Here is a 55,906-nt window from a genome sequence, read left to right as displayed (position 1 = left end):
CGGGTCGAGCACCCAGGTCAGCGGGCTCGACCCCTGCTTTTCCCCATATTCCTCGCCCAGGATGCCGTGGTCCGGATAGTCGGCCTCGATCAGGGCGCGGATCGCGGCCTCGGCGCCGCGGTCGGCTGCCGTCACCGGGTCGTAGCCCTTGGCCCCGCCCCAGAGATCCGCCTTGTCGTCGACCGGCATGGCGGTGCGGAAATGGGGCATGATCACCTTGGCCGAGGCATCGGCCAGGCGGCCGGCGAAAGCGGTCAGGGTTTCGGTCAGTTCCGGGGACAGCGTCATCACAACCTCGCTCACTGCGCCGCAAACTAGAAGTGCGGCGCGAGTGGCGCAACCCCGTCCCCGATCCGTCAGCTCACCCAGATCAGCGCGAGGCCGAGGCCATAGACCCAGTCGTAGGCCGCGCACATCGGCGGATACCAGGGCCGGGGCGCCACCAGATCGCGGCTCTCGGGCATCAGGTGGTGGACCCAGTCCCAGACCCCGTGCAGGGCGACCGCGGCCGGCGCGAACCAGGGCGAGATCCAGAAGGCACCCAAGGCGCCGCCGAGGAACAGGGTCGCCACCGCGATTTCCACCACCATCTGGCGGATGCTGCCGCCCTGGATCGCGAAGCCGGCATAGACCGCCCCGATCACCCCGGCCAGCAGGGCGGCGAGCTGCACCGACTGGCCATGGTCCAGCAGGTAATGCAGCGGCAGGGTCGCCACCCCGAGGGCGAGGCCGGCGGCAGAAGGCCCGAGGACCCCGCCGTGTGCGTGGTGGTGGTGTTCGTGTGCCGTGACTGTCATGCCTCTCCCTCCCCTGGGTTGACGCCAGCATAGGGCTGGGCTTCCATGACTGAAATGACATAGATCCCGGGATTTCAGCCATGGAGCGTCACCTCTGTTTCCTGGTCTATCCGGACTTCGTGCTGTTCGACCTGTCCGGCCCGCTCGAAGCCTTCAACCTGGCGCGGGCGCTCACCGGGGGCGGCTACCGGCTCACCGTCGCCTCGCTCGACGGCGGGACTGTGCTCTCGTCCTGCGGCCTTGCTGTCGTCACCGAAGCACTGCCGGCGGGGCCTTTCGACTTGCTGGTGGTGCCGGGAGCGCCGGCGCCGCTGGCGGGCGATTGGGTGCCGCGGCTGACCAGGGCGCTGGCCGATGCGGCGGAACATTCGGCGCGGGTCGCCAGCATCTGTACCGGCGCCCTGCTGCTGGCCGCGGCGGGCCTGCTCGACGGCCGGCGGGCGACCAGCCATTGGCTGGTGGTGCCGCAGTTGCAGGCGGAATTCCCCGCCGTCCGGGTCGACGGCGATCGCATCTTCGTGGCCGACGGCGCGGTCTGGACCTCGGCCGGCATGTCGGCCGGGATCGACATGGCGCTCGCCCTGATCGAGGCGGATTGCGGGGCGGAGGTGGCGCGCAACGTGGCGCGCATGATGGTGGTCTACCACCGCCGGCCGGGCGGGCAGAACCAGTTCAGCCCGCTGCTCGAATTCGATCCCGCCTCCGACCGGGTGCGCCGGGCGCTCGGTTTCGCGCGGGACAATCTGGCGGGCGATCTATCGGTGCCGCGCCTCGCCGAGGCGGCAGGCTTGAGCACGCGCCAGTTCGCCCGCGCCTTCACGGCGGAAACCGGCCAGACCCCTGCCCGCGCGGTCGAGCGCCTGCGGGTCGAGGCGGCCCGCGCCCTGGTCGAGGACAGCCGGCGAAGCTTCGAGGAAATCGCCCGGGCGACCGGCTTCGGCAGCGCCGACCGCCTGTGCCAGGGCTTCCTGCGCACCCTCGGACGGACGCCGCAGGAGCTGCGGCGCGAAGGGCGCCGGAACCAGGGCGATCGGGTGCCGAGCCAGGCGCATTGAGCGCCCGCGCCATCATTGGCGCGTGAGCCAAAGGCCACGGATGTGGCCTGCCGGCGCCTGAGGCTCAGGAAAAACCAGGGCGATCGGCTTCACCCGATCGCCCTGGCATCAGGACTTCATGCGGTAGCCGGTCTTGAAGATCCAGGCGATGATCGCGAGGCACAGGGCGAGAAAACCCAAGGTCATGCCCAGGCTGACCCAGACATGGACGTCGCCCGCGTCGAAGAAGGCCCAGCGGAAGCCGGAGATCAGATAGACCACCGGATTGGCCAGGCTGACGGTCTGCCAGAAGGGCGGCAACATCTTGATCGAATAGAAGCTGCCGCCGAGGAAGGTGAGTGGCGTCACGATGAGCAGCGGCACCATCTGCAGCTTCTCGAAATTATCCGCCCAGATGCCGATGATGAAGCCGAACAGGCTGAAGGTCACCGCGGTCAGGATCAGGAAGCCGACCATGGCGAGCGGATGGGCCACGCTCAGCGGCACGAAGAGGGTCGAAGTCGCCAGGATGATGGTGCCGAGGATGATCGACTTGCTGGCCGCCGCGCCGACATAGGCGAGCACCACCTCGAGATAGGATACGGGGGCCGACAGCAGCTCGTAGATCGTTCCCGTGAAGCGCGGGAAATAGATCCCGAAGGAGGCGTTGGAAATGCTCTGCGTCAGCAGCGAGAGCATGACCAGGCCGGGCACGATGAAGGCGCCGTAGGGCACGCCGTCGACCGCATTCATGTGCTGGCCGATGGCCGCCCCGAAGATCACGAAATAGAGCGAGGTGGAGATCACCGGCGAGATGATGCTCTGCATGATCGTGCGCCGGGTGCGCGCCATCTCGAAACGGTAGATGGCGTTGATGGCGTAAAGGTTCATGGCCGTTCGCTCACCAGGCTGACGAAGATGTCCTCGAGCGAGCTCTGGCTGGTCGCCAGGTCGCCGAAGGCGATGCCGGCGGCATCGAGGTCGCGCAGCAGGGCGGGGATGCCGCTGTGGGCGGCGTGCGTGTCGTAGGTATAGACCAGCGCGGTGCCGCCCTGGCCGAGCGCCAGGTCGTAACCCGCGAGGGCGGCCGGAATTTCGCCGAGGGCTTGCGGCAATTGCAGGGTGAGCTGCTTCTTGCCGAGCTTCCGCATCAATTCCGCCTTGTCCTCGACCAGGATGATGCGGCCGTGGTTGATCACCCCCACCCGGTCGGCCATTTCCTCGGCCTCCTCGATATAGTGGGTGGTCAGGATGATGGTGACGCCGTCTTCCCGAAGTTGGCGGACGAGGTCCCACATGTCGCGGCGAAGCTCGACGTCGACGCCGGCCGTGGGTTCGTCGAGGAACAGGATGCGCGGCTCGTGGGCCAGCGCCTTGGCGATCATCACCCGGCGCTTCATGCCGCCCGAGAGCTGGCGGAGCTGGCTGTCCTTCTTCTCGAAGAGGGAAAGGTCGCGCAGCACCTTCTCGACCACGGCCGGATTCTTCGGCTTGCCGAACAGGCCGCGGGTGAAGGTCACCGTGTCCCACACCGTTTCGAAGGCGTCGGTGGTCAGTTCCTGCGGGACCAGGCCGATGGCGGCGCGGGCGGCGCGATAATCGGTCACGATGTCGTGGCCGTCCGCCGTCACCTTGCCCTCGGTCGCATTGACGATGCCGCAGACGATGCTGATCAGCGTGGTCTTGCCGGCGCCGTTCGGGCCGAGCAGCGCGAAGATCTCGCCCCGCCGGATCTCGAGGTCGACGCCTTTCAGCGCCTCGAAGCCGGAGGCGTAGCGCTTGGTCAGATTCGAGATCTTGATGATCGAGGGCTGCTGCATGGGGCCGGACGATACATGAGCCCGCGCCCCGACCAAAGTGCCGACGCGGCGGAGCGGCCGGGTTCAGCCATGCACCGCGTGCATCTTGACGAAGTCGACGAAGGCGCGGAAGGCGGCGGGCATCAGGCGCCGCTCGGGATAATAGAGGAAGGGGCCGGGGAAGGGCGGCGTCCACGCCTCCAGGACCGGGACGAGGGCGCCGCTGGCGAGGTCGTCCGCGCAATATTCTTCGAACATCATGGTCAGGCCGACTCCGGCCTTGGCGGCCGAGAGCAGCACGGTGCCGCGATTGCCGACCAGGGGCGCCGAGGGCAGGAAGTCGATCTCCTCCCCGTCCTTCTCGAAGTTCCAGGGCAGGCGATTGCCGCGCGGGAAGATCATGGTGAGGCAGCGGTGCTGCGCCAGTTCGTTCGGATGCTGCGGCCGGCCGTGGCGGGCGAAATAGTCGGGCGCGCCGACCACCAGGAGGCGCTGCGGCCCGCCGAGCGAGACGGCGATCATGTCCTGCGCCAGATGCTCGCCATAGCGGATGCCGGCATCGAAGCCGGCGGCCACGATGTCGACCAGCGCCTCTTCCGCGAAAATCTCGAAGCGGACGGCGGGATGCTGCGCCATGAAGGCATCGACGAGGGGCATCAGGCGGAAGTCGATCGCCGGCATGGGCCCGTTGATCCGGATCGTGCCCACCACCTCGCGCCCGAAGACGCCGGCATCGGCCAGGGCATCGCCGATCGTGGTCAGGGCCGGGCCGATGCGGTCGAGCAGGGCGGCGCCCGCCTCGCTCAGGGCGACGCTGCGGGTCGTGCGGTTGAACAGACGGACCCCCAGAGCGGATTCGAGCTCGCGGATCCGCTCCGACAGATTGGCCGCCGACATGCCGATCTCGGCCGCGGCACGGCGGAAATTCAGGTGGCGGGCGACGGTCGCGAAGAGGCGGAGGGCATTCAGGTCGGGCGAGGCGGTCATTCGGTGTGTCCGAACATAATGTGAGCCACAATCCGGCTTAATCCTAACAAAGCCGGGGCGTAGGGTCGAGCCATTGAAGCCTTCAGGCAAGGACGATCCCGATGACCCGCACTCTCGGCACCCATGGTCCCCGCGTCTTCCCCCTCGGCCTCGGCGCCATGGGCATGTCGGATTTCTACGGTCAGGCCGACCGGACCGAGAGCATCGCCACCATTCATGCCGCCATGGAAGCCGGCGTCACGCTGATCGACACCGGCGATTTCTACGGCGCCGGCCACAACGAGATGCTGATCGCCGAGGCAATCGAGGGCAGGCGCGACCAGGTCGTGCTCAGCGTGAAATTCGGCGGCTTGCGCGATCCCGCCGGCGGCTTCATCGGCATCGACAACAGCCCTGCCCATGTGAAGAACTACCTGGCCTATACGCTGCGCCGCCTGCGTACCGATCATGTCGACATCTACCGGCCGGCCCGTCTCGACCCCAAGGTGCCGATCGAGGAGACGATGGGCGCTCTGGCCGAACTGGTCCAGGCCGGCTATGTCCGCCACATCGGCTTGTCCGAGGTTTCGGCAGCGACCGTGCGGCGCGCCCATGCCGTCCATCCGGTGGTCGACCTGCAGATCGAATATTCCCTGATCTCGCGCGGGATCGAAGCGTCGATCCTGCCCACGCTGCGCGAACTCGGCATCGGCGTCACCGCTTACGGCGTGCTCTCCCGCGGCCTGATCTCCGGCCATTGGAGCCGGCAGGCGGCGGTCGGCGGGCACGACTTCCGGGCCCACAGCCCGCGCTTCCAGGGCGGCAACCTCGATCACAACCTGGCCCTGGTCGAGCATCTTCGCGTGCTCGCGGCGGACAAGGGCGTGACCGTCGCCCAGCTCGCCATCGCCTGGGTCCTGGCCCAGGGCGACGACATCCTGCCCCTGGTCGGTGCCCGCACCCGGCCCCGCCTGACCGAAGCCCTGGGCGCTCTCGACGTCGTCCTGACCCCGGAGGACCTGGCCGCGATCGAGGCGGCGGTGCCCAAGGATGCGGCCGCCGGCAGCCGCTATGCCGAGGTCATGATGGCCATGCTGGACAGCGAACGGGGCTGACCGCCCGTCCGCGCCGCTTTCATGCTATAGGGGGCGGGCGCAATAGGGCGGTGGAGCGGCATGACGGCGGAATTCGACCTGGTGGTGATCGGCGGCGGCATCAATGGTGCCGCGGTGGCGCGCGATGCCGTGGGGCGGGGCCTCAAGGTCCTGCTGGCCGAGGCGGAGGATTACGCCAGCGCCACCTCGTCGGCTTCTTCGAAGCTGATCCACGGCGGCATCCGCTACCTCGAGCAATATGAATTCCGCCTGGTCCGCGAATCGCTCCGCGAGCGCGAGACCCTGATGCATCTGGCCCCTCATCTGGTCTTCCCGCTGCAGTTCCTGGTGCCGATCACCAGGACGCAGCCGCGCCCGGCCTGGGTCGTCAGGATCGGCCTGATCCTTTACGACATTCTCTCGGGCCGGCGCCTGCTGGCGAAGACCGGGCGGCTCTCCAAGGCCGAACAGGCGGCGGTGCCGCGGCTGAAGCCGGACGGGGTGCGTGCCATCCTGCATTACCCGGACTGCTGGACCGACGACGCCCGCCTGACCCTGGAAACCCTGCTCGACGCCCGCGCCCGCGGCGCCGAGATCGGCAACTACCGCCCGGTCACCAGGATCGAGCCCCTGGCCGACGGCTATGCCGTCACCATCCGCGAGAACGGGCGGCCCCGTGTCGTCACCACGCGCTTCGTGGTCAATGCCGGCGGCCCCTGGGCCAACGAGGTGCTGGGCAAGGTCGCGGGCGGGGCGGCGCCGGAAAAGCGGCTTCGCCTGGTGCGCGGCTCCCACATCGTGCTGCCCATGCCGCAGCCGGTGGAGACCCGCGCCTTCACCCTGCAGAACGACGACAAGCGGGTGGTCTTCGTGATTCCCTGGATGGGCAAGTTCCTCATCGTCGGCACCACCGACGTGCCCCATGACGGCGACCCTGGCCATCCCCGCTGCTCCGATGCCGAGCGGGACTATCTCCTGGCCTGCTATCGCCGCTTCTTCGATCACGCGGTGACGGCGGCCGACGTGGTCTGGACCTGGTCCGGCGTGCGCCCCCTGGTCGACGACGGCAGCGACAATCCCTCCAAGGTGACGCGGGAATACGAGCTGGTCTCGACCCGCCAGGGCCGGGGCGCCATGGTTTCGATCTATGGCGGCAAGATCACCACGCACCGCAAGCTGGGCGAATTGGTAATGGCGGAGCTGGCCGATCTGGGGGCCGAGCTGGGCCCGGCCTGGACCGCGGGCGCCCCACTCCACGGCGGCACCATCGCCCGCGACCGGCTGCCCGAGATCGCGGCCGTCGGTCCGGCCGAACTGAGCCCGGTCGTGCGGCGGCGCTGGGTCTTCACCTATGGCTCGGCTGCGGTCGACCTCTTCGCTGCGGTGCGCCGCGATCCCTCGCTGGCGATCGAGGTGGCGCCGGGCATTCCGGAAGCCGAGCTTCGCCACGCCGTCGAGGTGGAGGATGCCCGCACGGCCGAGGATTTCCTCTACCGCCGGACCAAATGTTTCATCCTGCTCGACCGCGCCGGGATCGACGCGGTGAACCAATGGTTCGCCCACCGGATGGCGGTCGCCTGAGATGGTGCTGCCGCTGGGCGCCTTCCCCGCCGCGGCGCGGGCGAAGGTCGATTTCGTGCTGACCGATGTCGACGACACGCTGACCCTGCACGGCCGCCTGCCGGCCATCGCCTATGCCGCCATGGAACGGCTGACCGCCGCCGGTATCGCGGTCGTTCCGATCACCGGCCGCTCGGCCGGCTGGTGCGACCTGATGGCCCGGCTGTGGCCGGTGGCCGGCGTGATCGGCGAGGGCGGCGCCTTCTATTTCACCCTCGATGCCGCCGCGGGCAAGATCCGGCGCCGCTACTGGAAGCAGGACGCGGCGGAACGCGCCGCCGACCGGGCGAAGCTGGCCCTTCTCGCCGAAGAGATCCCCCGCCTGGTGCCCGGCTCGGCCGTGGCGGCGGACCAGTTCTGCCGCGAGGTCGATCTCGCCATCGATTTCCGGGAAGACGTGGCGCCACTGCCCTGGGAAGCGGTCGACCGCATCGTCGCCCTGTTCGAAGCGGCGGGGGCGACGGCCAAATATTCGACCGCCCATGTGAACGGTTGGTTCGGCGCCTTCGACAAGCTGGCCATGACCCGGGTCTTCTTCGCCGAGCATTTCGGCCTCGACCTCGACGCGGCCGCGGATCGCATCGCCTATATCGGCGACAGCCCGAACGACGTACCGATGTTCGGCCGTTTTCCGAATGCGGTCGGCGTCGCCAACATCGATTTCTTCGGCGACCGCCTGACCGTGAAGCCCGCCTATGTCACGCGGGCCGAGGGCGGCGAGGGCTTTGCCGAACTGGCCGAAGCCCTGCTCGCCGCCCGGCGCTGATCAGGCCGCCAGCGAGGTTTCCGGCACCTTGGGCAGGGCGGCGGCCATGGCGCGCACGAGGTCGAGCAGGCGTTCCTGCTGGCCGGCGGGCAGGGCCATGAAATTGCGCGCGACCTCGGCGGCGTCGCGGCTCAGGGTTTCGGTCGGCGTCGCCGCCTGGTCGTAGAAATAGGCGGCCGGCACTTCGAGCGCCTGGGCGATCGACGACAGGCGGCCGGCCGAGACCTTGGCCCCGCCGGTTTCATATTTCTGGATCTGCTGGAATTTCAGGCCGACGCGACGCGCCAGCTTTTCCTGCGACAGGCCGAGAAGCCAGCGGCGTTCGCGGATGCGGCGGCCGATCTCGATGTCGAGCTTACTGATGGGCATGATAAAGTTCCCAATACGGATGTTAATGCATCCATATTGGCACTATTTCGGCGAGACGCAATCCCGTTTCGCTCATGCCCGGCACGGGACGCCACCCTCGGTTGGGGCGGCGTCCCGCGGTGCGGGATCAGGCGCTCTCGGCCGAACGCGACATGCGCTTGCGCTCGTTCGAATCGAGGTAGCGCTTGCGCAGGCGGATCGACTTGGGCGTCACTTCCACCAGTTCGTCGTCGCCGAGATAGGCGATGGCCTGTTCCAGGCTCATCTTGCGCGGCGGCGTCAGGCGCACGGCCTCGTCCTTCGAGGTGGTGCGGATGTTGGTGAGCTGCTTGCCCTTGAGCGGGTTGACCTCGAGGTCGTTGTCGCGGGTGTGCTCGCCGATGATCATGCCCTCGTAGACCTTCACGCCGGGGTCGATGAACATCGGACCACGGTCTTCCAGGTTCCACAGGGCATAGGCGACGGACTCGCCGGCGCCGTTTGAGATCAGCACGCCGTTGCGACGGCCCGGGATCGGCCCCTTGTAGGGGGCATATTCGTGGAACAGCCGGTTCATCAGGCCGGTGCCGCGGGTATCGGTCAGGAATTCGCCGTGGTAGCCGATCAGGCCGCGCGACGGGCAATGGAAGACCAGGCGGGTCTTGCCGCCGCCCGACGGGCGCATTTCCTTCAACTCGCCCTTGCGGAGCGAGACTTTCTCGACGACGACGCCGGTGAATTCGTCGTCGACGTCGATCACCACTTCCTCGATCGGCTCCAGACGCTGGCCGTTCTCTTCCTTGAAGAGGACGCGGGGGCGGCTGATCGACAGCTCGAAGCCTTCGCGGCGCATCTGCTCGATCAGGATGCCGAGCTGGAGTTCGCCGCGGCCGGCGACCTCGAAGGCGTCGCCGCCGGGGGCGTCCGAGATCTTCAGCGCGACGTTGCCTTCGGCTTCGCGCATCAGGCGCTCGCGGATGACGCGGCTCTGGACCTTGCTGCCCTCGGTGCCGGCGAGCGGCGAATCGTTGATCGAGAAGGTCATGGCCAGGGTCGGCGGGTCGATCGGCTGGGCCTTCAGGGGCTGGCTCACTTCCAGGGCGCAGATCGTGTCGGCCACGGTGGTGACGGTCAGCCCGGCGATGGCGACGATGTCGCCGGCCGAAGCCTCTTCCACCGGCACGCGCTCGATGCCGCGGAAGGCGAGCAGCTTGGACAGGCGGCCCTGCTCCAGCAGGGTGCCATCGACGCCGAGGGCCTTCACCGCCATGTTCTGGCGCGCGACGCCCGACTGGATGCGGCCGGTCAGGATGCGGCCCAGGAAGGGATCGCTCTCCAGCGTGGTCGCCAGCATGGTGAAGGGCTGGTCGACGTTGCCGACGACCGACGGCTGCGGCACATGGGCGAGCACGAGGTCGAACAGCGGCGCCAGGGATTCGCGCGGATCGTCGATATTGGTGACGGCCCAGCCCTGCTTGCCCGAGGCATAGAGGATCGGGAAGTCGAGCTGCTCCTCGTTGGCGTCGAGCGCCGCGAAGAGATCGAAGACTTCGTTCAGCACTTCGTCGGGGCGGCTGTCCGGACGGTCGATCTTGTTGATCAGCACGATCGGGCGAAGGCCGAGGCGGAGCGCCTTGCCGGTGACGAATTTCGTCTGCGGCAGCGGGCCTTCGGCGCTATCGACCAGGACGACGACGCCGTCGACCATCGACAGGATGCGTTCGACTTCGCCGCCGAAGTCGGCGTGGCCGGGGGTGTCGACGATATTGATACGGGTGTCCTTCCAGACGACCGAGGTCGGCTTGGCCAGGATGGTGATGCCGCGTTCCTTTTCCAGGTCGTTGCTGTCCATGACCCGCTCGGCCACCTGCTGGTTGGCGCGGAACGTGCCCGACTGCCGCAGCAGCTGGTCGACGAGGGTTGTCTTGCCATGGTCGACGTGGGCGATGATGGCGATATTGCGGATCTGCATGAAACGCGCCTTCCGGGCACTGGCTTTGCGGCCCTTTCGGGGGCCTGCGGCATTGAATGGACCTGCCTGGTCTCGAACCTCGAGGCCGGGTGATCAGGCCGAATTCATCTGAAATGCCGCATCTCGGGCGGCGGCGGAGTATAGCCCGAGTTTATGGCACTGCAACACAAAGTCCCATGCAGCGCCTGCATGGCCCGCCTCTAGGCGGACGGACCTGGCGAACCGAACGTCGGGTCGCGCCGCTCGGCCGGCGGCGGCGGTGCGGGCTTGGGTTCGAGGGCGCGCTTGCCCCGGCGCAGGCTGGCGGCGAAGAGGGCGACGAAGAAGGCGGCACCCGCGATCGCCCCCCAGGTCACGGGGACCGACCAGACCGACCAGAAGGGCTCGATCCGCGCGCCCGTGGCATCGCCCGCGACATAGGTCAGGGTCACCCGCTGGCCCTGGCGATAGATGCCGGGGGCCACGCTGCGGTCGGTGAAATCGACCGCGACGCCGTCCGCGGTCTTGAACTGGATCTTGGGCGCGCCGTCCGCCTCGAGTGCCACCACCTCGCCCTGGGCGCGCGGGAAGCGGTTCAGGGTGGCGACCACCGCCTCATATTGCTGCCAAGCCAGATAAGTGAGGCCACAGGCCCCGGCCAGCAGGACGAGGCGGATCAGGAAGTGCAGGCGCGGCATTTCCTCGGGCCGGCGGCGCCGGCTGGTCATCAGGGCGAGGCCGAAGATGACGGCGAGCGCGCCGCCCCCGACCGGAATGGCGACCGGGCTCCATATCGCGATCAAGTCGCCGGACTGGATCAGGTCGGGCCGGCCGGCGGGCTGCATCAGATGGACCGGCTGGCCCACCGTATAATCGGCCGGATCGGCCGGCGGCAGGCGGAATTCGGCTGCCTTGCCGTCGTCCCCGCGGTAGGCCGCGACCGGCACGACCTCGGCGCTGCCGGGCAGGGGATCGAGGCGGGCGATCTCGGCCACCACGTCCTCGGCATTGCCGAGGCGCTTCCAGGTGGCGATGCCGTCCTGGACGCCGAGCCAGCCGAAGACGCCGCCGGCGACCAGCAGCACGAAACCCAACAGGCGGATGATCAAGACGGCGGCGCCCTTCACGAGGGCCGGCGGCGGCCCTGCCACAGCAGCAGGCCCGACCCGACGGCGATTCCGAGGCCGAATATGCCGAAGATCAGGACGAGAAACCACCGGGTGAAGAAGCCACCGTAGGAAGCGTTCTGCGGATCGGCCGGGTCGTAGTCGACCGCGACCGTCTCGCCCACGTCATAGGCCGGGGGCCGGGCGCAGACGCCGCTTCTGAGTTCGATCGGTTCGCCGGCCGTGGTGGTGAAGGCGACCACCGGGCAAAAGGCCGGCTGCGGGCCGCCTGCCGCTTCGAGCCGGATCACCGTGCCGTCGGCCCGCGCCCCGGCGGCCCGGAGCTGCTGCCGGGCGGCGTAGCCGGCGATCGCCAGGAAGGCGATGGCGAGGCCGGCCGCCAGCCAGCCGAACAGGCGGAGCAGGCGGCCGCCGCTCACAGGGTCAGGACGACATGGGCGATGTCGGGCTCGCCCGGCGTGCCCTTGATCGCGAAGCCGAGTTCGGTACAGAGCTGCAGCATGGTGCGGTTCTCGCGCAGCACTTCGCCGTAGATCTCCTTCATGCCGCGCTCCTTGCCATAGGCGATGATGCGCTCCATGAGAAGCCGGCCGAGGCCGCGGCCGATCCGGTCGGAGCGCAGCAGGACGGCATATTCGCCCTTCTCCCCGTCGGGTTCGCAGACCAGGCGGCCGGTGCCGAACCAGGGCGCCTCGCCCGGCGGGCCTTCGCCCATCAGCACGAAGGCCATTTCGCGGTCGTAGTCGATCTGGGACAGTTTGGCGGCGAAGGCGTGGCTCAGCTCCTTCATGGGCGCGAAGAAGCGGAGCCGCAGGTGGTCGGGCCGTACCTTGGCGACGCCGGCGATCAGCGGTTTTTCGTCCTCCGGCCGGATCGGGCGCAGGATGTAATGCTCGCCGTGGTCGTCCACGACTTCCTGTTCCAGCATCTTGGGATAGGGGCGGATGGCCAGGCGGCGCGAGCCGGGCTGGCTCGGTTCGGCCAGGCGGATCCTGGCGTCGAGCACGATGACGCCGCTCGGGTCGGCGACCATTGGGTTGATTTCGAGTTCGACGATCTCGGGATGGTCGATCGCCATCTGGGCGACGCGGAGCAGGCTCAGCTCGACCGCGCGCTGGTCGACCCCCGGCCGGCCCGGCTGCTCGGCCAGCAGCTTGGCGACCCGGGTGCGGGCGATCGCGTGGCGGGCCAGCGACAGGTTCAGGGGCGGCAGGGCGATCACCCGGTCGCGGATCACCTCGCTCGCGGTGCCGCCATTGCCGAACACGATGATGGGGCCGAACTGTTCGTCCTCGACCAGGCCGAGCAGCAACTCGTGGCCGTCCGGCCGGATCACCATGGGCTCGACCGTGAAGCCGTCGATCCTGGCGTGGGGGGCGCGGGCGGTGACCCGGCGCAGCATCAGCTCGGCCGCGCGGCGGACGTCGTCCGGCTCGTCGAGGCCCAGGGTGACGCCGCCCACCATCTTCTTGTCGATCGGATCGCGCGTCGAAATCTTCAGGACGATGGTGGCGCCGATCCGCTTGGCGTGTTCGGCCGCGTCATGAGGCGTTGCGGCGAAGATCGGCCGCACGGTCGGGAAGCCATAGGCGGCGAGCAGGCGCAGCGCGTCCGGTCCATGCACCCATTCGCGCCCGGCCAGGCGGTGTTCCTCGATCTCGTCGGCGACGAAACGGGCGTCGAAGGTGAAATCGGCCGGGACCGAATCCGGGGTTTCCGCCAGCAGGTCCTGGTTCCGGCGGTAGGCCGCCATATGCATGATCGCCCGCGCCGCCTGGCGCGGGGTCGAGAAGGTGGGAACGCCGGCGCCACGCAGGGCGGCGCGGGCCGCCCTGGCTTCGGTCTCGCCCATGAAGCAGGCGATCAGCCGGGGCTGGCGCCGCGTGCCGAAGCCGCGCAAGGTCGCCTCGACCGCCATCAGGGCGGAACAGACGGCGGACGGCGTATGGACCACCAGGATGCCGTCGACCCCGCGGTCGGCCGCCAGCACGGGCAGCACCTCGGCAAAGCGTTCGGGGGGCGCATCGGGCCCGACGTCGATCGGGTTGAGGTCAGACTTCATGCCCGGAATGCCGGCCAGTGCCGCGAGCGTGGCGGTCGACAGTTCGGCCAGGCGGGCGCCTCTGTCATGGATATGGTCGGCCGCCAGAAGGCCGGCGCCATAGCCGTTGGCCAAAATCGCCAAGCGGTCGCCCATGGCGGCGCCGGGCACGCCCAAAGTGCCGGCAGCATCGAATAATTCCTCGATCGCCTCGACCCGGACGCAGCCGGCACGGGCTAGCACGGCGTCGAACACGCCGTCGGTGTCGGCCAAGCGGCGGATCGCCGTGGTCGCCGGCGGCAGCGGGCCGTAGCGCCCGGCCTTCAGCACGACGACGGGCTTGGTACGGGCAGCGGCGCGGAGCGCCGACATGAACTTGCGCGGCTTGGTGATCGATTCGAGGTACATGATGATCGCGCCGGTGGTGTGGTCGAGGGCCAGCCAGTCCAGCACGTCGGCGAGGTCGACGTCGCATTTGGCGCCCAGCGAGACGGCGCGGGAAATGCCGATGCCGTTACCCGCCGCCCAGTCGATCAGCGTGTCCAGGATGCCGTTCGAATGGGTGATGAAGGCGAGCCTTCCAGGCGGCGGCAGCACGGGCGAGACCACGGCCTGGAGGCCGATCGCCGGCACTGCCAAGTTGAAGGCGCCGGGCCCGACGATGCGCAGGCCCGAGGGCGCGGCGGCGGCCAGCATGGCTTCGACCACGGAGGGGTCTTCGGGCGGGGCGCCGACCGCCAGCACCACCTTGCAGCCGCGCGCGCCGAGCTTTTCGATCAGCGCCGGCGTCCGCTCGAGGGCGCCGTTCAGGATGGCGAGATCGGGCACCTCCTCGAGCGCGGCGACGGCTTCCACCGTGTCTTCGGCGACCAGCAGCTTGCCGTGGAAGGGCGCGCGGGTGACACCATTCGCCACCGCGGCGGCCACGGGATCGTCGGTCCGCGCCGGCCCCAGCAGGGCGACCACGCGAGGGTTGAACAGGAAGTCGAGATTACGCACCGTCATGGTCATATCATCCCACGAACAGAGGGCTTCGTCCCGCTATCGATTCGGGACAAGGAGTTAGGATTCGATGAAGGCGATCGTCGCGACCAGCTTGGGTCAGGGGCCGCGCGGGCTGCAACTCCTCGAAATGGCGGCGCCCGTGGCGGGGGCGGGGGAGATCCTGATTGCCGTGCGGGCGGCGGGTGTGAATTTCGCTGACAGTCTCATGTTGGCCGGGCGCTATCAAACCCGGCAACCGCTGCCCTTTTCGCCTGGACTTGAAGTCGCAGGCGAGGTGCTGGCCTGCGGCTCCGGCGTCACCGGCTTCGTCCCCGGTGACCGGGTGCTGGCGATCCCCTCTTACGGCGGCTATGCCGAGCAGGTCGCGGTCTCGGCCGAGCGGGCCGTGAAGATCCCCGACGCCATGGATTACGTGGTCGCCGCGGGTTTTCCGGTCGCCTATGGCACTTCGCACCTCGGGCTCGACTATCGGGCGCGGCTGAAGCCGGGCGAAAAGCTCCTGGTACTCGGCGCCGCGGGCGGCGTCGGCCTGACCGCGGTCGAACTCGGCGTCCTGATGGGCGCCGAAGTGATCGCGGTCGCCAAGGGCGAGGCCAAGCTGGCGGTGGCCAAGGCCCAGGGCGCCCATCACGCGATCGATGCCGAAGTGCCCGATCTCAAGGCGGAAATCCTGGCGACGACCGGCGGCTACGGCGTCGACGTGATCTATGATCCGGTCGGCGGCGCTCTTTTCGAGGCTGGAATGAAATGCGCCGCCTTCGAGGCACGCGCCCTGATCATCGGCTTCGCCTCGGGCGACGTGCCGCAGATCGCGGCCAACCGCCTGCTGGTCAAGAATGTCGACGTGATCGGCTTCTGGTGGGGCGCCTATGCCGACAAGCGGCCCTCGGTGATGGCCGATTCCTTCCGCACCCTGATCGGCTGGTGGGAGGAGGGACGGCTCCGCCCCCATGTCTCCGATACGCGGCCGCTGGCGCTGGCGGCCGAGGCGCTCGAACTCGTGCTCGAGCGGCGCTCGACCGGCAAGGTGGTGATCACCGTCGGCGATTGAACTCGGCCGGCTGGTGCGGGATGCGGGCGGCATGGCGCGGTGCCGGCAGGCCACGCGCCGGCCAGTCCTGCTCGAAGGGAGCGATGTTGCCGACGAATTGCGCCGTCGTCGCCGCCCAGGTAAAGTCCAGGGCATAGGCCCGGCAGGCCGCCGGATCGAGCGCCAGGGCGCGGCGGCAGGCAGCGCCCAGATCCTCGTCCATGACGCCGACGCCCGGCCCCAGCACGTCCTGCGGCCCCGGCACGGGGTAGGCCGCGACCGGCAGGCCGCAGGCCAGCGCCTCCAGCATGACGAGGCCGAAAGTATCGGTCTTGCTCGGAAAGACGAAGACGTCGCCGGCCCGGAAATGCGCCACCAGGTCGTCACCGTGGCGGGCACCGGCGAAATGGACGCCCGGATAGGCCGCCTTCAGGCGCGCCATCTCCGGCCCGTCGCCGACCACCAGCTTGGAACCCGGCAGGTCCAGGGCCAGAAAGGCGTCGATATTCTTCTCGACCGCGAGGCGGCCGACATAGGTGAAGATCGGCCGCGGCAGGTCGGGCAGCAGGTCTTTCGGCCCCGGCGTGAAACGCTCCAGGTCCACCCCGCGCGACCAGGCGCGCAGATTGCCGAAGCCGCGCGCGGCGAGTTCACCGTGCAGCGTCCGCGTCGCTACCATGAGCGCGCGTGAGGGCCGGTGGAAGCGGCGCACGATCGCATAGGTGATCGGCAGCGGCACGCCGAAGCGGGCCTTCACATATTCGGGAAAGCGGGTGTGATAGGCCGTGGTGAAGGGCAGGCCGCGCTTCAGGCAGTAACGCCTGGCAGCCCAGCCGAGCGGCCCTTCGGTGGCGATGTGGATGGCGTCGGGCGCGAAATGCTCGATCATGCGGGCGAGCCGGCGGCGCGGCACCAGCGCCAGGCGGATCTCGCCATAGCCCGGCATGGGGATGCTGCGAAACAGGTCGGGCGAGATGACACCGACCGTGTGGCCGGCCGCCGCCGCCTCGCGCGCCACGGTGTCGAGCGTGCGCACCACGCCGTTCACCTGAGGGTGCCAGGCGTCGGTGACGATCAGCAGGCGCAGCGGCGGCACCATGGGCGCGGGGGTCTCCCGGGCGAGGGCGAGCGCGCTCATTCGACCGCGACGAGGCCGGTCTGACGGGCACGCCGGCCGCTCTGCCGGGTTTCGTATTCCGGCGCCCAGTGCAGGATTTCCAGCCGTCCGTCCAGATGCTCGACCAGGGCGGTGCAGCTCTCCACCCAGTCGCCGTCGTTGCAATAGGTGGTGCCGTCGATGTCGCGGATCTCGGCGTGGTGGATGTGGCCGCAGATCACACCGTCGACATGGTGGCGCCGGGCTTCCTCGGCGACGGCCTCCTCGAAACGCGAGATGTAATCGACCGCGTTCTTGACCTTGTGCTTGAGATAGGCCGAGAGGGACCAGTAGGAGTAACCGAGGCGGCGGCGCAGGCGGTTGAACCAGGTGTTCAGCGTGAGCGCCACGTTGTAGGCCCAGTCGCCCAGGTGGGCCAGCCACTTGGCGTATTTCACGATGCCGTCGAAGGCGTCGCCGTGCAGGACCAGGAAACGGCGTCCGTCGGCCGTGGTGTGGATCGCCTCCATGAGCACGGCGACACCGCCGAAGTGCAGACCGACATAGTCGCGCGCCGCTTCGTCGTGGTTGCCGGGGACGTAGAAGACGCGAGTGCCCTTGCGGGCCTTGCGCAGCACTTTCTGGACGACGTCGTTATGGCTCTGCGCCCAATACCAGGAACGCTTCAGGCGCCAGCCGTCGATGATGTCGCCGACCAGATAGAGCTGGTCCGATTCCGTGTGCTTCAGGAAATCCAGCAGAATGTCGGCCTGGCAGCCGCGGGTGCCCAGGTGGATGTCGGACAGGAAGATGGTGCGGAAGCGGCGCTTGTCCTTGGCGTTGTCGTCACCGTCGCCGTCGCGCGGCTCGAGGGCGGTCAGGGCGCCGGTCCCCAGGGCGTTTTCCAGCGCCCCCTCCTCGGTCAGAGAGCGTCGGGCCAATGCAGGCGGCATCCGAATGGGCAAGGTGTCACCCTCCCGTCACAAAAGGGTAAGTACTGATTTGTCTCCGGCATCAATTACCACAATATTGTGGCGCCACACCCCGAGACGTTCCGAAATGTTGATGGTGTTGCTGCGAGCGCGCATAAATGACGCATCGATGAATTTGGTTACATTGTCGTGACTATTCGACGGGGGGCTGGCGGGCCGAAAGGGCCGCGCGAAGCCCTCGCACGCGCCCGCGAGCGGCTTCCGGTATTGCCGAGTCGAATCGTCCGGCGCGCGCGGCGGGGTGCCCGGGGCGGGGCGAGAATCGGGTGCGTTGCGGCCGGCGTAGTAACCCGATGCCACACCGGGGCGATAAGTTTCGACCCTTTGCTCAAATTTGAAATTTTGTTGTCGCTCAAGGGCTTCGGCGCCCTACGGACAATTTTTTCAAGATCGGGGCTTGGCAATCCCGCGCTGCAATGTCATATTGTGCACCGCGGCATCAGCTTGCTGGTGTCGCTGCCCTTCCTGGGCGTTTCCTCCCTAAACTTGGGCCGCGTTTCGACGCGGCCCCTTTTTTTTGCCGTTACGGTGGCGGGGAGAGAAAGGGGAGTCAGAGGGCGAGCTGCATCAGCACGCTGTCGAGCCAGCGCCCCTTCTTCAGGCCGACGTTCTCGAGCACGCCGCGGTCGGCGAAGCCCATGGCCCGGTGCAGGCCGATCGAGGCGACATTGCCGCTGTCGCCGATCACCGCGACGATCTGGCGGAAGCCCTTGGCCCGGGCCTCCTCGATCAGGCGGCCGAGCAGCGCCCGGCCGATGCCGCGCCCGGTCGCCGCCGGATCGACATAGACCGAATCCTCCAGCGTGAAACGATAGGCCGAGCGCGGCCGATAGGGTCCCGCATAGGCATAGCCGAGCACGGCGCCGCCGTCCTCCGCCACCAGATAGGGGAAGCCGCCGCCGGTCAGAACCTCGAATCGGCGAGTCATCTCGGCCAGGTCCGGCGCCACTTCCTCGAAGGAGGCGAAGCCGGTTTCGACATGATGGGCATAGATCCGTTGGACGGAGTCGAGGTCGCCCGCCCGGGCGGGGCGCACGGTGAAGGTCATGATGGCGCGGTCAGGAGGTCGGTTTCAGGGCATGGTCGGGGATGGCGGCGAGGGCCGAGACCAGGCGGTCGAGATCGCCCTGGAGGCGGTCGAAGCCCTGGTTCGGTTCGAGCCGCGTCTCGTTCATGTAGAGCGCGCGGTTGAGCTCGATCTGCAGGGCGTGGCGGCCGCGCCGGGGCCGGCCGTAATGGTGGGTGATATAGCCGCCTGCATAGGGGTCGTTCCGCGTCACCCGGTAGCCCAGGCCGCGCAGCAGGCTCTCTGCCGTTTCGATCACCAGGGGCACGCAGCTCATGCCGAAACGGTCGCCCAGCACGATGTCCGGCCGGCCCTGGCCGGCGTCGCGCTCGCCCGGGCCGCCGGTCGAAGGCATGGAATGGCAATCGAGCAGCAGGGCGACGCCGTGACGCCGCTCGGCCGTGGCCAGGGCGTCCGCCAGGGCGGCGTGATAGGGCCGGTAACAGGCGACGATTCGCGACTCCGCCTCGGCGAAGGAGAGTTTTTCGCGGTAGATCTCGGCGCCGTCGGCGACCACCCGGGCGATGGTGCCGAGCCCGCCCAGCACCCGGAGCGAGCGGGTATTGGCGAAGGCGGGCAGCACGTCGGCGAACATCGTGGGGTCGAGTTCATAGGGCTCGCGGTTGGGATCGACATAGGCGCGGGGGAAGAGGGCGCGCACCAGGGTCGCCCCGCGGCCCGGCGCACCGCCGAACAGGCGGTCGACGAAACAATCCTCCGAGCGGCGCAAGCTGGTCGGATCGAGGCGCGACTGGCGCAGGAAATCGGCCGGATAGATCGCCCCCGAATGGGGCGAGGAGAGCACCAGCGGCCGCTCCGCCACACCCGTCGGCGGCCGTGTCACCGCGACCGCACCGTCGCCCGTGTCGGCAAGCTGCGGAGATTCGGCGGCGAGAGTGGCGATCGACAAGGGTGGCGGCCTCGAAGCGAAGGTTGATCACCTTAGAATGTGACGATTGCGCCGCCACGTGAAGGCCCGTCCTGCCGATCAGGCCCGGCTTTTCGCGATCACCGGCCCGGATGGCGGTTCGATGAAGGAAAGGGGTTGCCAGCCGCCGCCCAATCTTCTATATCCCCCGTCCTCGGTCGGCGGATGAACCCACCCCCCGGCCCCGGCATGGCCCGGACGCGTAGCTCAGTGGGAGAGCACTACGTTGACATCGTAGGGGTCGCTGGTTCAATCCCAGCCGCGTCCACCATCCTCCCCCCTTCAGTCCCCGGTCTTTTGCCCTTCTGCCGCAGCTTTGTCGCCGTGGCGTGGTGCCGTCGCGTCCGGCCTGCCGGGACCATTGATTCCGTCAATGCCGGCGATTGACGTTACGGCGGTTCCCCCGCAGGGGCCGTGCCCCGATGCTGGCGACGCAATCGTCAGCGGGAGTGCGGCATGGCTTATTCCTTCGCAGGGCAGAGCGTGGTGGTCACCGGGGCCAGCCGGGGCATCGGGCGGGGCATCGCCGAAGCCTTCGCCGCCGCCGGGGCGGATCTGACCATCCTGGCCGACGATCCGGCGACGCCCGCGGCGGCGGCGGAGATCGGGCCGGCGGTCAGGGGCTTTGCCTGCGACATCACCGACGGCGCCGCGGTCGCCCGCGTCTTCGAGGCGCTGCCACGGGTCGACGTGCTGATCAACAATGCCGGGCTCGAACTCTTCACGCCCGTCGCCGATCCGGACCCGGCCGTGGAGGCGCGCTTTCGCCGCATCGTCGAGATCAATGTGATCGGCACCTATCTGGTCACCCGCGCGGCGCTGGGGAAGATGCCGGACGGCGGGCGCATCGTGCTCACCGCCTCGATCTGGGGCAAGACCGGGGCGGCCGGCTTTTCCGCCTATTGCGCCTCGAAACACGCCAATATCGGCTTCATGCGGGCGCTCGCGCTCGAACTGGCACCGCGCCGGATCGCGGTCAATGCGGTCTGCCCCGGCTGGGTCAAGACCGAAGCCTCGATGCGCTCGGTCCGGGCCGAGGCGGCCCATCTCGGCATCGAGCCCGAGGCCCATATCGACGCCATCCTGAAGCGCCAGGCCTTCGGCGGGCTGATGGAGCCCGCCGATGTCGCCGACGCCTATCTCTTCCTGGCAGCCCCCGAGACCGCCCGCAACATCACCGGCCAGACCCTGCATGTCGACCGCGGCGAAGTGATGGACTGATCAGAAGCCCAGCGCCATGCCGTCCTTCCGCTGGTCGGAGCCGCCGAGCAGCAGGCCGCGCTCGCGGTCGATCCAGATCGCCTGGGCGCCGCCGATCGGCTGGTCCGCCCCCAGCAGATGGTGGCCCTTGGCGGCGAGCCGGCCGAGGGTGGCGGGATCGATCGTCGGCTCGACCTCCAAGACGCCGCCGTAGGCAAAGGCGCGCGGCACGTCGATCGCCGCCTGGATGTCGAGCCCGCGGTCGAGGATGCCGGAGAGCAGGGCGGCATGGCCGGCCGCCTGATATTGCCCGCCCATCACGCCGAAGGGCATGACCACCCGGCCGTCCTTCCGCAGCATGCCGGGGATGATCGTGTGCATCGGCCGCTTGCGCGGGCCGATCGCATTGGGATGGCCCTCGACCACGCGGAAGGAGGAACCACGGCTGTGCAGCAATATGCCGGTCGCGGGGTCGAGCCTGGTCGAGCCGAAGCCGTGGAAGATCGAATTGATCAGGGAGATCGCATTGCCGTCGCGGTCGACCGCGCAGATGTAGACCGTGTCGGGATGGCTGAAGTCGCTGGCCAGCGCCGGCGGTCCCGCCCGTTCGGGATCGATCCGGCGGCGCAGCTCTTCCGCCACCCGGGGCGAGAGCAGGGCGTCCGGCGGATAGGGCAGGGCGGCGGGATCGCCCAGCAGGGCGTCGCGGTGGTGATAGGCAAGCTTGCCCGCCTCGGCCTGGAGGTGCAGGCGCTCGGCGAAGGCAAGCTCCGGCCCGAGGTCGAAGCCCGCCAGCATGTTCAGGATCATCAGCGCGGCGACGCCCTGGCCGTTGGGCGGGCATTCCATCACCTCAAAGCCGCGATAATCGGTCGAGATCGGGGCGACGTAATCGGCGCCGTCGGTCATCGCCGCGAAATCCTCGAGCGTGTGCAGCCCGCCGAGGGAACGAAGATAGCCGACCAGGGAGGCCGCGACCTCGCCCTGATAGAAGGCTTCCGCTCCCCGTGCCGCGATGGCGCGCAGATGGCCCGCCAGCTTCGGCTGGGCATGGCGGGCACCGGCGGCGGGGGCGGGCAGGAAGGTGGCGGCGGCTCCGGCATCGCCCGCCACCAGCTCGACCTCCATCGCCCAGTCGTAGGCGACGCGGGGCGTTACCGGATAGCCGTGCTCGGCATAGTCGGCGGCGCGGCGGAACAGGCGGTCGAGCGGCAGGCGGCCGTGGTCGCGGTGCAATCGGCACCAGGCGGCGATGCCGCCCGGCACGGTGACCGCATGGGGGCTGGTCTGGCCGATCTCGCTCACGCCGAGCGAGAGCAGGCGCTCCACCGTCGCCGCGGCCGGCGCCCGGCCCGAGCCGTTGAGGGCGATCACCTCGCCGCCCGCGGGGGCATAAAGGGCGAAGCAATCGCCGCCGAGCCCGGTCATCAGCGGGTCGACCACGCCTTGCACGGCGACCGCGGCCAGCGCCGCATCGACCGCATTGCCGCCCGCCGCCAGCACCTCCACCCCCGCCGCGGTCGACAGCGGGTGGGAAGTGGCGATCATCGCCTCCGTCCCATAGGAGGGCGCCCGGCCCGGCTGGTAGAAATCTCTCATGTCCGCTCTCCCGTCTCGGCCCGACAGGCAAGCGCCCAGCAAGCCGCGCGTCAATGGCCGGCGGTTGACCCCGGTGCTATCGACCCCGAAACTGGGGCGGCGAAGGGATGATGTCGATGCAGCATGCGATGCCCGCCCACCACGGCCGCTACCGCTATTCCGCCCTGCCGGCCCGGCCGCTCTACGATTGGCCGGGGGGACGGCGGCTCGCCTGCTATATCGCCTTGAACCTCGAACATTTCGCCTTCGGCGGCGGGCTGGGGGCCGAGCTGGCACCGGGCGGGCCGCAGCCGGACGTGCTGAACTACGCCTGGCGCGACTATGGCAACCGGGTCGGCGTCTGGCGCCTGCTCGAGCTCTTCGACGATCTCGGCCTGCCGGCGGCGGCGCTGATCAATTCGGCGATCTACGGCCATTGCCCCGAGGTGGCCGACGCCTGCCGTGCCCGGGGTTACGAAGTGGTCGGCCACGGGCGCAGCAATGCCGAACGCCAGGGCGTATTGCCGGAAGACCAGGAACGCCACCTGATCCACGAGTCGACGGCGATGATCGCGGCGCGCGAAGGGGCGGCCCCGGCCGGCTGGCTCGGCCCCTGGATTTCGGAGAGCCGGGTGACGCCGGACCTCCTGGCCGAGGCCGGCTACCGCTACCTGCTCGACTGGTGCATGGACGAACAGCCGGTCTGGCTGACGACCCGGGGCGGCGGGCGCATCCTCTCCGTTCCCTATCCGCAGGAAGTGAACGACATCCCGGCCGTGGTCGGGCGGAAGGAGACGGCGGAAGGCTTCGCCGCCCTGATCACCGAGACGGCGGAAGAGCTGCTGGAGCAATCGGCGCGGGCGCCCCTGGTCATGGGTATCGCCCTGCATCCCTATATCGTCGGCCAGCCGCATCGGCTGCGCGCGCTGCGCCGGGCGCTCACCCATGTGAAGGCGCTGGGCGACGGGATCTGGTGGACCACGCCGGGCGCCATCGCCGCCCACGCGGCGGAATGGGCGCCCTGAGGCTCAGAAACTGGCGACCGCCCGGGTCCAGGTGCGGCCGGGCATCACCGAAATATCGGCCGGCAGGGCCGACATGCCGGCGGTGACGGCATAGCCGATGCCGATCACCTCGGGCGACCAAGCGCCGGTGATCGCGGGCGGCATGCCGAGGGAGACGGGCGGCGCATTCAGGATCAACTGGCCGGCGACGGTGATCACGTCGATGCCGATCTCGACCGAGATGGTGATGCAGTCGCCCGCCAGCATCGAAGGCGCCGGCCCGAACAGGAAGGCGAAATTGCCGCCCGCACCAACCCCGATGTTGGACACCACGCCGACAGACAGGCTGCCATAGAGGCCGACCTCGCCGCCCGCCGCCTTCCGCCAGAAATAGATCCCGGCACCGGCGCCATAGGCGACGCCGGCACCCGCCCCGGCGGTGACACCGTAGGCCATCGTGTAATCCGGCGCCGGCACGCGGATGCGCACGCCCGGAATGATGCCGGAAACCGTCAGGCTGCCCGGCGGCGACGAGGCCGCGGCGGCCGCCCCCGAGAGCAGCCCGCCGATCGAGGAGACGCCGCCGAGGGCCGAAAGCGCGCCCCGGACCAGGGTCTCCTCGCCGAAGCCCGGTGCCTTGTAGCGCCGCGGCGTCACCCGCCGCGCCGAGGAAAGGTCGAGGCCGGTGAAATTGCGGAAGGTGATGCGGGTCTGGCCGGGCATGAGGGCATCCGTCGGGTTCGGTTCGTGACGGTGATCCTGCGCCGATCTCCGGTCAAGTCGGTGCCGGCCGTCACAGAAAGGGCGCAGATTCCAGCCTTGCCAGTGCTCGCCCGGTTTGTTAAATGAACGTTTAAAGCAGAACCGCGACAAGCGGAGGAGAGGAAGCGATGGCACAGGAAGTCTGGATCGTCGACGCGGCCAGGACGCCGCGGGGCATCGGCAAGGTCGGCAAGGGCGGATTGTCGGAAGTCCATCCCCAGCGCCTGCTCTCGACCGTGCTGAAGGCATTGGCGACACGTAACCAGATCGATACCGCCGATGTCGACGACGTGATCGCCGGCTGCGGCAGCCAATGGGGCAAGCAGGGCTTCTGCATCGCGCGCATGGCGGCGCTCGACGCCGGCTTCGACGACGCTGCGCCGGGCATGTCGCTCGACCGTTTCTGCGGTTCGGGCCTGACCGCGGTCAACCTCGGCGCCATGGGCATCATGTCGGGGATGCAGAAGCTGGTCTTCGCCGGCGGCGTCGAATCCATGTCCCATGGCTCCAGCCTGGGCGGCGGCTCGCGCTTCATGGATTCGGGCAATCTACACCTCCGCGAGATCCATCCCCAGCCGCATCAGGGCGTCTGCGCCGATGTCGTCGCGACGATCGAGGGCATCACGCGGGACGACACCGACCGCCTGGCCCTGGAGAGCCAGCGCCGCGCCGACCAGGCGATCAGGAACGGCTATTTCGCCAAGAGCCTGGTGCCCGTCCATCACGACGACGGCCGTCTCGCCCTCGACCACGACGAATTCCCCAGGCCGCAGACCACGCTCGACGGCCTGGCCCAGTTGAAGCCCGCCTTCGCGGCCCTCTACGACTTCCCGCTCGACGAGGACGGCACGAGTTACAGGGCCCTGGTCGAGAAGCGCTTCCCGGACCTGAAGATCGAGCATATCCACCACGCCGGCAATTCGTCGGGCGTGGTCGACGGGGCCGGCGCCGTGGTGCTGGCCTCGCCCGACTACGCCAGGGCGCATGGGCTGAGGCCCCGGGCACGGATCGTCGCCATGGCCAATGCCGGGGACAGCCCGGAACTCATGCTGAACGCACCCGTGCCGGCGACCAAGAAGGCGCTGGCCCTGGCCGGCATGACCATGAAGGACGTCGACCTCGTCGAGATCAACGAAGCCTTCGCCGTGGTGCCGCTCAAATTCATGCGCGACCTCGACGTCGATCCGGCGATCGTCAATGTGAACGGCGGGGCCATGGCGCTCGGCCATCCGATCGGGGCGACCGGCGCCATCATCCTCGGCACCCTGCTCGACGAGATGGAACGGCGGGATCTCTCGGTCGGTCTCGCCACGCTTTGCGCCGCGGGCGGCATGGCGCCCGCCACCATCATCGAACGCATGTAATCAGAAACGTCCTTGCCCGGGCGGTGCATGCGCGGAAGATCGCCGCACGGGCAGGCAGGCGGGCGGATCCGGCTCCTCCCGGGTCCGCCCGACCGACAGGAAACGACAGGAAGGCCATCATGAAACTGGATTCTTCGATCGCCGCCGTGGTCACCGGCGGCGCCTCCGGCCTCGGCGAGGCGACGGCGCGGGCACTGGCGGCGCAGGGCGTGAAGGTCGCCCTGTTCGACCTGAACGAGGCCAAGGGCGAGCAGGTCGCGGCCGAGATCGGCGGCGTCTTCTGCAAGGTGAATGTGACCTCGGACGCCGATGTCGACGCCGGCTTCGCCAAGGCCCGCGCCGCCCACGGCCAGGAACGCATCCTGGTCAATTGCGCCGGCACCGGCAATGCGATCAAGACCGCCAGCCGCGACAAGGCGACAGGCGAGGTGAAGCATTTCCCGCTCGACAGTTTCAACATGATCATCCAGATCAACCTGGTCGGCACTTTCCGCTGCATCGCCAAATCGGCGGCGGGGATGCTGACCCTGCCCCCGCTCGAAGACGGCGACCGCGGCGCCATCGTCAATACCGCCTCGGTCGCGGCCGAGGACGGCCAGATGGGCCAGGCCGCCTATTCGGCCTCCAAGGGTGGCGTGGTCGGCATGACCCTGCCGATCGCCCGCGACCTGATGGGCGAGGGGATCCGCGTCAACACCATCCTGCCCGGTATCTTCGACACGCCGCTGCTCCAGGGTGCGCCGGAGAACGTGAAGGCGGCGCTGGCGGCTTCCGTGCCCTTCCCGAAGCGGCTCGGCAACCCGGCGGAATATGCCCAGCTCGCGCTCACCATGATCACCTGCGGTTACTTCAACGGCGAGGATGTGCGCCTCGACGGCGCCATCCGCATGGCTCCGCGCTGAGTCTCCACCTCGGCTTGCGGCCCGCGGGGGATGATCGTATCTGTTAGTCGACCGACCCCCGCGGGAATCCCTCTTGGTGCGTGAATCACAGACCAGACGACCCCACCCGGCGCCGCGTTCCGAGACCGCGGACCAATTGCTCGCTGCGGCGGCCGCGCTGATGACCGAGCGGAACACGATCGACGTGCCGGTGGCCGATGTCGCCGCCCGCGCCGGCCTGAACGCCGCGCTGGTGAACTATTACTTCCGGACCAAGACGGGGCTGCATATCGCGCTCGTCAGGCGCGACGCCGAAGTGGCGGTCGCGGAGATGAACCGCCTGCTGGCGACCGGGCTTCCCCCGGCCGAGAAGATGCGCCGCCACCTGACCGGCATCATCCGCACCTTCCAGCGCTGCCCCTATCTCTACCGCCTGATGCGGGCCTTGCTGCGCGATGCCGATTCCAAGGCGGCGCGCGAGATCGTCGAATTCTTTTCGAAGCCGGTGATCGAGACGCAGAAGGCGATCCTGCAGGAAGGGATCGCCAGCGGCGCCTTCCGCCCGGTCGATCCCATGATGTTTCATCTCTGCGCCATCGGCGCCTGCGACCAGCTCTTCGCCGAACAGAGCACGCTGCGCTGGAGCTTCGGGGTCGCCGCGATCGACGACGATCTCGCCCGCAGTTACGGCGAATTCGTCGTCGACCTCCTGATGAAGGGCTTCCTGGCCCGCGCCTAGCCGCGGGCGCCGACCAGGGCGAAGGCGCCGCCCTGTGGGTCCAGGCATTGGATGATCCAGGCCCCGCCGGGCACTTCGGTCGGGCCGTGCAGCACGCTGCCGCCGCCCGCCGTCACCTTGCCCATCGCGACGTCGATGCTCTTCACGCAGAAATAGAACAGCCAGAAGGGATGCGGCACTTGCGGCATCTTGGTCATGATGCCGCCGATCGCATCGCCCGAGCCGGGGGTGAAGAGCTGGTAGACGCCCATCGGCCCCATATCCATCGCTTCCCCCTTGGCCCAGCCGAATTGGCCGGCATAGAAATCGAAGGCGGAAGGCCCGTCGCCCGCGCTCAGTTCGTGCCAGCCGGTGACGCCGGGCGTCCCCATGGGCGGCGGCGGCGCGCCCGGTCCGGGCGAAGTCGCCTTGAACAGGCAGAACACGGCGCCCTGAGGATCGGCCGCCACGGCGAAGCGCCCGACGTTCGGGATATCGTCCGGCCCCTTGTGGATCGAACCGCCCGCGGCGGCGACCGAGGCGGCCGCGGCATCGACGTCATCCGCCCAGATATAGCCGATCCAGCCGGGCGTGCCGCCGGCCGCGCAGACTTCGGGCGGCAGGGTCATGGCACCGCCGACCGGCGCGTCGCCCGCGTGGAGGATGTGATAGGTCATGCCCGCCTGGCCGGAATCCGTGATCTTCCAGCCGACCACGTCGCTATAGAAGGCTTCCGCCGCCGCAAGGTCGGTGGTCATCAACTCGTACCAGACGAATTTCCCGTGCAGATCGCTCATGGACGCCTCCCCGTCGTTGACTAAATAAGTTGGTATCAACATAATTGGTCCATGTCAAAGCCCGAGAAGCTACCTTTCGATGACACGATCCGGGTGCGGGACTGCTGCCTGTGCCTGCATGTGCAGCGCGCCGCCCGCCGCCTGGCCCGTCATTTCGACGAGGCACTGCGCCCGCTCGGCCTGACCAACGGGCAGTTTTCCCTGCTCATGTCATTGAACCGGCCGGCGCCGCCGGCCATGGGCTCGGTCGCCGAGCTCCTGGCGATGGACCGCACGACGCTGACGGCGGCGCTGAAGCCCCTGGTGCGCCGGGGCCTGGTCGAGGTGACGCCCGACCCGGCCGATCGGCGCAGCCGCCGCCTGGCGCTGACCGCCGCGGGTCACGCCGTGCTGATCGCCGCCCTGCCGGTCTGGCAGGCCGCGCATGACGGGATCGAGGCCGCACTCGGTGCCGGTGTGCCGGACGCACTGCGCGCCGGCCTGGCGCGCTTAGCCTAGAGCCGATTGCCGATTTGTTGAATCGGCAATCGGCTTGGATGTCTTTGAATTGCGCGGTTTCTTGCGGCAAACCGGTTTCCACTTTGCCGGAAACCGCGCTAGCGCCGCCGCGGCTGGGGCAGCACGTCGGGCAGGAAGCTGCCGGCGTGTTCGACCAGGAAATCGATCAAGGCCCGGCAGGCCGGCACCGGCCGCCGCTGGCCGAGATGCACCACGTGCCATTGCCGGACCACGGGCAGGCCCTTCACGTCGAGCGCGACCAGACGCCCGTCGGCCAGCTCGGCGCCGACCGTGTGGCCCGAGATGAAGGAAATGCCGAGGCAGGCGATCACCGCCTGTTTGATCGTCTCGTTGCTGTCGATCTGCATGCCGATCGGCGGTGCGACATGGGTGCGGGCGAAGAAGCGTTCCATCAGGTTGCGGGTGCCGCTGCCCGGTTCGCGCACCAGGAAGGTCTCTTCCGCCAGCAGGCGGGGCGGGATGTCGCGCTGGCCGGCCAGGCGATGGTCGGGCGGCGCCACGATCAGATGGGGATGGTCGCCGATCACCGAGGCTTCGACATCGAGCTCGACCGGCGGCCGGCCCATGATGGCGACGTCGATCTCGTAATGTTCGAGCCCGCGCAGGATTTCCGCCCTATTGCCGACCGTGAGCTTCAAGGCGATGCCGGGATGCAGCCGGCGAAAGCCGGCCAGCGCCTGGGGGGCGAAATATTTGGCGGTCGAGACGACGCCGATCGAAACCGTGCCCTTGTCGCCGCCGGCGAGGCTGGAGAGCACGGCGACGGCATCGTTCAGCGCCGCCTCGATCCGCTCGACCGCGCTCAGCACTTCGTGGCCGGCGTCGGTCACCACCGTCTCGCCGCCGTGGCGTTCGAGGAGCGGCATGGCCGCCAGGTCCTGCAACTGCTGGAGTTGCATGGTGACGGCGGGCGGAGTCACGTGCAGGGCCTGGGCGGCCTTGGTGACCGAGCCCGTCTTCACCACCGCCTGGAAGGCGCGGAGCTGGCGCAGCGTGGCTTGGCGGAGGTCCATGATACTTCAGGAAAATTGAAGATGGACCGCCAAGTTATAAGAAAATTTGCGGTTCCTCAAGCCTCGTCCCGGGGCGGCGGGTGGTGATGCTCCTGCGGCCCGGCGTGGACATGGATATGGTCGTGGGTGTGGCGGTGGTGATGGAAGAAGCCTTCCTGCAACTTACCGCCCTCCAGCACCAGGGCCCTGGTCGCCAGGCGCTGCAAAAAGCCCCGGTCGTGGGAGACCACGATCATCGCCGTCGGCAGGCCGGCCAGGACCTCGAGCAGGCGGGTATAATGGGCATCGTCCAACGCATTGGTCGGCTCGTCCAGCAGCAACACCTCGGGTTCCATGGCGAGCACGGCGGCGAGCGTCACCATGCGCTTCTCGCCGCCCGACAGGCGGTGGGTGACCCGCTCCGCCAGGTGGCCGAGCTTCAGGCGGGCGAGCACGGCGCGGGCCGCCTCGGCCGCCGCCTGCTCGCCGAACCCGAGGTTGAGCGGGCCGAAGGCGACGTCGTCGATCACGGTCGGGCAGAACAGCTGGTCGTCCGGGTCCTGGAACAGATAGCCGGCCTTGGCGCGCACGGCGTGGAAATCCTTCTCCTGCCGGCGCGCTGCACCGAAGGCGGTGACGGTGCCCGAATCCGGCTTTTCGAGGCCGATCAGGGTGCGCATCAGCGTGGTCTTGCCGGCGCCGTTGGCCCCGGCCAGGGCGATCCGCTCGCCCGCCTTCAAGGAGAGCGAGACGCCGTCCAGCACGCGGCGCCCGCCGCGGGTGACGGTGACGTCGGCAAGGGCCAGGAGCTCGGTCACGGCAGTCGGTCCAGCAGCAGGAGGGCGCCGAGGGGCAGGGCCAGGGCAAGGGCGAAGGCGCCGTCGCCCCGGTGGGCGGCATGGATGCCGATCGCCGGCAGGCGGCCGGAGAAGCCGCGGCAGCGCATCGCCTCCTCGACCCGCTCGGCCCGTTCGAGCGAGCGCACCAGCATCATGCCGGCCAGATTGCCGAAGCTCCGCCAGGTGTGGCGGTTGGAACGGGCGGTGAAGGCGCGCGCCCGCATCGCCTCGCGCAGGCGTTTCATCTCCTCCCGGAAGATCGCGACATAGCGGGTGGCGAAGAGGAAGAGCTGGACGAGGCGGAGCGGCACGCCCAGCGCCCGCAGCGCATGGCCGAGGCGGACCGGCTCCAGCGTACCGAGCAGGGCGGCGACCGCCAGCATGGCGGCATTGACCTTGAGCGCGATCAGCAGGGCCCGGTCCAACCCCTCGGCACTGGCGGCGAGCGGACCCAGTTCGAACAGCGCCCGCCCCGGCATGGTGAAGGGCAGCATGATCAGGAGCAGGGCCATGAAGCCCTCGACATGCAGCAAACGGTGGCGCAGCGCGCCGAACGGCAGCCGTGCCACGACGGCGAGCAGGACGCAGAGGGCCAGCGCGCCCGCCGCTCCGGCCAAGCCGTGCAGCGCGATCACTGCGGCCAGGATCGCCAGCGTAGCGAGCAGGCGCGTGCGCGGGTCGAGCCGGCCGATCGCGCCGGTCTCGGTCAGGGCGGCGGCCGCGACGTCAGCCATCGCGCGACTTCCGCCGTGCCGCGGCCCAGAGGCCGATGCCGGCGAGGCCGACGATCATGCCGATGCCGCCCATTACGTCGTTGAAACGAATGCGACCCTCGGCCTCCGCATAGGCTTCCAGGAGCGGGCGGATCTGGCGCTCGACCGCCTTGTCGACCGCGCGCTCGATCGCCGCCGTGTCGGCCGGGGCGGCCGGCGCCGGGGTCGGAGCGCTGGCAGGGGCCGGCGCCGCGACGCCGCCCAGGCGATCGGCACCGATGGTGGCTTCGGCCATGTGGCCGTCGCGGGCATCGACGGTCAGGCGGTAGTCGTCGGGCTTGGGCGGGGTCCAGGCGAAGCCGCCCTGGGCGTCGGTCGCGGTGCGGAAGATTTCCTGCCCGGCGGCGTCATGCACGATCAGCTCGGCACCTTCCGGCCGACCGCCGCCGATGAAGAAGGCGTAACCGGTGATGGCGCCCTCCTCCACCGTGGCGAAGAGTTTCAGGCGATGGGCCGCGGCCGGTGCCGTGAAGGCGAGCAGGCAGGCGAACGCCAGCAGCAGGCGGGCGATCATGGCGCCACCCCCGCCAGGGCATCCGGCTTCACCCGCTTCAGGAAGGAAACGGCGAAACCGGTGATCAGCGCTTCGCCCGCCATCAGGGGCAGATAGGTGACCAGCAGGATGCGCGCCGACGGCACATAGTCGGACGACGACAGGGCCAGGGCGAGTGCGACCAGGAGGCCGGTCCCCGCCACAGAAAGGGCGGCGCAGATGCCGGCCAGCAGTCCGGCCCGCCCGGCCTCCGCCCGCAGCACGGCGGGGGCGAAGAGGGCGCCGAAGAGGATCCCCGGCAAGGCGATGTTCGCCGTATTGACGCCGAGGGTGGTGAGCCCGCCGAAGCCGAACAGCACCGCCTGAAGGAGGAGGCCGACCAGCACGGCGGGCGCCGCCAGGCGGCCGATCATCAGCCCCATGAGGCCGGAGAGCAGCAGATGCACGCTGGACGGCCCGACCGGCACCGCGACCAGGGAGGTCACGAAGAAGGCGGCCGAGAGGATCGCTGCCCGCGGGATCGTGCGTTCGTCCAGCCGGCGGAGCGAGACGGCGACCAGCCCGCCCGCGACGACGAAGCCACCGGCCAGCACGGGCACGGAGAGCACGCCGTCCGGGATATGCGCCATGTTACTTGGTCCCCATGTCGGTCGCCTTCACCCAGATCAGGCCGCCGGTCTCGACCGGTACGTCCTTGCCGTCGGGCGCCTTCATCGGCGCGTCGCCTTCCAGCAGGGCAGCGAAACCCCACCAGCCGGCGCGCGGCATGGCATAGGCGAAGGTGCCGCTGGCATCGGCCTTGATCACCTGGGTGATGAAGGCTTCGTTGGGCGGCGTCACCGAACCGTCGTTCACCCATTCGACCTCGATCTCGGCGAAGGGCACGGGCTTGCCGTCCTTCAGCACGATCCCGCGGAACAGGTTGCCGGTCCAGAGCCCGGTCGGCCGGGTCAGGGCCTGGATCTCGACCGGCAGGCCGGCCAGCGCGTCCCAGCCCTCGCCCGAGGCATAGGAGTCGGCCACCACCTTGGCGTAATGGACGATATATTTGCCTTCCGCCGGCTCCCAATAGGGCTTCGGCTCGACGAAGAAGACGGCGGCGCCGGGCTCCCTCAGTTCGGCCGTGGCGGTCCAGGCCGATTTGCCGTCGATTGGGTGTTCGGCCAGGCTCGGCGCGAGGTCGACGGTCTTGCCGCCGTAGACCATGCCGAGGCGGGCCGGCCGCGCCATCTCCATGGTCGGGCCGCGGTCCATCGGATGGGTGAAGGAGAGGGAGAGCGTCACCTTGCCGCCCTCGGGCAGCACGTCGGCGTCAGGCAGGATTTCCTGGAAATGGGCCAGCGCCGGGCCGCTCACACCGGCGGCCAGGGCGAGGCCCAGACATATCCTGCGCAGCATCCGTCATCCCTCCCTCGTGCGGTCTGGTATGACGATTGCACAGAAAGATCATACTGGCAAGGCGCCCCGTTTCACCAGACGCCGGTATTGGGCATGGAGGTCCAGGGCTCGGCCGGGGCGAGGGCGGCGCCCTTCTGCAGAAGCTCGACCGAGATCAGATCGGGCGAGCGGACGAAGGCCATGCGGCCGTCGCGCGGCGGGCGGTTGATGGTGATGCCGGCGGCGGCCAGCCTGGCGCAGGTCGCATAGATGTCGTCGACCTCGAAGGCGAGATGGCCGAAGTTACGCGCGGTGCCGTAATCTTCCGGATCCCAATTGTAGGTCAGCTCGACCAGGGGCGAGGTTTCGCTGCCGTCCTTGATGTCGGCCGGCGCGCCCAGGAAGACCAGGGTGAAGCGGCCGGCCGGAACGTCGACCCGGCGCACTTCCTTGAGCCCCAGATGGGTGCAGAAGAAGGTGAGGGCGGCGTCGAGATCGCGCACGCGGATCATGGAATGGAGGAAATGCATCGCCGGAATCCTGGCCCTGAACAGAGTCGCGGGGGCCATGATGGCCCCCGCGATTTTGCCGCGCAAGCCGCGATCAGGCGAGATCGAAACGGTCGGCGTTCATCACCTTGGTCCAGGCGGCGACGAAATCGGTGACGAATTTCCCCGCATTGTCGTCCTGGGCATAGACCTCGGCGTAGGCGCGCAGGATCGAGTTCGAACCGAACACGAGGTCGACGCGGCTCGCCGTATATTTGACCTGACCGCTCTTCCGTTCGCGGATCTCGTAGATCCCCTTGCCGGCCGGCTTCCAGGTGTAGGCCATGTCGGTCAGGGTGGCGAAGAAATCCGGGCTCAACACGCCGACCCGCTCGGTGAAGACGCCCTGCGCATTGCCGCCGTGATTGGCGCCGAGCACGCGGAGCCCGCCCACCAGCACGGTCATCTCCGGCGCGGTCAGGCCCATGAGCTGGGCCCGGTCGAGCAGCAGTTCCTCGGCCGCCACCGCATAGTCCTTCTTCAGCCAGTTGCGGAAACCGTCGTGGATCGGCTCCAGCACCGCGAAGGAGTCGCCGTCGGTCGCTTCCGGGCCGGCGTCGCCCCGGCCGGGGGCGAAGGGCACGGCGATGTCGAAGCCGGCCGCCGCGGCCGCCTGCTCGATACCGAGATTGCCGGCCAGCACGATGACGTCGGCCAGGCTGGCCCCCGCCGCGGCCGCGATCGGCGCCAGCACGGCCAGCACCTTGGCCAGGCGCGTCGGCTCGTTGCCTTCCCAGTCCTTCTGCGGGGCCAGGCGGATGCGGGCGCCATTGGCGCCGCCCCGCTTGTCGGAGCCGCGGAAGGTCCTTGCACTGTCCCAGGCGGTCGCCACCATCTCGGCGATGGAAAGACCGCTCGCCGCGATCTCGGCCTTCACCGCGGCGACGTCATAGGCGGCGCTGCCGGCCGGCACCGGGTCTTGCCAGATCAGGTCTTCGGCCGGCACGTCCGGGCCGATGTAACGCGCCTTCGGCCCCATGTCGCGGTGGGTCAGCTTGAACCAGGCGCGGGCGAAGACGTCCGAGAAATAGGCCGGATCCTGGCGGAAACGTTCGGAAATCGCGCGGTAGGCCGGGTCCTTGATCATGGCCATGTCGGCATCGGTCATGATCGGGTTGTGGCGGACGGCGGGGTCTTCCGCGTCCTGCGGCTTGTCCGCTTCGGCGATGGCGACCGGCTCCCATTGCCAGGCGCCAGCCGGGCTCTTGGTCAGTTCCCACTCGTGGCCGAACAGCATCTCGAAATAGCCGTTGTCCCAGCGCGTCGGATGGGTGGTCCAGGCACCTTCGAGGCCGCTGGTCACGGCGTCATGGCCGACGCCCCGCTTGGTCTTGTTCAGCCAGCCGAGGCCCTGGTCCTCGACCTCGCCGCCTTCCGGCGCCGGGCCCAGCAGGGCGGCGCTGCCGTTGCCATGGGCCTTGCCGACGGTATGGCCGCCGGCGGTCAGGGCCACCGTCTCCTCGTCGTCCATGGCCATGCGGGCGAAGGTCTCGCGCACCTGGGCCGCCGTCTTCAGCGGATCGGGCTTGCCGTTCACCCCTTCCGGGTTCACGTAGATCAGGCCCATCTGCACCGCGGCCAGCGGGTTTTCCATGGTCGCGGGATTTTCCAGGCTCTCGTAGCGGCCGTCGCTGGGCGCCAGCCATTCCTTCTCCGAGCCCCAATAGACGTCTTCCTCGGGGTGCCAGATGTCTTCGCGCCCGAAGCCGAAGCCGAAGGTCTTCAGGCCCATCGACTCATAAGCAATGGTGCCGGCCAGCGCGATCAGGTCGGCCCAGGAGAGCTTGTTGCCGTATTTCTTCTTGATCGGCCAGAGCAGGCGCCGGGCCTTGTCCAGATTGCCGTTGTCGGGCCAGGAATTGAGCGGCGCGAAGCGCTGGTTGCCGGTGCCGGCACCGCCCCGGCCGTCGGCCGTGCGATAGGTCCCGGCGGCGTGCCAGCTCATGCGGATCATCAAGCCGCCGTAATGGCCCCAATCGGCCGGCCACCAGTCCTGGCTGTCGGTCAGCAGGGCCTTCAGGTCGCGCTTCACGCCTTCGAAATCGAGCGTCTTCACGGCTTCGCGGTAATCGAAGCCGGGGCTCATCGGGTTCGTCTTGGTATCGTGCTGGTGCAGGATGTCCAGCTTCAGGGTCTTCGGCCACCAGTCGGTCACCGACTGGGCCACGGCGGTATTGGCGCCGTGCATGACCGGGCATTTGGCTTCACTCATCGCTGCTGCTCCCTCGGGAATGGGGTTGTGGGAGAACGCCCGCGCCCGCAGGACGTCCTTCGGTGGTTGGGGTAAGCGATCGGTTACGGCCGGCGGCGAGCGACCGGCGCAATAAATTTGAACTAGTCTAATGTGTGACGGAAGCCGCTATCAGGCAACGTGATTTCTGTCAGCATGATCCAGTTTCTGCGGATCGGTGATCGGAAATGGCGATCGCTCCCGCCGTCTGACGGCTCTGTTCAGGGGCCAGCCGCGGGGCTGTCGACAGCGAGATCGATGCCGAACTCCTGGTCGAGCCACTGACGTTCGGCTTCGTCCGCCACGCGGTCGATCAGGACCCGGCAGCGGTTCTGGTGGGCGTGGGCGATCAGCTTGCGCAGGCGGTCGCCGTCGCGTTGCATCTGGGCCGAGAGATCGGCCGACCAGGGGATCATCAGCCCGGTCGGGTGGACTTCCTCATAGGCGACGAAACTGTCGTCGAGGTCGGCGATGCCGAGGCCGACGCGCCGGCAGAAGGGGGCCAGACGCTGGGCCACCTCGGCCTGGCGCTGGCGCACCAGGTCGCGCGGCAACTCGGTCAGCACGAAGATCATCTGTTGGCGGAGCGCCGGCGGCAGCGGGCGGGCCAGGGCCAGGAACTGCTCCATGCCGGCGCGGTCGTTCAGGGTGGCGAAGGGCAGGGGCACCAGATAGACCGGCGGCACCTGGTCGAGAGAGCCGAGGGTGCGATAGAGAAGCTCGATCACACGCGTCAGCACCAGGAGGCCGACCGCCGGCGTCTGGGCGCCGGCCCGCTGCAGCCAGGCGATCCGGTTCAGGCTGGCGTTGTCGAGGGCGCCCAGCATCAGGCCCGAGGGTTGGCCGCCCTGGCGCCGCACTTGGCGGGGCTCGAGCCGGGCATCGCGCAGGACATCGGCCGCGACCGCTTGCACCTTGCTGTCGAAATCGCGCCGGCTCGCCTCCAGGCGGGGGTCGAGCGGCGCAGCCGGGGCCTGCACCGGCGCCAGCTCGGCCGTTTCCGGGACCGGCTCGGCCGAGCCCCGCACGACGAAGCCCTCGGCGGCCTCGGCATCGCCCAGGAGCTGCTGGGTGATGTCGTTGGCGATGGCGCGGGCGCGGCTCGCCGCCTCGTCCCGCGTAGCGCCCAGGAAGGAGACGACGAAGCTCGAATCGGCGATGCGGGCGAAAGTCTCGCCCGAACCCAGGCGCTGGTTGATCATGGTGGTGGCCAGGGTCATCACCCGTTCCGAGATGATGCGCCAGCGCGGTCCCAGGCGCTGCTTCACGGCGTCGAGCATGATCACCTCGACCTGGCCCGAAGCGCCCGGCGGCGGGCCACCGTCGGCATGGGTACGCAGGGCGGCGACCACCCGGCGTTCGAATTCGTTGAGGATCGGCACGGCCCGCTGTTCGGATGGCCGCTGGAGGACGACGAGGCGCCAGAAACGGCCGGACTCGCGTTCGACCGGCAGGATCACTGCCTTCAGGACTTGGCGGCCGGCGGCGGTATGCAGGGTCAGGTCGCAGTCGAGCGCCGTCCGGGTCTCGGCCTGTTCGCCGTTCCAGCCGATCAGGCTGGAGGCGGGATGGCCGACGGCGGCGGCTTCGTCGATACCCGCCATGCGCGCCAGGGCACCGTTCAGCGAGGCGATGCGGCCGCCCTCCTCGACGATCAGGATGCCGTCCTGGACGTTGCGGACGATGGCGGCGACCAGGGCGGCCAGGGCCTCGCGCCGCCGTTCCGACTGGGCGAGCGTGGGCGGTGTCGAACGCGTGGGATCGAACATCGGGCCGCCTCCTCCGGGCATTCTTTTGCCCATGGTCGGCCCGAATTGGTTAACGCCGGCTTAGCGCCGGTGCGCGCTCACGTCTCGTCCTTCTCCGGCGCGAAGCCGAGCGAGGCCGAATTGATGCAGAAGCGAAGCCCGGTCGGCTGCGGCCCGTCCTCGAAGACATGGCCGAGGTGGGAATCGCAGCGCGAACACAGGATCTCGACCCGCTCCATGCCATGGCTGCGATCCACGGTTGCCGCCACCGCTTCGCGCGAGGTGGGCGCATAGAAGCTGGGCCAGCCGCAGCCGGCGTCGAACTTGGTGTCGGATTCGAAAAGCGGCTGGCCGCAGGCGACGCAGGTATAGGTGCCCTTGTCCCACTTCTGCTCGAATTCGCCGGTGAAGGGCCGTTCGGTCGCCTTCTGCCGGGTCACGGCATATTGCAGGGGGGTGAGCTGTTCCCGCCATTCGGCCTCGGTCTTCTTCACTTTGTCGTGCGTGACGGGGTCGCTCATGACGGGTCCTTTCGCTCAATCCAGGGTGATGGCGGACTCCATGAAGCCGCCGAAGCCCCGGCGCCGGTCGACGAAATGGATCTCCAGGATCCAATGCTGCCGCTGGCCGAGGGCATCGGGCGTGTCGAGGGGCGCCGCGTTCTCGGGCGAGATATAGAAACTCGCCCGCTCGCCCGGTAGATGCTTGTGCGGAAATTCACCGACGACATGGCCGCCGATCACGCCGCCATAGGTCCAGCCCCGCCGTTCCGCCAGGCCCTGGATATAGCGGAAGAACTCCCGCCCGCTGATCGAGGGGTTTTCCGCCAGGTGGCGCTTGCCCTCGGCGAAGGCGTCTTCCATGTCGGCGAGAAGGCGGCGCTTGTCGGCATCGCCGCCCAGCACGATGGTGCGGCCGATGTCGGCCTCGAAACCGTCGAAGACCGGGCCGATGTCGATGAAGCCGATGTCGTCCGCCCCGATCACCCGGTCCGGAGGGTTCTCGTCGTAGATGCAGAGCGTGTTGGGCCCGCTCCGCACGATCCTCTTGTGCCAATGGGCGGTGGCGCCGAAGCGATCCGCCGCCAGGGCGCGGATCTCGTCCTCGAGCTGCTTCTCGCTCTTGCCGGGGACCAGAAGTTCGGCCTCGATCGCGTCGAGCAGGGCGAAGCCCTTGGCCTCGGCCGCGCGCAGCGCCGCGACGCGCTCCGCCTCGGGCCGGGCCTGGAATGCCATCTTCACGGCGTGGGCCTCAGTTCGATCAGGGTCGGTACCTTGCGCGCCGCCGCTTGCGCCAGGGCGGCGTCCAGGCCCTCGGTGCCGTCGAGGCGAAGCCCGTGGCAGCCGAAACCCTCCGCCAGGGCGACCAGGTCGGGCACCTTGAGGTCGACGGCGATCGGCTCGATGCCGCGGCCCTTCATGTAGCTGCGGATCTCGCCGTAACCGCCATTGTTCCAGACGATCAGGATCACCGGCACTTCCGCCTCGACCGCGGCGGCGAGCTCCGCCACGGTGAACAACAGGCCGCCGTCGCCCGCCAGCACCACCACGGGCGTCTCGCCGACGCCGAGCTTGGCGCCGATCCCGGCCGGCAGGCCGTAGCCGAGCGTGCCGTAGCCGGTCGAGGCATTGAAGAAGCGCCGGACCCCGCGCGGGTGGAAGAACTGGTTGGCGCCGTAAACCGTCTCGGCCGAATCGCCGACCACGACGGCGTCGGGCAGCACCCGGTCGATCGCCGCCATCAGGTCGCGGTGGCGAAGCGCATAGTCCGGCAGTTGCGCCGCCATCGCCTTGCGCAGCTTGGCCGCCCGCGCGGTGCCGCCCAGCTTGGCCGGGCTGTGCTCGATCGCGGTGGTGAGGGCGGTGAGCGCCAGGGCGGCATCGGCGACGATCGGCAGCTCGGCCCTGGGGCCGCGCATCAATTGCTCGGGGTCGAGGTCGATCCGGATCAGCCGGCCACCCAGGGCGAGGTCGACGGGGGCCGGATACATTTCCGTCTCGCCGAATTCGGTGCCGATGGCGAGCACGACATCGGCGGCGGCCAGTTCGGCGCGCAGAGGCTCGGCCGCCAGGTTCTCGCCCGCCAGCAGGTCGTGGTCGGGCGGCAGCACGCCCTTGCCGTTGATCGAGGTGATCACCGGGATCGACAAATGCTCGGCGATCCAGCGCAGCCTGTCCGCCGCGCCGACCGCGCCGCCGCCCGCGACGATCAGCGGCCGTGCCGCATTGGCCAGGAGATAGCCCGCCTCGGCGATCGCCTGGGGCGCCGGGGCCGGGCGCGCGGGCAGGGGACGCGGGCGAAGGTCGACGGCGGCGCCGTCCATGGCGATGACGTCGACCGGGATTTCGAGATAGACCGGCCGCGGCCGTCCGCTGGCGAAGAGCGCCATGGCCCGGGCCACGGCCTCGGCCAGTTGGCCCGGGTGCAGGATGGTCTGCGCGAAGGCCGAGACGCCGGCCGCCAGGCCGCGCTGCGAGGGCAGTTCGTGCAACCCGCCGCGTCCAGCACCCAGCCCTGACGTGGGCGTGACGCTGGCGATCACCAGCATGGGCACGGAGTCGGCATAGGCCTGGCCCATGGCGGTCAGGACGTTGGTCAGGCCGGGGCCTGTAATGGTGAAGCAGACGCCGGGCTTGCCGGTCGCGCGGGCATAGCCGTCGGCCATGAAGCCGGCGCCCTGCTCGTGCCGCGGGGTGACGTGGCGGATCGCAGAGCCGGTCAGACCGCGGTAGAGTTCGACATTGTGCACGCCCGGAATGCCGAAGATCACTTCGGTGCCATAGGCTTCGAGCAGGCGGATCAGGTGCTCGCCGACGCTTGGCATGATCTCAACGGTCCAGGTGACGATAGAGTTCCGGCCGCCGGTCGGCCAGATAGGGATTGGCCTGGCGGGCCGCTTCGGCCGCCTCGAGGTCGAGATCGGCGACCAGCAGTTTCTCGCCCCGCCCGGCGCGGGCGAGGTCCTTGCCGTCCGGCCCGACGATGCAGGAGAGGCCGGCGTAGTCGAGGCTGCCCTCGGTGCCGCAGCGGTTGGCATAGGCGACGAAGAGCTGGTTCTCGAAGGCGCGGGCCGGCACGACGACCCGGGGGATCGCCTCGAAGGGCATCATCAGGGCGGTCGGCACGATCACCAGCGCCGCCCCCTCGATCGCCAGGTGGCGCACCGATTCCGGGAATTCGACGTCGTAGCAGATCAGGATGCCGATCTTGACGCCGTCGATCGTGAAGAGCGGGGCCAGCGCCTCGCCCGGCACGAAGGCGCCGCGGTCGAGGTCGCCGAACAGATGGCACTTGCGGTAGTTGACGAGCGTCCGGCCGTCGCGGTCGATCACCTGGGCCGCGTTGTAGACGCCGCCTTCCGGCCGCGCCTCGGGATAGCCATAGGCGATGGCGATGCGGCAGGTCGCGGCGATTTCCGCGACACGCTTGGCCGCGGGGCCGTCTGCCGGCTCGGCCGCGGCGGCGACCGCTTCGGCACCGATGTCGTAACCGCTGAGGAACATTTCGGAGGCGACCAGCAGGCGCGCCCCCTGGTCGGCCGCGCGCGCCGCGGCGCGGGCCAGGCGGCGCAGGGCGGCCGCCTTGTCGAGGCCGGGCCGGGGGCCCTGAAAGACGGCGATACGCATCGTCATTCCTCCATGGTCAGGACGAGACGGCCGGTGACGGTGCCTTGGCGCAGACGCTCCAGGGCTTCGTTGGCGGCCGAAAAGGGCATGGTTTCGGTCGTGCAATGGACGAGGCCGCGGAGCGCGAAGCCCATGGCTTCGGCCAGATCGGCCCGGGTGCCGACGTTGGAGCCGCGGATCGAGCGCTCCCAATTGGCGAGCGAGGCGATGGAGACGCCGATCCGGTCGCCCGCGCCGCCGGGCAGGCCGACGAAGACGGTGGTACCGCCGGGCCTGGTCATATCAAGCGCCTGTTCGAAGGCGGCCGGTGCCGTGGCGGTGACCAGGGCCGCGTGCAGCCCGCCGCCGGTCTCGTCCATCACACGGGCGACCGCATCGGGCCCGGCGTGGACCGCCGCCTCTGCCCCCAGGCGGAGTGCGAGCTCGAGTTTCTCGGGCGCCAGGTCGACGGCGACGGCGCGGTAGCCCATCGCCTTGGCATATTGGATGGCGACATGGCCGAGCCCACCGACGCCGATCACGCCGACGAAATCGCCCGCCTTGGCCCCCGCCCGCTTCAACGCGCGATAGGTGGTGACCCCGGCGCACAGAATGGGCGCCAACGCGACCAGGTCGGCCCCCTTGGGCAGGGGCAGGACGAAATCGGCCCGAGCCACCAGATGGGTGGCATAGCCGCCGTCGCGGGTATAGCCGGTCGCCTCGCCCGAGGGGCAGATCGTCTCCATCCCGGACAGGCAGGCGGCGCAACGACCGCAGGCCCCGCCCATCCAGGCGACGCCGACCGGATCGCCGACCGAAAGGTGGTTCACGCCGGTCCCGAGGCGCAGCACATGGCCGGTCACCTCGTGGCCCGGCACGATCGGCACGTTCGGCGGCGGATCCCAGTCGCCGTCGGCGGCATGGAGGTCGGAATGGCAGACCCCGCAGGCGGCGACGCGGATCAGCACCTCGCCCGGGCCGGGCTCGGGGATCTCGCGGCACTCGAAGGCCAGGGGTTGCTTCAGGGCCTTGATCACCGCCGCCGTGCTGGGCATTCGCGCTATTCCTTCCGGCGCGCCTTGCAGGCCGCCACTTCGAGGCACAGGATCTCGAACAGCATCTGGGCGCCGAGCTGGGCCGTGTTGGTGGTGGCATCATATTGCGGCGCCACTTCGACGACATCCCCGCCGACGACATCGGTGCCGACGATGCCGCGCATGATGGCCAGCACTTCCCGGCTGGTCATGCCGCCCACTTCGGGCGTGCCGGTGCCGGGGGCGAAGACCGGATCGAGGCAATCGACGTCGAGCGAGACATAGGTCTTCCCGGCGCCCACCACCCGCTTCACGGTCTCGACGATGCGGTCGGTGCCCAGGGCGGTCACCTCCTCGGCATGGATCACGGTCATGCCGCTGTCGTAGGAGAATTCCCAGAGATATTCGGCCGGGCCGCGGATGCCGATCTGCACCGTGCGTTCGGGGTCCAGGTGGCCGGCCAGCACCGCCTCGCGGAAGGGGCCGCCGTGCTGGAACTTGCTGCCCTCGTAGGGACCCGAGGTGTCGCAATGGGCGTCGAAATGGACCATGCCGACCGGCCCGTGCTCGGCAGCGACGCCGGCCAGGATCGACTGGCTGATCGAATGATCGCCGCCGACCGAGAGCGGCACGATGCCGGCGGCGCAGAGCCTGGTATAGAAGGCTTCGATGTCCTGGTGGCAGCTCTCCAGGCTGAAGCGGCTGCGGAAGGGCACGTCGCCGATATCGGCGACCTTGGCTTCGGCCAGCGGCACCATCTTCAGGAAATGCTCGTAAGGGCCGATCCGCTCGATCGTGCGCACCGCCCGGGGCCCGAAGCGGGCACCCGAGCGATTGGTCACGCCGAGGTCCATGGGAACGCCGACCATGGCGATTTCGAGCCCGCCGAAATCGGCCAGGTCCTGCGCCTCGGGCCGATAGGCGGCGCCGAGGAAGGTCGGGATGCCGGAGAAGGGCTTGCTGCGCTTGCCGTCGGACGAGAATTGCAGGTCGGCGACGCGCTGCGCCTCCTCGCTGAACATCACGGAACCGTCGGCGTTGCCATATTTGGCGCGCAGGGCGGCGAGCTTGTCGGCAGTGAACATACGCAGTCTCCCAACTAATCGTCTCTCCTGTCACTCGTCTCGGTGGGACCAGGCGCCGAGCAGGCGCGGCAGGTCGCCGAAACGGGCGATCAGGCCGAACACCAGGGCGGCCACCGCGACGAAGAGCACGGTGACGGCCGCCATGGTGGGCGTGTAGCCGTAACGAAGGGCGTTGAAGATCTTGATCGGCAGGGTCTCGAGCGTGAAGCCGACGACCATATAGGCGACGATATATTCGTTCAGCGACAGCACGAAGGCGAAGGCGAGGCCGGAGACGATATAGGGCCGGATCAGCGGGAAGACGATGGTGCGCAGCACCGCGCGGTCGTCCGCGCCCATCGTCGTCGCCGCCTCGACCAGGGTCGGGTCGATCGCGTCGAAGCCCAGCGTCAGCGTGACCAGGGGCAATGTAACGAAAAAGATCCCGTGGCTCACCACCACGGTCCAGGGCTGGCCGTAGAGCCCGAGCTCGGACCAGAAAGCGAGGAAGCCGAGCGCAGTGATCACCGGCGGCAGGATGAAGGGCGCGAGGCCGAGGACCTGCACGATCCGCGCGAAGGGCGCATGCCAGCGCCACAGGAACCAAGCGATCGGCAGGGCGATCAGCACCGCCAGGATCGACGACAGGGCGGCGACGCCGAGGCTGGCCAGCAGGGCGTGGAACCATTCGCCGTCGGTGAAGATCTGCCCGAACCAGCCGAGCGAGAAACCCTCCGGCGGGAAGGTCAGCGACTTCTTCTCGTTGACCGAAACGCCGGCCACGACGGCGAGCGGCGCCGCCAGCACGAGGCCGAAGAGCGCGAAGACGAGGCGTGTCGGCCAGGCACTCATTGCGCGTGCTCCCGCCGGCCGAGGACGAGGGAGAGGCCGACCAGCCCCAGGCTGACCAGCACCAGGAACACGGCCATGGCGGCGGCGAAGGGCATGTTGGACTGATAGATCGCCTGGTCGGTGATCAGGACCGAGAGCGTCCATTGCTGCGGCCGGCCGAGCAACTGGGGCAGCAGATAGGAGCCGAGCGCGAAGACGAAGACCATGATCAGGGTCGAGACGATGGTATTGCGCAGCCCCGGCACGATCACGGTGAAGAAGGCGCGGAAGGGCGAAGCACCCAAGGTCCGCGCCGCCTCCACCAATGTCGGATCCAGGCGCGAGAGGGCGGGATAGAGCACCAGCACCGTATAGGGAAAGGCCTGGTAGACCATGCCGGTCAAGACCGCCTCGAAGGAGGGGGAGAGCGCGACCGCCTGGTCCATCACACCGATCGCGACCAGCAGGTTGGTGATGCCGGCGGTGCGCGAGAACAGCGTCGACCAGGCAAATCCGATGATCACTTCGGAGAGCGAGAGGACCGAGAGCAGGAAAACGAGCCAGATCACCTGCACCCGTCGCGGCCGACGCACCAGGAGATAGGTGAAGGGAAAGGCCAGCACCACGGCGACCGCGGCGACCAGGGCCGAAAGGCCGAGGGAAAAGCCCAGCACGCCGCCGAAGAAGGCGGTCAGGAAGCGTTCGTAATTGGCGAATTCGAAGGCCGGCTCGTAGAAGCCGCCGGGCACCCGGTGGAAGAAGGAGACCGCCACCATGATGCCGAAGGGCACCACGAAGAAGGCGCCCAGCATGGCGGCCGGAAAGGCGATCGGCCCGTAATCGGCCAGCGTGCGGGGCCGCGGCTTGCTCATTTGGGCAGGACCACGCAGGCGGCGGCGGGGAAGGGGCGGCCACCCTGTCGCCGGCCGCGACCTCCGGCCGGTCCTGGGGCGCCGTTACCGCGATCACTTCCTGGCCGGCGACTTCGAGCCGGATCTCGACCGAGGCGCCGAGATCGCGGAGGAAGGTCACCGTGCCGGGCAGGGCGTTCAACCCTTCGGTGCCGGCGGGACGGACCGCGACATCTTCCGGCCGGATGGAGATCACCACCGGGGTGCCGGCGGCGGGCGCCTCCTGGACGGCGAGCGCGCCGCCCGCGACCTCGATCCGCCCCGGGCCGGCGGCGGTGCCGGGCAGGAGATTGGTCATGCCGATGAAATCGGCGACGAAGGCATCGGCCGGCCGGCGGTAGACCTCGACCGGCGGGGCGGCCTGGAGAATGCGCCCTTCCGACATGACCACGACCAGATCGGCCATGGTCATGGCTTCGCGCTGGTCGTGGGTGACCACGATGGTGGTGATGCCGAGCTTCTGCTGGAGCTGTTTCAGCTCGATCTGCATCGCCTCGCGGAGCTTGGCGTCGAGCGCGGAGAGCGGCTCGTCGAGCAGGAACAGCCGGGGCGAGAGGGCGAGCGCGCGGGCGATGGCGATCCGCTGGCGCTGCCCGCCCGAGAGTTTGGAGACCGGCCGGTCGGCCGTGCCGGGCAGGCGCACGAGGCCGAGCAGGCGCTCGACCGCGTCCCGCTGTTCCGCCTTGGACTTGCCCCGGATGCGCAGCGGATAGGCGATGTTCTCGCCCACGGTCAGATGGGGAAACAGGGCGAGCGACTGGAACACCATGCCGAAGTCGCGCTTATGCGCCGGCTGGTCGGTGAAATCCGTGCCGTCGATCAGCAGGCGGCCCTCGCTCGGCGCGTCCAGTCCGGCGATCATGCGGAGCAGCGTGGTCTTGCCGCAGCCCGACGGGCCGAGCAGGCAGACGAATTTCCCATGCGGGATGGTCAGTGCGGCGTCATGCACGGCGGTGAAGCCGCCATAACGCTTGACCAGATGATCGAGAACCAGACCCGACATGGCGCCCCGCTGGGGATGAAAGTCTTTATCACTGTGTCATGGCCGGGCGCAGTCCCGGCCATCCACGCGTGGATGCCCGGCACGAGGCCGGGCATGACGGCATCGACGACTGAGCGTCAGCCGGCGATCAGCTCGGTCCACTTCTGGCTGAGCCAGTCGGCCTTGGTCTGATAGAGGTCGTAACGCGGCACGATCGGCGCGATCTCCGACGAGACGGCGGCGAATTCGGCATCGGTCAGGTCGGTCAGCTTGCGGTCGATCGTCGGGGAGGTGCCGACCTTGCGCGACAGCAGGGCCTGGACCGAGGGCTGGCACATGTATTCGATGAAGACTTCGGCCAGGTCCTTCACCTTGGACGCCTTGGACACCGCCCAGGAGCCGGAATCATTGATGCCGCCTTCCTTCGGGAAGGTCGAACGCACCGGATAGCCGTCGGCGATCGCGAGGCCGGTGACGTCGTGATAATACTGGCCCATCGGGATCTCGCCCGACTTCAGCGCCTGCTCGAACTGCGCCTCGTCGCGGTACCAGAGCTTCACGTTGGGCTTCAGCTCGGCCACCTTGGCCATGACCTTGAGGATGCCTTCCTCGCTATCCAGGATCTTGGTGCCGCCGAAGAAAGTGGTCGCCGTCACTTCGAGCAGGAAGGAATTGGAGACCAGCGCCAGGAGGCCGAGCTGGTCCTTGTGCTTGGCATCCCAGAGTTCGGCCCAGCTCGTCGGCGCCTCGGGGAACACCTTGGTGTTGGAAACCAGCGTGATGTACCACGACACCGCGCCGACGCCCATCAGCCGGCCGTCGGGATAACGGTTCTGCAGGTGGCTCTTCACGTTCTTGGCGCCGGGGATCTTGCTCTCGTCCAAGGGCGCCCAGAGTTCGACCGAAGCACCCTTCAGCATCGAGGTCTGCGAGATCATCGAAACATCGGCCGGGGCCTGGCCCGCGCGGGCCGATTGTTCGAGCTGGACGAGCCAGGCTTCACCGGTCGGCTCGGCCACGGAATCGATCGCGATGCCGCTCGCCTTGGTGAATTCCGTGAAGATGTGCTTGTCGAAGGATTCCTTGAAGTAGCCGCCGTAGACGCCGACCTTCAGCGACTTGTCGGCGGCCCGGACGATCGACGGGAAGCCCAGGCTGGCGGCGGCCAGACCGGCGGCGCCGCCGGCCAGCACGGCACGGCGGCTGGGCTTCAGGATGGTGGATTTCGACATGTTGGCACTCCCCGGATTGGTGCGTGGGACCTAGAACAACAGCGACACCCTTGTGAAAAAATGACGAAGCGTCGAAACTCACTTCGACAGCGACCGAAGTATCCCCCCGAAGTACACCTCGATGAACCTGGACACCGCCGACCTCCGATTGTTGCGCGTCTTCGTGACGATCGTCGAGTCGGGCGGTTTCGCCGCCGCGCAATCGAAGCTCAACCTCTCGCTCTCGACGATCTCGACCCATGTCTCGGGGCTGGAGACGCGGCTCGGCGTCACGCTGTGCCGGCGCGGGCGGGGCGGTTTTTCCCTGACCACCGAGGGCCAGGCGGTCTATGCCGAGGCGATGCGCCTGCTCGGCTCGCTGGGCCAGTTCGACGCCCGCATGCGCTCGCTCCGCGACAAGTTGCACGGCACGCTGGCGATCGGCCTCGTGGACAATACGATCACCGACGAGAACGCGCCCTTCGAGCGGGTCTTCGCCCGTTTCGTGGCGGCGGCGCCGGAAGTCCGCCTCGACATCGCGACCAAGGCGCCGGACGAACTGCTGCGGGACGTCGTCACCGGCACCATGCAGGTCGCGGTGGCGAGCTTTCCGCGCATCGTCCTCGGTCTCGCCTATGACGATCTCTACAACGAGCTGCAGTGCTTCTATTGCGGCAAGGACCACCCGCTCTTCGCCGTGCCGGACGAGCAGATCGATTTCGACGAGGTGCGCCGCCACCGCATCGTCGGGCGCGACTATTGGGGCGGGCGCGACCTCAAGATCTTCGCCATCTCGGGCGCCCATGCCGTCGTCTCCGACATGGAGGCGGAGGCGCGGCTGATCCTTTCCGGTGCCTTCCTCGGCTATCTGCCGGAACATTTCGCCCGGCCTTTCGTGGCCGACGGGCGGATCCGCCCGCTGCGCCCCGATCTCTTCGCGCGGGAGCCGCTGTTCCAGCTCGCCTACGACCCCAACCGGGCGGAAAACCCCGCCCTCGCGTTGTTCCGCCGGATCGTCATCGACGAGCTGGCCAATCATAAAAAGGTGCCCAAATCGACCTTGCAAGCCTTGCCGGCCTGAGTCCCGCCGGCCTTCTGCTGTTCTGTGCAACGGTCGTCGGGGCGGCGGTGCTGCGCGCCTTTTCCGGCTTCGGCTTCGCCCTCGCCGCCATGCCGCTCCTCGTTCTGGTGATCGATCCGGCGCGGGCGGTGGTGCTCTGCGCCCTGCTCTCGGTCACGGCCGGGCTCCGCTCGTTCCGCCAGGCTTGGCGGGCGGCGGATCGGGTCCTGATGAAACCCCTGGTGCTCGGCAGCCTGATCGGCACGCCGATCGGCGTCGTCGCCCTCGATCATCTGCCGGCGGAGACGATGAAACTCCTGGTGGGGCTCGGTGTGCTCGGCTCGGCCCTGCTGCTCTGGCGGACCGGGGTGATGGCGGGGGCGGGAAGGCGCTTCGCCCTTCCCGTGGGCTTCTCGGCCGGGCTGATGGGCGGGGCCTTGGCGATTCCGGGGCCGCCCATCGTGGTCTTCCTGCTCGGCACGGAACCCGATCCGATGCGCGCCCGCGGCACGTTGATGGCCTTCTTCAATGCAACGTCCCTGATTTCGATCGTCGGCTATATGGCGACCGGCATCATCGACGAGGTCTCGCCGGTGCAATTCGCCCTGGCGCTGCCCTCGCTGCTGCTCGGCGACTGGCTGGGCTTCAAGCTGTTCGAGCGTTTCGGCAACGATCACTTCCGCAACATCGCCCTCGTGGTGCTGGCGGTGATCGGCGCCAGCGCCACGCTCAAGGCGCTGTACTGAGCTCGGCCAGGATGCCGGCGGCGCGGCCGAAGGGCGAGGCGCCGTGGGCGAGGCGAAGCCCGTGCCCGGCGCGGGCGAGGCCGCGGCGGCCGAATTCCTCGCGCACCGCCTCGGTCAGCCATTTGCTGCCCTGTTCGGCGCGCTGCGCCTTGCCGGCGCCTTCGGAAAGATGGGCGTGGTGGCCGTCGAGGGCTTCCATCAGCTTGTCCATGCCGTCGCCCAGGGTCGAGGAGACCAGGACGACCGGCACTTTCCAGCCGGTGACGTCTTCGGCGAGCGAGAGCGCGCCGACGAGATCGGCCCGGGCGCGGATCGCGGGCACGCCCAGGTCCGCCTTGGTCACCACTGCGACATGGGGGATCTCGACGATGCCGGCCTTCATGAATTGCAGCGAATCGCCCGAGGCGGGCTGGACGCAGAACACCACCGTATCGGCGACCTGGGTCACGTCCGTTTCCGACTGGCCGACGCCGACCGTCTCGATCAGCACCCGGTCGTAGACCGCGCGCATCAGCACCATCGCCGGGAAGGTGAGGGCGGCGAGCCCGCCCAGGCGGTCGCGCGCCGCCATGGAGCGGACGAAGATGCCCTGGTCCTCGGGATCGAGGATGAGACGGGTGCGGTCGCCCAGCAGGGCGCCGCCGGTCCGCTGCGACGAGGGATCGACGGCGATCACGCCGACCGTGAGCCCGGCCGCGCGCCAACGCGCGATCAGGGCGGAGGTCAGGGTCGACTTGCCGACCCCGGGCGGCCCGGTCAGGCCGATGACATGGCCGAGCGGATTGTCCCAGGCGGCATCGAGGAGGGCGATCGTCTCCGCACCATGGGGATCGCGCTCGATCCGGGCCAGCGCCCTCGCCATCGCGGGTTTGCCGCCGGAACGAAGCTCGGCCAGCAGGCTCACCGGCGGGTCTCCAGCAGGTGGCGCAGCAGGGGAATGCGGTCGTTGCCCCAGATCACCCGCGCGCCGACGACGAAGCTGGGCACGCCGAAGACACCCTTGGAAACCGCCTCGTCCTGGATCGCCTGGGCCGCCGCCTTGGTCTCGGGCGCGTCCAGCAGGGCCGTGAAACGTGCCGCGTCCAGGCCGATGCCGGCGGCGATGCCGGGCAGGTCCTCGCGGCCGAGGGTCTTGCGGTGGGTGACGAAGACTTCGGCGGCGAGCGCCCGGGCGAAGGCTTCCGTGGCCCCCATGAGATCGGCGGCGACGCAAGCGAGGTTCAGCTCGGCCGCGTCGTATTTCAGGCGGCCGTGGGGCTCGTTGAAGGGAATGCCATAGAGATCGGCCCAGGCTTCGGCGTCCTGGCGGCGCCACTTGAAGTCATACTGCATGGCCGGCGGCGCCCCGTCGAAGGGCGAGGTGCCGCCGCGCGCCTGGCGGATCAGGGCGATCGTGGTGACCGGGCGCCAGCGGAAGGCGACGCCGTAATCGGCCGCGAGCTTCGGCAATTGACTGGCCGCCAGATAGGAGTAACGGCTGGAGACACCGAAGACGAAATCGATCGTGGTCATGGCCTCTCCCCGATGTCGCGTTTGTCCGCCGCGCCCGCGCCCGTCCTTCGGGTGGCTTTCCTTTCGCCGCCGTCCAAATGCGTCATGACCGGGCTTGTCCCGGTCATCCACGTCGGGACGTGCCACTGCCGTCGACGCAGGAAGCGGTTCGCCGACGTGGATGGCCGGGACTTCGCCCGGCCATGACGATCAAGAGTGATGCGCGTGTGCCGTGGGGCAAGCCCGGCCATGACGACCTGCCGCGTTACTTCCGAAGTGCCGCCTGGGCCGCGGCCAGGCGGGCGATCGGCACGCGGTAGGGCGAGCAGGAGACATAGTCGAGCCCGACCTTTTCGCAGAAGGCGATGGAGGCGGGATCGCCGCCGTGCTCGCCGCAGATGCCGAGCTTCAGGGCGGGCCGCGTCTTCCGCCCGCGTTCGGCGGCGATCTTCACCAGTTCGCCCACGCCGTCCTCGTCGATCGAGACGAAGGGGTCCTTGTGGAAGATGCCGGCGCGCAGATAGTCGTCCAGGAAATGGGCGGCGTCGTCGCGCGAGATGCCGAAGGTGGTCTGGGTCAGGTCGTTGGTGCCGAAGGAGAAGAATTCGGCCGCCTCGGCGATCTCGCCGGCACGGAGCGCCGCGCGCGGCAGCTCGATCATGGTGCCGACCAGATAGGGCAGTTCCTTGCCGGTCTCCTTGGCGACGGCTTCGGCGACATGGGCGACCTTGCCCTTCAGGATGTCCAGCTCGGCCTTGGTGGCGACGAGGGGGATCATGATCTCCGGCACCACGGTCGAGCCCGCCTTGGCGCCGACCTCGATCGCCGCCTCGAAGATGGCGCGGGCCTGCATCTCGTAGATCTCGGGATAGGTGATGCCGAGCCGGCAGCCGCGGTGGCCCAGCATCGGGTTCGCCTCGGCCAGTTCGTTGGCCCGGCTCTTGATCATCGAGACCGGCACGCCCGCGGCGGCGGCCACTTCGGCCAGCTCGTCCTCGGTATGGGGCAGGAACTCGTGGAGCGGCGGGTCGAGCAGGCGGATGGTGACGGGCAGCCCGGCCATGATCTCGAACAGCTTGACGAAATCGCCCCGCTGCACCGGCAGCAGCTTGGCCAGCGCCGCCTCGCGGCCCTTCTTGTCGGCGGCCAGGATCATCTCGCGCACGGCCAGGATGCGGTCGGCGTCGAAGAACATATGCTCGGTCCGGCACAGGCCGATGCCCTCGGCGCCGAAGCGGCGCGCCGTCTCGGCATCCAGCGGGGTTTCGGCGTTGGCGCGCACCTTGAGGCGGCGCACGCCGTCGGCCCAGCCCATCAGGGTCGAGAAATCGCCGGAGAGTTCGGGCTGCACGGTCGGCACTTCGCCCAGCATCACTTCGCCGGTGGCGCCGTCGATCGTAATGACGTCGCCCCGCTTCAGCACCTTGCCGGCGACCGAGAGGGTGAGCGCCTGGGCATCGATCTTCAAGGCGCCGGCGCCGGAGACGCAGGGCCGGCCCATGCCGCGGGCGACCACCGCCGCGTGGCTGGTCATGCCGCCGCGGGAGGTCAGGATCCCCTGGGCGGCGTGCATGCCGTGGATGTCCTCAGGGCTCGTTTCGGCGCGGACCAGGATCACCTTGCGGCCTTCCTTGGCCAGTTTCTCGGCATCGTCGGCCGTGAAGCTGATGATGCCGGAAGCGGCGCCGGGCGAGGCGGGCAGGCCCCGGGTCAGCACGTCGCGCGCCGCCTTGGGATCGAGCGTCGGGTGCAGGAGCTGGTCCAGCATCTGGGGATCGACGCGGGTGATCGCGGTCTCGCGGTCGATCAGGCCCTCGTTCGCCAGTTCGACGGCGATCTTCAGCGCGGCCTTGGCCGTCCGCTTGCCCGAACGGGTCTGCAGCATCCACAGCTTGCCGCGCTGGACCGTGAATTCGATGTCCTGCATATCGCGGTAGTGGCGTTCCAGGCGGTGGAACACGTCGACGAGCTGGGCATAGACCTCCGGCAGGCTCTCTTCCATCGAGGGCTTGCTGTCGCCGGCCGTGACGCGCGCGACCTTGGAGAGATATTGCGGCGTGCGGATGCCGGCGACCACGTCCTCGCCCTGGGCGTTGATCAGATATTCGCCGTAGATCTCGGCCGTCCCGGTCGAGGGATTGCGGGTGAAGGCGACGCCGGTGGCCGAGGTCTCGCCCATGTTGCCGAACACCATGGCCTGGACGTTGACGGCGGTGCCCCAGCTTTCGGGAATGTCGTTGAGGCGGCGGTAGGTCTCGGCGCGCGCGTTGCGCCAGGAACCGAAGACGGCGCCGATGGCGCCCCAGAGCTGCTCGTTCACGTCGGTCGGGAAGGGCTTGCCCAGCTTGGCCGCGACCTTCTTCTTGTATTCGCCGATCAGCGCCTTCAGGTCGTCCGGGGTCAGCTCGGTGTCGAGCGTGTAACCCCTCTCTTCCTTGTGGATCTCGAGGATTTCCTCGAAATGGTGATGGCCGACGCCGAGCACGACGTCTGAATACATCTGGATGAAGCGGCGGTAGCTGTCATAGGCGAAGCGTTCGTCGCCCGCCTGCTTGGCGAGGCCGAGCACGGTCTGGTCGTTGAGGCCGAGGTTCAGCACCGTGTCCATCATGCCGGGCATGGAGGCGCGGGCGCCGGAGCGGACCGAGACCAGCAGGGGATTGTCGGCATCGCCGAACAGGGCGCCCACCTTGGCGCCGACATCGGCGACGGCGGCGCGCACGTCGCCGGTCAGCGTGTCGGGATAGGTCCGGCCGTGGTCGTAGAAATAGGTGCAGACCTCGGTCGTGATGGTGAAGCCCGGGGGCACGGGCAGCCCCAGGTGGCTCATCTCGGCGAGATTGGCCCCCTTGCCGCCCAGGAGGTTCTTCATCTCGGCCCGGCCGTCGGCCTTGCCGTCACCGAAGGTGTAGACCCATTTGGTCATGACGCCAGTTCCTATCCCTCGATACGCGAGAAGTCCGCGATCTCGTTCAGTGCCCCGCGGATTTCCGCCAGAAGCTTCAGGCGATTGGCGCGCAGCGCCGCATCGTCCGCATTCACCGTCACCTTGTCGAAGAAGGCGTCGACCGGCTTGCGCAGCCGCGCCAGCGCCAACATGCATTCGGCAAAGCCTTCCTGCCGCAACGCCGCACGGGCGAGGGGCATCACCTCATCAAGCCGCTGGGCCAGATTCCGTTCCTCGTCGGCGGCGAAAAGCGTGCGGTCGGCCGGGCCTTCATAGGCCTTGCCGTCCTTCTTTTCCTCGATCCTGAGGATATTGGAGGCGCGGCGATAGGCGGCCAGGACATTGGCGCCGTCCTCGGTCTCGAGGAAGGTCTTCAGCGCCCGCACCTTGGCGACGAGACGGGTCAGGTCGTCTTCCGCCCCCGTGCCCAGCACCGCATTGATCAGGTCGTGGGCGATGCCCTCTTCCTTCAGCGAGACCTTGAGCCGGTCGTGGAAGAAGGCGAGGAGGTCGTCCGCCACCGCGCCGAACAGCGGGCGGAGCGGCAGGCGCAGCCCGTTTTCCAGGACCAGGCGGATGACGCCCAGCGCCGCCCGGCGAAGGGCGAAGGGGTCCTTGGAACCCGTCGGCTTCTCGTCGATGGCAAAGAAGCCGGTCAGCGTATCGATCTTGTCGGCCAGAGCGACCGCGACCGAGACCGGCTCGGCCGGGCAGAGGTCGGAGGGGCCCTGGGGCTTCCAATGGTCGGCGATGGCGTCCGCCACATCCGGCGTTTCGCCGTCGGCTTGCGCGTAGTAACGGCCCATGATGCCCTGGACCTCGGGGAATTCGCCGACCACGCCGGAGACGAGATCCGCCTTGGCGAGCAGGGCGGCGCGGTCGGTCGCCACCGGATCGGCCCCGGTCGCATCCGCGATCTTGGCGGCCAGCGCCCGGACACGCGCGACCTTCTGGCCGACAGTGCCGAGCTTGGCGTGGAACACGATGCTGTCCAGCGCCGGCAGCCGGTCAGCCAGTTTCACCTTGAGGTCCTGGTCCCAGAAGAATTTGGCGTCCGAGAGCCGGGCGCGCAGCACGCGCTCGTTGCCCGCCGTGATGGCAACACCGCCGTCCTTGGCCAGGAGATTGGCGACGGTCAGGAAGCGCGCCGCCATCTTGCCCGTCTGGGGATCGCGGAGCGCGAAATACTTCTGGTTCGCCCGCATGGTGGAGGTCAGCACCTCCGCCGGGACTGCCATGAAGGCGTCGTCGATCCTGCCCATCAGGGGCACCGGCCATTCGACGAGGCCGGCGACCTCGTCCAGGAGGTCCGGGTCGGGCGCCACGTCGAGCCCGGCCTGTTCGGCCAGGATCGCCGAATCCTTGGCGATGATCGCTTTGCGTTCCTCGGCGTCGAGCACGACGTAATGCTCGCGGAGCTTTTCCTTGTAATCGGCGAAGTCCGCCACCTCGAAGGTGCCTTTGCCCATGAAGCGATGGCCCGCGGTGCTGCGGCCGGCGGTGATATCGTGGCCCGTGTCGTCGTTCCGGGCGATCTGGAAGGGCACCACCTGGCCGCCGAACAGGGCGATCACCGAATGGATCGGCCGGACCCAGTTCATCTTTGAGGAAAAGCCGCTCGGTTCCGCCCCCCAGCGCATCGACTTGGGCCAGGGGAAGTTCCACAGCACGTCGGCCAGGATCTCGGCCACCACTTCGGTCGTGGGCCGGCCCTTCCGCTCGATCGTGGCGATATAGAAGGCACCCTTGGGCGTCTCCTGCACGCTCAGCGCCTCGCGGGTGACGCCGGCAGAGGTGCAGAAGCCGGCGATCGCGGCATCGGGCGCCCCGACGCGGGGGCCGCGGCGTTCTTCCTTCAGGTCGGCCTGGGCGGCGTCCAGCCCGTCGATCACCAGGGCCAGGCGGCGCGGCGTGGCGAAGGCGCGGGCGGCCTGGTACTTCAGGCCGACCGCCTTCAGGCCGGTCTCGAACAGGCGCTTCAGGTCGTCGGCCGCGCGCGGCTGCATGCGGGCCGGGATTTCTTCCGAGCGGATTTCGATCAGCAGTTCGGGCATCACTTGCTCTCCTGCGAGGCGACCCAGGCTTCGCAGCAGCCCTTGGCCAGGGCCCGCACGCGGCCGATATAGGCGGCGCGCTCGGTCACCGAGATGACGCCCCGGGCATCGAGCAGGTTGAACAGATGGCTCGCCTTCATGCACTGGTCATAGGCGGGCAGGGCCAGCTTCTGGTCCAGGAGTGCCGCGCATTCGGCTTCCGCGTCCTTGAAGTGCTGGAACAGGCGGTCGGTATTGGCGTGCTCGAAATTGAAGGCGGAGAATTCCTTCTCGGCCTGGAGATAGACGTCGCCATAGGTGACGCCCTTGCCGTTCCAGTCGAGATCGTAGACCCGTTCGACACCCTGGACATACATCGCCAGGCGCTCCAGGCCATAGGTGATTTCGGCCGCCACCGGGTCGACGTCGAGGCCGCCGACCTGCTGGAAATAGGTGAACTGGGTCACCTCCATGCCGTCGCACCAGACTTCCCAGCCGAGGCCCCAGG

General features: G+C 68.8%; 53 protein-coding genes, 1 tRNA gene and 1 pseudogene (1 of these 55 cut by a window edge). 14 read left to right on the top strand and 41 right to left on the bottom strand.

The features are described 5' to 3' along the window. Positions 1–288: the 5' portion of a histidinol-phosphatase gene (hisN, locus tag WC493_RS05325; protein WP_373063273.1), read on the bottom strand. Its footprint begins 513 nt before the window's first position; the window shows 288 of its 801 coding nt (coding positions 1–288); its start codon is at positions 286–288; its stop codon lies beyond the left edge, outside the window. A gap of 68 nt (positions 289–356) precedes the next feature. Further along, complete coding sequence (locus WC493_RS05320; RefSeq protein ID WP_373063271.1) at positions 357–797, bottom strand: hypothetical protein; 441 nt, start codon at positions 795–797, stop codon at positions 357–359. A gap of 80 nt (positions 798–877) precedes the next feature. Here WC493_RS05320 and WC493_RS05315 point away from each other — a divergent pair, with 80 nt between their 5' ends. Continuing rightward, a complete protein-coding gene (locus WC493_RS05315; RefSeq protein ID WP_373063269.1) occupies positions 878–1,852 on the top strand; it encodes a GlxA family transcriptional regulator in 975 nt (324 codons plus the stop codon). Between the two features lie 108 nt (positions 1,853–1,960). Here WC493_RS05315 and WC493_RS05310 read toward each other — a convergent pair whose 3' ends face one another. From WC493_RS05310 to WC493_RS05300, 3 genes are all read right to left on the bottom strand, one after another. After that, positions 1,961–2,722, bottom strand: a complete 762-nt coding sequence (locus WC493_RS05310; protein WP_373063267.1) for an ABC transporter permease — start codon at positions 2,720–2,722, stop codon at positions 1,961–1,963. Beyond that, a complete protein-coding gene (locus tag WC493_RS05305; protein WP_373063265.1) occupies positions 2,719–3,651 on the bottom strand; it encodes an ABC transporter ATP-binding protein in 933 nt (310 codons plus the stop codon). The genes WC493_RS05310 and WC493_RS05305 overlap by 4 nt, the downstream gene beginning before the upstream one ends. Positions 3,652–3,714: 63 nt before the next feature. Then, positions 3,715–4,617, bottom strand: a complete 903-nt coding sequence (locus WC493_RS05300; RefSeq protein WP_373063263.1) for a LysR family transcriptional regulator — start codon at positions 4,615–4,617, stop codon at positions 3,715–3,717. A gap of 101 nt (positions 4,618–4,718) precedes the next feature. Here WC493_RS05300 and WC493_RS05295 point away from each other — a divergent pair, with 101 nt between their 5' ends. The 3 genes from WC493_RS05295 to WC493_RS05285 are packed head-to-tail and all read left to right on the top strand — an operon-like array spanning position 4,719 to position 8,076. Further along, positions 4,719–5,711, top strand: coding sequence for an aldo/keto reductase (locus tag WC493_RS05295; RefSeq protein WP_373063261.1), 993 nt, complete (start codon positions 4,719–4,721; stop codon positions 5,709–5,711). A gap of 60 nt (positions 5,712–5,771) precedes the next feature. Continuing rightward, a complete protein-coding gene (glpD, locus tag WC493_RS05290) occupies positions 5,772–7,271 on the top strand; it encodes a glycerol-3-phosphate dehydrogenase (RefSeq protein WP_373063259.1) in 1,500 nt (499 codons plus the stop codon). Position 7,272: 1 nt separating this feature from the next. After that, the gene (locus tag WC493_RS05285; protein ID WP_373063257.1) at positions 7,273–8,076 is read left to right on the top strand and encodes an HAD-IIB family hydrolase; all 804 of its coding nucleotides are present in this window, start codon (positions 7,273–7,275) and stop codon (positions 8,074–8,076) included. On the opposite strand, the gene WC493_RS05280 is transcribed toward WC493_RS05285, so the two are convergent. The 5 genes from WC493_RS05280 to WC493_RS05260 form a co-directional block, all read right to left on the bottom strand. Next, positions 8,077–8,445: a helix-turn-helix domain-containing protein gene (locus WC493_RS05280; RefSeq protein ID WP_373063255.1), complete on the bottom strand. Its 369-nt coding sequence runs from the start codon at positions 8,443–8,445 to the stop codon at positions 8,077–8,079. It lies immediately after the preceding gene. A 127-nt stretch (positions 8,446–8,572) separates the two neighbouring features. Beyond that, positions 8,573–10,396, bottom strand: coding sequence for a translational GTPase TypA (gene typA, locus WC493_RS05275; protein ID WP_373063253.1), 1,824 nt, complete (start codon positions 10,394–10,396; stop codon positions 8,573–8,575). A 200-nt stretch (positions 10,397–10,596) separates the two neighbouring features. Then, positions 10,597–11,502 carry a DUF3592 domain-containing protein gene (locus WC493_RS05270; RefSeq protein ID WP_373063251.1) on the bottom strand — a complete coding sequence of 302 codons (906 nt, stop codon included), beginning with the start codon at positions 11,500–11,502 and terminating at the stop codon, positions 10,597–10,599. Next, a complete protein-coding gene (locus WC493_RS05265) occupies positions 11,499–11,921 on the bottom strand; it encodes a DUF3592 domain-containing protein (RefSeq protein WP_373063249.1) in 423 nt (140 codons plus the stop codon). Before WC493_RS05265 ends, WC493_RS05270 begins: the two co-directional genes overlap by 4 nt. Further along, positions 11,918–14,548 carry a GNAT family N-acetyltransferase gene (locus WC493_RS05260; RefSeq protein WP_373063247.1) on the bottom strand — a complete coding sequence of 877 codons (2,631 nt, stop codon included), beginning with the start codon at positions 14,546–14,548 and terminating at the stop codon, positions 11,918–11,920. The genes WC493_RS05265 and WC493_RS05260 overlap by 4 nt, the downstream gene beginning before the upstream one ends. A gap of 67 nt (positions 14,549–14,615) precedes the next feature. Here WC493_RS05260 and WC493_RS05255 point away from each other — a divergent pair, with 67 nt between their 5' ends. Then, positions 14,616–15,599: an NADPH:quinone oxidoreductase family protein gene (locus WC493_RS05255; protein ID WP_373063245.1), complete on the top strand. Its 984-nt coding sequence runs from the start codon at positions 14,616–14,618 to the stop codon at positions 15,597–15,599. Here WC493_RS05255 and WC493_RS05250 read toward each other — a convergent pair. From WC493_RS05250 to WC493_RS05235, 4 genes are all read right to left on the bottom strand, one after another. Then, positions 15,583–16,665 (bottom strand): glycosyltransferase family 4 protein, encoded by a 1,083-nt coding sequence (locus tag WC493_RS05250; RefSeq protein ID WP_373063293.1) that lies wholly within the window; start codon positions 16,663–16,665, stop codon positions 15,583–15,585. The genes WC493_RS05255 and WC493_RS05250 overlap by 17 nt on opposite strands. A gap of 47 nt (positions 16,666–16,712) precedes the next feature. After that, positions 16,713–17,555, bottom strand: coding sequence for a UDP-2,3-diacylglucosamine diphosphatase (locus WC493_RS05245; RefSeq protein WP_373063291.1), 843 nt, complete (start codon positions 17,553–17,555; stop codon positions 16,713–16,715). 661 nt (positions 17,556–18,216) lie between these two features. Continuing rightward, entirely contained in the window at positions 18,217–18,714 is a 498-nt protein-coding gene (locus WC493_RS05240; RefSeq protein ID WP_373063243.1) for an N-acetyltransferase family protein, read from the bottom strand. 10 nt (positions 18,715–18,724) lie between these two features. Continuing rightward, positions 18,725–19,642: an N-formylglutamate amidohydrolase gene (locus tag WC493_RS05235; RefSeq protein WP_373063241.1), complete on the bottom strand. Its 918-nt coding sequence runs from the start codon at positions 19,640–19,642 to the stop codon at positions 18,725–18,727. Positions 19,643–19,856: 214 nt separating this feature from the next. Here WC493_RS05235 and WC493_RS05230 point away from each other — a divergent pair. Then, positions 19,857–19,931 (top strand) — tRNA-Val (locus tag WC493_RS05230). A gap of 185 nt (positions 19,932–20,116) precedes the next feature. Next, positions 20,117–20,881, top strand: a complete 765-nt coding sequence (locus tag WC493_RS05225) for an SDR family NAD(P)-dependent oxidoreductase (RefSeq protein ID WP_373063238.1) — start codon at positions 20,117–20,119, stop codon at positions 20,879–20,881. On the opposite strand, the gene WC493_RS05220 is transcribed toward WC493_RS05225, so the two are convergent. Continuing rightward, positions 20,882–22,459, bottom strand: coding sequence for a gamma-glutamyltransferase family protein (locus tag WC493_RS05220; protein ID WP_373063236.1), 1,578 nt, complete (start codon positions 22,457–22,459; stop codon positions 20,882–20,884). A 116-nt stretch (positions 22,460–22,575) separates the two neighbouring features. On the opposite strand from WC493_RS05220, the gene WC493_RS05215 reads away from it, so the two are divergent. Continuing rightward, positions 22,576–23,463 (top strand): polysaccharide deacetylase family protein, encoded by an 888-nt coding sequence (locus WC493_RS05215; RefSeq protein WP_373063234.1) that lies wholly within the window; start codon positions 22,576–22,578, stop codon positions 23,461–23,463. 3 nt (positions 23,464–23,466) lie between these two features. On the opposite strand, the gene WC493_RS05210 is transcribed toward WC493_RS05215, so the two are convergent. Then, a complete protein-coding gene (locus WC493_RS05210; protein WP_373063232.1) occupies positions 23,467–24,165 on the bottom strand; it encodes a hypothetical protein in 699 nt (232 codons plus the stop codon). Positions 24,166–24,332: 167 nt separating this feature from the next. Here WC493_RS05210 and WC493_RS05205 point away from each other — a divergent pair, with 167 nt between their 5' ends. From WC493_RS05205 to WC493_RS05195, 3 genes are all read left to right on the top strand, one after another. Beyond that, complete coding sequence (locus tag WC493_RS05205; RefSeq protein WP_373063230.1) at positions 24,333–25,568, top strand: acetyl-CoA C-acetyltransferase; 1,236 nt, start codon at positions 24,333–24,335, stop codon at positions 25,566–25,568. A gap of 119 nt (positions 25,569–25,687) precedes the next feature. Continuing rightward, entirely contained in the window at positions 25,688–26,470 is a 783-nt protein-coding gene (locus WC493_RS05200; protein ID WP_373063228.1) for an SDR family NAD(P)-dependent oxidoreductase, read from the top strand. 76 nt (positions 26,471–26,546) lie between these two features. Further along, positions 26,547–27,188, top strand: a complete 642-nt coding sequence (locus tag WC493_RS05195; RefSeq protein WP_373063226.1) for a TetR family transcriptional regulator — start codon at positions 26,547–26,549, stop codon at positions 27,186–27,188. On the opposite strand, the gene WC493_RS05190 is transcribed toward WC493_RS05195, so the two are convergent. Then, positions 27,185–27,964, bottom strand: a complete 780-nt coding sequence (locus WC493_RS05190; RefSeq protein WP_373063224.1) for a VOC family protein — start codon at positions 27,962–27,964, stop codon at positions 27,185–27,187. The two genes, WC493_RS05195 and WC493_RS05190, sit on opposite strands and share 4 nt — an antisense overlap. Before the next feature lie 51 nt (positions 27,965–28,015). On the opposite strand from WC493_RS05190, the gene WC493_RS05185 reads away from it, so the two are divergent. Continuing rightward, entirely contained in the window at positions 28,016–28,462 is a 447-nt protein-coding gene (locus WC493_RS05185) for a MarR family winged helix-turn-helix transcriptional regulator (protein ID WP_373063222.1), read from the top strand. A 98-nt stretch (positions 28,463–28,560) separates the two neighbouring features. Here the strand turns inward: WC493_RS05185 and WC493_RS05180 are convergent, their stop codons facing one another. The 19 genes and pseudogenes from WC493_RS05180 to WC493_RS05090 form a co-directional block, all read right to left on the bottom strand. After that, positions 28,561–29,496 carry a LysR family transcriptional regulator gene (locus tag WC493_RS05180; protein ID WP_373063220.1) on the bottom strand — a complete coding sequence of 312 codons (936 nt, stop codon included), beginning with the start codon at positions 29,494–29,496 and terminating at the stop codon, positions 28,561–28,563. 56 nt (positions 29,497–29,552) lie between these two features. Beyond that, positions 29,553–30,293, bottom strand: a complete 741-nt coding sequence (locus WC493_RS05175) for an energy-coupling factor ABC transporter ATP-binding protein (RefSeq protein ID WP_373063218.1) — start codon at positions 30,291–30,293, stop codon at positions 29,553–29,555. Continuing rightward, on the bottom strand, positions 30,290–31,048 hold the full coding sequence (gene cbiQ / locus WC493_RS05170) for a cobalt ECF transporter T component CbiQ (RefSeq protein ID WP_373063216.1): 759 nt from the start codon (positions 31,046–31,048) through the stop codon (positions 30,290–30,292). The genes WC493_RS05175 and cbiQ overlap by 4 nt, the downstream gene beginning before the upstream one ends. Next, the gene (locus WC493_RS05165; RefSeq protein WP_373063214.1) at positions 31,041–31,601 is read right to left on the bottom strand and encodes a carboxypeptidase-like regulatory domain-containing protein; all 561 of its coding nucleotides are present in this window, start codon (positions 31,599–31,601) and stop codon (positions 31,041–31,043) included. The genes cbiQ and WC493_RS05165 overlap by 8 nt, the downstream gene beginning before the upstream one ends. Then, positions 31,598–32,209, bottom strand: coding sequence for a cobalt transporter CbiM (gene cbiM, locus WC493_RS05160; protein WP_373063212.1), 612 nt, complete (start codon positions 32,207–32,209; stop codon positions 31,598–31,600). The genes WC493_RS05165 and cbiM overlap by 4 nt, the downstream gene beginning before the upstream one ends. Before the next feature lies 1 nt (position 32,210). After that, a complete protein-coding gene (locus tag WC493_RS05155) occupies positions 32,211–32,978 on the bottom strand; it encodes a DUF4198 domain-containing protein (RefSeq protein WP_373063210.1) in 768 nt (255 codons plus the stop codon). A gap of 71 nt (positions 32,979–33,049) precedes the next feature. Continuing rightward, positions 33,050–33,487 (bottom strand): VOC family protein, encoded by a 438-nt coding sequence (locus WC493_RS05150; RefSeq protein WP_373063289.1) that lies wholly within the window; start codon positions 33,485–33,487, stop codon positions 33,050–33,052. Between the two features lie 73 nt (positions 33,488–33,560). Then, positions 33,561–35,717: a catalase/peroxidase HPI gene (gene katG, locus WC493_RS05145; protein ID WP_373063208.1), complete on the bottom strand. Its 2,157-nt coding sequence runs from the start codon at positions 35,715–35,717 to the stop codon at positions 33,561–33,563. Between the two features lie 239 nt (positions 35,718–35,956). Continuing rightward, entirely contained in the window at positions 35,957–37,504 is a 1,548-nt protein-coding gene (locus WC493_RS05140; protein WP_373063206.1) for a hypothetical protein, read from the bottom strand. Between the two features lie 77 nt (positions 37,505–37,581). Continuing rightward, on the bottom strand, positions 37,582–38,004 hold the full coding sequence (gene msrB, locus WC493_RS05135; protein ID WP_373063204.1) for a peptide-methionine (R)-S-oxide reductase MsrB: 423 nt from the start codon (positions 38,002–38,004) through the stop codon (positions 37,582–37,584). 15 nt (positions 38,005–38,019) lie between these two features. Next, positions 38,020–38,718, bottom strand: coding sequence for a M24 family metallopeptidase (locus WC493_RS05130; RefSeq protein WP_373063287.1), 699 nt, complete (start codon positions 38,716–38,718; stop codon positions 38,020–38,022). 2 nt (positions 38,719–38,720) lie between these two features. Then, a complete protein-coding gene (locus tag WC493_RS05125) occupies positions 38,721–40,307 on the bottom strand; it encodes a 5-guanidino-2-oxopentanoate decarboxylase (RefSeq protein WP_373063202.1) in 1,587 nt (528 codons plus the stop codon). A 4-nt stretch (positions 40,308–40,311) separates the two neighbouring features. Then, positions 40,312–41,109, bottom strand: a complete 798-nt coding sequence (locus WC493_RS05120; RefSeq protein WP_373063200.1) for a carbon-nitrogen hydrolase family protein — start codon at positions 41,107–41,109, stop codon at positions 40,312–40,314. A 2-nt stretch (positions 41,110–41,111) separates the two neighbouring features. Continuing rightward, entirely contained in the window at positions 41,112–42,143 is a 1,032-nt protein-coding gene (locus WC493_RS05115) for an alcohol dehydrogenase catalytic domain-containing protein (RefSeq protein WP_373063198.1), read from the bottom strand. Between the two features lie 5 nt (positions 42,144–42,148). After that, a complete protein-coding gene (gene speB / locus WC493_RS05110; RefSeq protein ID WP_373063196.1) occupies positions 42,149–43,207 on the bottom strand; it encodes an agmatinase in 1,059 nt (352 codons plus the stop codon). 30 nt (positions 43,208–43,237) lie between these two features. Beyond that, the gene (locus WC493_RS05105; protein WP_373063285.1) at positions 43,238–44,038 is read right to left on the bottom strand and encodes an ABC transporter permease; all 801 of its coding nucleotides are present in this window, start codon (positions 44,036–44,038) and stop codon (positions 43,238–43,240) included. Further along, complete coding sequence (locus WC493_RS05100; RefSeq protein WP_373063194.1) at positions 44,035–44,889, bottom strand: ABC transporter permease; 855 nt, start codon at positions 44,887–44,889, stop codon at positions 44,035–44,037. Before WC493_RS05100 ends, WC493_RS05105 begins: the two co-directional genes overlap by 4 nt. Before the next feature lie 97 nt (positions 44,890–44,986). Then, positions 44,987–45,931: pseudogene (locus tag WC493_RS05095) on the bottom strand (ABC transporter ATP-binding protein); the annotation flags it as partial. Between the two features lie 116 nt (positions 45,932–46,047). After that, positions 46,048–47,142, bottom strand: a complete 1,095-nt coding sequence (locus tag WC493_RS05090) for an ABC transporter substrate-binding protein (RefSeq protein WP_373063192.1) — start codon at positions 47,140–47,142, stop codon at positions 46,048–46,050. Between the two features lie 121 nt (positions 47,143–47,263). Here WC493_RS05090 and WC493_RS05085 point away from each other — a divergent pair, with 121 nt between their 5' ends. Both WC493_RS05085 and WC493_RS05080 read left to right on the top strand, forming a co-directional pair. Next, positions 47,264–48,202 carry a LysR family transcriptional regulator gene (locus WC493_RS05085; RefSeq protein WP_373063190.1) on the top strand — a complete coding sequence of 313 codons (939 nt, stop codon included), beginning with the start codon at positions 47,264–47,266 and terminating at the stop codon, positions 48,200–48,202. After that, positions 48,175–48,927: a sulfite exporter TauE/SafE family protein gene (locus WC493_RS05080; RefSeq protein WP_373063283.1), complete on the top strand. Its 753-nt coding sequence runs from the start codon at positions 48,175–48,177 to the stop codon at positions 48,925–48,927. The genes WC493_RS05085 and WC493_RS05080 overlap by 28 nt, the downstream gene beginning before the upstream one ends. Here WC493_RS05080 and WC493_RS05075 read toward each other — a convergent pair. The 5 genes from WC493_RS05075 to WC493_RS05055 all read right to left on the bottom strand — a co-directional run. Then, positions 48,911–49,831, bottom strand: coding sequence for an ArgK/MeaB family GTPase (locus tag WC493_RS05075; RefSeq protein ID WP_373063188.1), 921 nt, complete (start codon positions 49,829–49,831; stop codon positions 48,911–48,913). The genes WC493_RS05080 and WC493_RS05075 overlap by 17 nt on opposite strands. After that, on the bottom strand, positions 49,828–50,439 hold the full coding sequence (locus WC493_RS05070; RefSeq protein WP_373063186.1) for a 2-hydroxychromene-2-carboxylate isomerase: 612 nt from the start codon (positions 50,437–50,439) through the stop codon (positions 49,828–49,830). The genes WC493_RS05075 and WC493_RS05070 overlap by 4 nt, the downstream gene beginning before the upstream one ends. 244 nt (positions 50,440–50,683) lie before the next feature. Next, the gene (gene ppdK, locus WC493_RS05065; protein WP_373063184.1) at positions 50,684–53,344 is read right to left on the bottom strand and encodes a pyruvate, phosphate dikinase; all 2,661 of its coding nucleotides are present in this window, start codon (positions 53,342–53,344) and stop codon (positions 50,684–50,686) included. Positions 53,345–53,355: 11 nt separating this feature from the next. Further along, positions 53,356–55,419: a glycine--tRNA ligase subunit beta gene (glyS, locus tag WC493_RS05060; protein ID WP_373063182.1), complete on the bottom strand. Its 2,064-nt coding sequence runs from the start codon at positions 55,417–55,419 to the stop codon at positions 53,356–53,358. Further along, on the bottom strand, positions 55,419–55,906 hold a 488-nt coding region (locus WC493_RS05055), incomplete at its 5' end, for a glycine--tRNA ligase subunit alpha (RefSeq protein ID WP_373063180.1). The genes glyS and WC493_RS05055, both read right to left, overlap by 1 nt.

This window comes from Zavarzinia sp. (assembly GCF_041650655.1).
Taxonomy (GTDB): domain Bacteria; phylum Pseudomonadota; class Alphaproteobacteria; order Zavarziniales; family Zavarziniaceae; genus Zavarzinia.
This window is presented reverse-complemented; position numbering and strand designations above follow the sequence as displayed.

Excerpts from the sequence above, each read along its gene's own strand:
- msrB (WP_373063204.1), bottom strand. The coding sequence starts at position 38,004 with ATGAGCGACCCCGTCACGCACGACAAAGTGAAGAAGACCGAGGCCGAA.
- WC493_RS05220 (WP_373063236.1), bottom strand. The coding sequence starts at position 22,459 with ATGAGAGATTTCTACCAGCCGGGCCGGGCGCCCTCCTATGGGACGGAG.
- WC493_RS05100 (WP_373063194.1), bottom strand. The coding sequence starts at position 44,889 with ATGAGCAAGCCGCGGCCCCGCACGCTGGCCGATTACGGGCCGATCGCC.
- WC493_RS05300 (WP_373063263.1), bottom strand. The coding sequence starts at position 4,617 with ATGACCGCCTCGCCCGACCTGAATGCCCTCCGCCTCTTCGCGACCGTC.
- WC493_RS05305 (WP_373063265.1), bottom strand. The coding sequence starts at position 3,651 with ATGCAGCAGCCCTCGATCATCAAGATCTCGAATCTGACCAAGCGCTAC.
- WC493_RS05190 (WP_373063224.1), bottom strand. The coding sequence starts at position 27,964 with ATGAGCGATCTGCACGGGAAATTCGTCTGGTACGAGTTGATGACCACC.
- WC493_RS05155 (WP_373063210.1), bottom strand. The coding sequence starts at position 32,978 with ATGCTGCGCAGGATATGTCTGGGCCTCGCCCTGGCCGCCGGTGTGAGC.
- WC493_RS05185 (WP_373063222.1), top strand. The coding sequence starts at position 28,016 with ATGTCAAAGCCCGAGAAGCTACCTTTCGATGACACGATCCGGGTGCGG.
- typA (WP_373063253.1), bottom strand. The coding sequence starts at position 10,396 with ATGCAGATCCGCAATATCGCCATCATCGCCCACGTCGACCATGGCAAG.
- ppdK (WP_373063184.1), bottom strand. The coding sequence starts at position 53,344 with ATGACCAAATGGGTCTACACCTTCGGTGACGGCAAGGCCGACGGCCGG.
- WC493_RS05320 (WP_373063271.1), bottom strand. The coding sequence starts at position 797 with ATGACAGTCACGGCACACGAACACCACCACCACGCACACGGCGGGGTC.
- WC493_RS05310 (WP_373063267.1), bottom strand. The coding sequence starts at position 2,722 with ATGAACCTTTACGCCATCAACGCCATCTACCGTTTCGAGATGGCGCGC.
- speB (WP_373063196.1), bottom strand. The coding sequence starts at position 43,207 with ATGTTCACTGCCGACAAGCTCGCCGCCCTGCGCGCCAAATATGGCAAC.
- katG (WP_373063208.1), bottom strand. The coding sequence starts at position 35,717 with ATGAGTGAAGCCAAATGCCCGGTCATGCACGGCGCCAATACCGCCGTG.
- WC493_RS05180 (WP_373063220.1), bottom strand. The coding sequence starts at position 29,496 with ATGGACCTCCGCCAAGCCACGCTGCGCCAGCTCCGCGCCTTCCAGGCG.
- cbiM (WP_373063212.1), bottom strand. The coding sequence starts at position 32,209 with ATGGCGCATATCCCGGACGGCGTGCTCTCCGTGCCCGTGCTGGCCGGT.
- WC493_RS05090 (WP_373063192.1), bottom strand. The coding sequence starts at position 47,142 with ATGTCGAAATCCACCATCCTGAAGCCCAGCCGCCGTGCCGTGCTGGCC.
- WC493_RS05165 (WP_373063214.1), bottom strand. The coding sequence starts at position 31,601 with ATGATCGCCCGCCTGCTGCTGGCGTTCGCCTGCCTGCTCGCCTTCACG.
- WC493_RS05255 (WP_373063245.1), top strand. The coding sequence starts at position 14,616 with ATGAAGGCGATCGTCGCGACCAGCTTGGGTCAGGGGCCGCGCGGGCTG.
- WC493_RS05115 (WP_373063198.1), bottom strand. The coding sequence starts at position 42,143 with ATGCCCAGCACGGCGGCGGTGATCAAGGCCCTGAAGCAACCCCTGGCC.
- WC493_RS05150 (WP_373063289.1), bottom strand. The coding sequence starts at position 33,487 with ATGCATTTCCTCCATTCCATGATCCGCGTGCGCGATCTCGACGCCGCC.
- WC493_RS05205 (WP_373063230.1), top strand. The coding sequence starts at position 24,333 with ATGGCACAGGAAGTCTGGATCGTCGACGCGGCCAGGACGCCGCGGGGC.
- WC493_RS05200 (WP_373063228.1), top strand. The coding sequence starts at position 25,688 with ATGAAACTGGATTCTTCGATCGCCGCCGTGGTCACCGGCGGCGCCTCC.
- WC493_RS05240 (WP_373063243.1), bottom strand. The coding sequence starts at position 18,714 with ATGACCTTCACCGTGCGCCCCGCCCGGGCGGGCGACCTCGACTCCGTC.
- WC493_RS05125 (WP_373063202.1), bottom strand. The coding sequence starts at position 40,307 with ATGCCAAGCGTCGGCGAGCACCTGATCCGCCTGCTCGAAGCCTATGGC.
- glpD (WP_373063259.1), top strand. The coding sequence starts at position 5,772 with ATGACGGCGGAATTCGACCTGGTGGTGATCGGCGGCGGCATCAATGGT.
- glyS (WP_373063182.1), bottom strand. The coding sequence starts at position 55,419 with ATGCCCGAACTGCTGATCGAAATCCGCTCGGAAGAAATCCCGGCCCGC.
- WC493_RS05130 (WP_373063287.1), bottom strand. The coding sequence starts at position 38,718 with ATGGCATTCCAGGCCCGGCCCGAGGCGGAGCGCGTCGCGGCGCTGCGC.
- WC493_RS05070 (WP_373063186.1), bottom strand. The coding sequence starts at position 50,439 with ATGACCACGATCGATTTCGTCTTCGGTGTCTCCAGCCGTTACTCCTAT.
- WC493_RS05280 (WP_373063255.1), bottom strand. The coding sequence starts at position 8,445 with ATGCCCATCAGTAAGCTCGACATCGAGATCGGCCGCCGCATCCGCGAA.
- cbiQ (WP_373063216.1), bottom strand. The coding sequence starts at position 31,048 with ATGGCTGACGTCGCGGCCGCCGCCCTGACCGAGACCGGCGCGATCGGC.
- WC493_RS05285 (WP_373063257.1), top strand. The coding sequence starts at position 7,273 with ATGGTGCTGCCGCTGGGCGCCTTCCCCGCCGCGGCGCGGGCGAAGGTC.
- WC493_RS05085 (WP_373063190.1), top strand. The coding sequence starts at position 47,264 with ATGAACCTGGACACCGCCGACCTCCGATTGTTGCGCGTCTTCGTGACG.
- WC493_RS05260 (WP_373063247.1), bottom strand. The coding sequence starts at position 14,548 with ATGACGGTGCGTAATCTCGACTTCCTGTTCAACCCTCGCGTGGTCGCC.
- WC493_RS05140 (WP_373063206.1), bottom strand. The coding sequence starts at position 37,504 with ATGTTCGATCCCACGCGTTCGACACCGCCCACGCTCGCCCAGTCGGAA.
- WC493_RS05210 (WP_373063232.1), bottom strand. The coding sequence starts at position 24,165 with ATGCCCGGCCAGACCCGCATCACCTTCCGCAATTTCACCGGCCTCGAC.
- WC493_RS05315 (WP_373063269.1), top strand. The coding sequence starts at position 878 with ATGGAGCGTCACCTCTGTTTCCTGGTCTATCCGGACTTCGTGCTGTTC.
- WC493_RS05120 (WP_373063200.1), bottom strand. The coding sequence starts at position 41,109 with ATGCGTATCGCCGTCTTTCAGGGCCCCCGGCCCGGCCTCGACAAGGCG.
- WC493_RS05215 (WP_373063234.1), top strand. The coding sequence starts at position 22,576 with ATGCAGCATGCGATGCCCGCCCACCACGGCCGCTACCGCTATTCCGCC.
- WC493_RS05225 (WP_373063238.1), top strand. The coding sequence starts at position 20,117 with ATGGCTTATTCCTTCGCAGGGCAGAGCGTGGTGGTCACCGGGGCCAGC.
- WC493_RS05105 (WP_373063285.1), bottom strand. The coding sequence starts at position 44,038 with ATGAGTGCCTGGCCGACACGCCTCGTCTTCGCGCTCTTCGGCCTCGTG.
- WC493_RS05295 (WP_373063261.1), top strand. The coding sequence starts at position 4,719 with ATGACCCGCACTCTCGGCACCCATGGTCCCCGCGTCTTCCCCCTCGGC.